35 protein-coding genes and 1 riboswitch are annotated in these 41484 nt (G+C 74.6%); of the genes, 12 read left to right on the forward strand and 23 right to left on the reverse strand.

The window, feature by feature from the left end; genetic code table 11:
* Positions 1–45: 45 nt before the first annotated feature.
* The 15 genes from ACFCX4_RS07455 to hisC form a co-directional block, all read right to left on the reverse strand.
* Positions 46–1134 carry a substrate-binding domain-containing protein gene (locus ACFCX4_RS07455; RefSeq protein ID WP_376139668.1) on the reverse strand — a complete coding sequence of 363 codons (1089 nt, stop codon included), beginning with the start codon at positions 1132–1134 and terminating at the stop codon, positions 46–48.
* Between the two features lie 411 nt (positions 1135–1545).
* Positions 1546–1953: a hypothetical protein gene (locus tag ACFCX4_RS07460; protein WP_376139669.1), complete on the reverse strand. Its 408-nt coding sequence runs from the start codon at positions 1951–1953 to the stop codon at positions 1546–1548.
* The gene (locus ACFCX4_RS07465; RefSeq protein ID WP_376139670.1) at positions 1943–2365 is read right to left on the reverse strand and encodes a hypothetical protein; all 423 of its coding nucleotides are present in this window, start codon (positions 2363–2365) and stop codon (positions 1943–1945) included. Before ACFCX4_RS07465 ends, ACFCX4_RS07460 begins: the two co-directional genes overlap by 11 nt.
* 232 nt (positions 2366–2597) lie before the next feature.
* Positions 2598–4406 (reverse strand): GAF domain-containing protein, encoded by a 1809-nt coding sequence (locus tag ACFCX4_RS07470; protein WP_376139671.1) that lies wholly within the window; start codon positions 4404–4406, stop codon positions 2598–2600.
* An 81-nt stretch (positions 4407–4487) separates the two neighbouring features.
* Positions 4488–7997, reverse strand: a complete 3510-nt coding sequence (gene cydD / locus ACFCX4_RS07475) for a thiol reductant ABC exporter subunit CydD (RefSeq protein ID WP_376139672.1) — start codon at positions 7995–7997, stop codon at positions 4488–4490.
* A gap of 4 nt (positions 7998–8001) precedes the next feature.
* A complete protein-coding gene (cydB, locus tag ACFCX4_RS07480; protein ID WP_376139673.1) occupies positions 8002–9027 on the reverse strand; it encodes a cytochrome d ubiquinol oxidase subunit II in 1026 nt (341 codons plus the stop codon).
* 31 nt (positions 9028–9058) lie between these two features.
* Complete coding sequence (locus ACFCX4_RS07485; protein WP_376139674.1) at positions 9059–10603, reverse strand: cytochrome ubiquinol oxidase subunit I; 1545 nt, start codon at positions 10601–10603, stop codon at positions 9059–9061.
* 307 nt (positions 10604–10910) lie between these two features.
* Positions 10911–12260 (reverse strand): oxygenase MpaB family protein, encoded by a 1350-nt coding sequence (locus tag ACFCX4_RS07490; protein WP_376139675.1) that lies wholly within the window; start codon positions 12258–12260, stop codon positions 10911–10913.
* A 258-nt stretch (positions 12261–12518) separates the two neighbouring features.
* Positions 12519–14084 carry a sensor histidine kinase gene (locus ACFCX4_RS07495; RefSeq protein ID WP_376139676.1) on the reverse strand — a complete coding sequence of 522 codons (1566 nt, stop codon included), beginning with the start codon at positions 14082–14084 and terminating at the stop codon, positions 12519–12521.
* Positions 14085–14099: 15 nt separating this feature from the next.
* The gene (locus ACFCX4_RS07500; protein ID WP_376139677.1) at positions 14100–14879 is read right to left on the reverse strand and encodes a response regulator transcription factor; all 780 of its coding nucleotides are present in this window, start codon (positions 14877–14879) and stop codon (positions 14100–14102) included.
* Between the two features lie 339 nt (positions 14880–15218).
* Positions 15219–15845, reverse strand: a complete 627-nt coding sequence (locus ACFCX4_RS07505) for a hypothetical protein (RefSeq protein ID WP_376139678.1) — start codon at positions 15843–15845, stop codon at positions 15219–15221.
* Between the two features lie 16 nt (positions 15846–15861).
* Positions 15862–17073, reverse strand: coding sequence for an ABC transporter permease (locus tag ACFCX4_RS07510; protein WP_376139679.1), 1212 nt, complete (start codon positions 17071–17073; stop codon positions 15862–15864).
* Positions 17070–17879 (reverse strand): ABC transporter ATP-binding protein, encoded by an 810-nt coding sequence (locus tag ACFCX4_RS07515; protein WP_376139680.1) that lies wholly within the window; start codon positions 17877–17879, stop codon positions 17070–17072. The genes ACFCX4_RS07510 and ACFCX4_RS07515 overlap by 4 nt, the downstream gene beginning before the upstream one ends.
* Positions 17879–19363, reverse strand: coding sequence for an efflux RND transporter periplasmic adaptor subunit (locus tag ACFCX4_RS07520; RefSeq protein ID WP_376139681.1), 1485 nt, complete (start codon positions 19361–19363; stop codon positions 17879–17881). The genes ACFCX4_RS07515 and ACFCX4_RS07520 overlap by 1 nt, the downstream gene beginning before the upstream one ends.
* Positions 19364–19649: 286 nt before the next feature.
* Positions 19650–20720 (reverse strand): histidinol-phosphate transaminase, encoded by a 1071-nt coding sequence (gene hisC / locus ACFCX4_RS07525; protein WP_376139682.1) that lies wholly within the window; start codon positions 20718–20720, stop codon positions 19650–19652.
* Positions 20721–21053: 333 nt separating this feature from the next.
* Between hisC and ACFCX4_RS07530 the strand changes: the two genes are divergently transcribed.
* From ACFCX4_RS07530 to ACFCX4_RS07540, 3 genes are all read left to right on the forward strand, one after another.
* Positions 21054–22211: a LacI family DNA-binding transcriptional regulator gene (locus ACFCX4_RS07530; RefSeq protein ID WP_078879728.1), complete on the forward strand. Its 1158-nt coding sequence runs from the start codon at positions 21054–21056 to the stop codon at positions 22209–22211.
* A 145-nt stretch (positions 22212–22356) separates the two neighbouring features.
* Entirely contained in the window at positions 22357–23583 is a 1227-nt protein-coding gene (locus tag ACFCX4_RS07535; RefSeq protein ID WP_376139683.1) for a metallophosphoesterase, read from the forward strand.
* A gap of 197 nt (positions 23584–23780) precedes the next feature.
* A complete protein-coding gene (locus ACFCX4_RS07540; RefSeq protein WP_376139684.1) occupies positions 23781–24197 on the forward strand; it encodes a VOC family protein in 417 nt (138 codons plus the stop codon).
* 202 nt (positions 24198–24399) lie between these two features.
* Here ACFCX4_RS07540 and thiC read toward each other — a convergent pair whose 3' ends face one another.
* Positions 24400–26247, reverse strand: a complete 1848-nt coding sequence (thiC, locus tag ACFCX4_RS07545) for a phosphomethylpyrimidine synthase ThiC (protein WP_376139685.1) — start codon at positions 26245–26247, stop codon at positions 24400–24402.
* A riboswitch (TPP riboswitch) is annotated at positions 26243–26377 on the reverse strand. Its footprint overlaps the gene before it by 5 nt.
* A gap of 165 nt (positions 26378–26542) precedes the next feature.
* Here thiC and ACFCX4_RS07550 point away from each other — a divergent pair.
* The 7 genes from ACFCX4_RS07550 to ACFCX4_RS07580 all read left to right on the forward strand — a co-directional run bounded on the left by ACFCX4_RS07550 (position 26543) and on the right by ACFCX4_RS07580 (position 34207).
* On the forward strand, positions 26543–26749 hold the full coding sequence (locus ACFCX4_RS07550; RefSeq protein WP_376139686.1) for a hypothetical protein: 207 nt from the start codon (positions 26543–26545) through the stop codon (positions 26747–26749).
* A 182-nt stretch (positions 26750–26931) separates the two neighbouring features.
* Entirely contained in the window at positions 26932–28437 is a 1506-nt protein-coding gene (locus ACFCX4_RS07555) for an SPFH domain-containing protein (RefSeq protein WP_376139687.1), read from the forward strand.
* A gap of 80 nt (positions 28438–28517) precedes the next feature.
* Complete coding sequence (locus tag ACFCX4_RS07560) at positions 28518–29531, forward strand: 3-oxoacyl-ACP synthase III family protein (RefSeq protein ID WP_376139688.1); 1014 nt, start codon at positions 28518–28520, stop codon at positions 29529–29531.
* Positions 29528–30268, forward strand: coding sequence for a glycosyltransferase family A protein (locus tag ACFCX4_RS07565; RefSeq protein ID WP_376139689.1), 741 nt, complete (start codon positions 29528–29530; stop codon positions 30266–30268). Before ACFCX4_RS07560 ends, ACFCX4_RS07565 begins: the two co-directional genes overlap by 4 nt.
* Positions 30269–30354: 86 nt before the next feature.
* The gene (locus tag ACFCX4_RS07570; protein WP_376139690.1) at positions 30355–31842 is read left to right on the forward strand and encodes an AMP-binding protein; all 1488 of its coding nucleotides are present in this window, start codon (positions 30355–30357) and stop codon (positions 31840–31842) included.
* On the forward strand, positions 31839–33137 hold the full coding sequence (locus ACFCX4_RS07575; RefSeq protein ID WP_376139691.1) for a cytochrome P450: 1299 nt from the start codon (positions 31839–31841) through the stop codon (positions 33135–33137). The genes ACFCX4_RS07570 and ACFCX4_RS07575 overlap by 4 nt, the downstream gene beginning before the upstream one ends.
* A 98-nt stretch (positions 33138–33235) precedes the next feature.
* The gene (locus ACFCX4_RS07580) at positions 33236–34207 is read left to right on the forward strand and encodes an NAD-dependent epimerase/dehydratase family protein (RefSeq protein ID WP_376139692.1); all 972 of its coding nucleotides are present in this window, start codon (positions 33236–33238) and stop codon (positions 34205–34207) included.
* Here ACFCX4_RS07580 and ACFCX4_RS07585 read toward each other — a convergent pair.
* The 3 genes from ACFCX4_RS07585 to ACFCX4_RS07595 all read right to left on the reverse strand — a co-directional run bounded on the left by ACFCX4_RS07585 (position 34204) and on the right by ACFCX4_RS07595 (position 35714).
* Complete coding sequence (locus ACFCX4_RS07585; protein WP_376139693.1) at positions 34204–34404, reverse strand: DUF5326 family protein; 201 nt, start codon at positions 34402–34404, stop codon at positions 34204–34206. The two genes, ACFCX4_RS07580 and ACFCX4_RS07585, sit on opposite strands and share 4 nt — an antisense overlap.
* A gap of 227 nt (positions 34405–34631) precedes the next feature.
* Entirely contained in the window at positions 34632–35300 is a 669-nt protein-coding gene (gene tenA / locus ACFCX4_RS07590) for a thiaminase II (RefSeq protein ID WP_376139694.1), read from the reverse strand.
* A 96-nt stretch (positions 35301–35396) separates the two neighbouring features.
* Entirely contained in the window at positions 35397–35714 is a 318-nt protein-coding gene (locus ACFCX4_RS07595; protein ID WP_376139695.1) for a cupin domain-containing protein, read from the reverse strand.
* A 101-nt stretch (positions 35715–35815) separates the two neighbouring features.
* Between ACFCX4_RS07595 and ACFCX4_RS07600 the strand changes: the two genes are divergently transcribed.
* On the forward strand, positions 35816–36190 hold the full coding sequence (locus tag ACFCX4_RS07600) for a phage holin family protein (protein ID WP_376139696.1): 375 nt from the start codon (positions 35816–35818) through the stop codon (positions 36188–36190).
* A gap of 96 nt (positions 36191–36286) precedes the next feature.
* Here the strand turns inward: ACFCX4_RS07600 and ACFCX4_RS07605 are convergent, their stop codons facing one another.
* Both ACFCX4_RS07605 and ACFCX4_RS07610 read right to left on the reverse strand, forming a co-directional pair.
* Positions 36287–36712 (reverse strand): SsgA family sporulation/cell division regulator, encoded by a 426-nt coding sequence (locus tag ACFCX4_RS07605; RefSeq protein WP_376139697.1) that lies wholly within the window; start codon positions 36710–36712, stop codon positions 36287–36289.
* Positions 36713–36926: 214 nt separating this feature from the next.
* Entirely contained in the window at positions 36927–37718 is a 792-nt protein-coding gene (locus ACFCX4_RS07610) for an IclR family transcriptional regulator (protein ID WP_376139698.1), read from the reverse strand.
* 332 nt (positions 37719–38050) lie between these two features.
* Between ACFCX4_RS07610 and ACFCX4_RS07615 the strand changes: the two genes are divergently transcribed.
* Positions 38051–38605, forward strand: a complete 555-nt coding sequence (locus ACFCX4_RS07615) for an NUDIX domain-containing protein (protein ID WP_376139699.1) — start codon at positions 38051–38053, stop codon at positions 38603–38605.
* A gap of 49 nt (positions 38606–38654) precedes the next feature.
* Here ACFCX4_RS07615 and ACFCX4_RS07620 read toward each other — a convergent pair whose 3' ends face one another.
* Together ACFCX4_RS07620 and ACFCX4_RS07625 are read right to left on the reverse strand one after the other, a co-directional pair.
* On the reverse strand, positions 38655–40238 hold the full coding sequence (locus ACFCX4_RS07620; RefSeq protein ID WP_376139700.1) for a globin domain-containing protein: 1584 nt from the start codon (positions 40236–40238) through the stop codon (positions 38655–38657).
* Positions 40239–40458: 220 nt separating this feature from the next.
* A partial coding sequence (locus tag ACFCX4_RS07625) for a dihydrolipoamide acetyltransferase family protein (RefSeq protein ID WP_376139701.1) occupies positions 40459–41484 on the reverse strand: 1026 nt, incomplete at its 5' end.

The following is a 41484-nucleotide window of genomic DNA, read 5'->3' on the forward strand; positions in this document are numbered from 1 at the left end:
GGCCAGGGGCGGGAGCCCCTGGCCGCCGGAAGTACGGGAGTGCGATCAGCTGGTGGCGCGGGTGGTGCTGCCGCAGGCGCCGACCGGCAGGGTGCGGAAGCCGTAGCTCTTGATGTCCGCGATGGCGGTGGCGTTCTTGCAGACCCAGCCGTTGCTGCCGAAGATCGCGCGCAGCGCGGTGCCCTGGGTGTCGGTGGCGGCCCACTCGGTGTCACGGACGACGTTGTAGACCACGCGGCCGAAGACGGAGTTGGAGAAGCTCAGCGACAGGGTGTTGTCCGCGGCGACCGGGGCGATGCCGTCGATCGAACGGATGGTCAGGTTGCCCGCCTGGTCGGTGCCGGCACCGTGGCCGTTGTAGACCTGGCCGATGTAGTGGGCGACGGAGTAGGGAACGATCGCGTCGGCGTCGTTCAGGATCGGGTCGGTGCCCTGGTTCTCCTGGACGGTGGGGTTGACCGTGACGCACGCACCGGCGTTCGCCAGACCGAGCGCCTGCAGGAAGAAGGAGCGGGTGCCCGAGCTGGCCTGCGGGAGGTAGGCCTTGATGGTGGTGGTGGGCAGCGTCAGGTCGGCCGGGTTCAGGCCACGCCAGGTGGTGACGTCGCAGTTGTAGATCTTGACCAGGTCGGCCTTCGAGAGGTTGATCGGAGCGTTGCTGCCCGTGGTCTTGGTGGCGTAGGAGACCGCGTCCTTGGCGAAGGCCACGAACAGGTCGCTCAGCGGGTCGCCCGGCGCACCGCCCGGGACGCTGTTCTTCGGGCCGCGGGAGGAACGGGCGAAGTCCACCGTGGTCTTGGAGACGGAGGTCAGCGAGGCGATGCCGGCGCCCGAGCCGTTCGGGCGGTTGAACGGGGTGGTGGCACCGACCTTGGTCTGGATCGTCGCGGAACCGGTCGCGTCCCAGCTGTACAGACGGGGCAGGGTGCTGCCGGCGCCCAGGAAGGCGTTGTAGTCGGTGGAGAACTGGTTCAGCACGGCCTGGGTGGTGTCCGAGCCGACACCCACGATGTCCTGCGCGAGCGGCAGGGTGGGCAGGGTCGACGGGTCGGCGACGGCGGTGCCGGTGGCGACGGTGGCGACCGAGGTGGCGATGGCGACGGCGGCGAGCAGCTTGGCAGCGGTCTTACGCATGGTTCACTTCCTCCGGTGGGAGAGACGTGCATCGCGTTCCCGGGTACTGCTGGTCAGTCCCGGGGCCGGCGGCCACGTCCGCGGTGGCCGCTCCGGCAGTGCCGATCCTGTCGGTCGGCGCGGTTCCGTCGGAAGGGTGGACGACGGGCGCCGGCGATTGTCGATTTCTCGGTTCGGAGAGGTTTAGCAACAGGTCAGCGCAGCCGCAGGGGGGTGGAAAATCGCAGGTCAGAGGCCGGTGACGTTCTTCTCCAGGTGGCGGCTCGGGGGGTTGCCGGATACCTGCGCTTCACCGGAAGTGGGGGAAGCGGGGGCCGCGCGCCGGGCGGGCCCGGGCCGGCCGGCGGCCGGGGCGGGACAACGCGAGAAAGCCGCCCGGGGGGCGGCTGGGGGACGGTACCGGACGGGCCGTCAGAAGAGCCAGGCGTCCTCCCGCCCGGGGCGGCGCAACTCCTGCCCCAGGCGCTGGAGTCCGGCGAGGAAGCCGGTCACGCCGGCCTGGCACTGGTCCCGTCTCAGGTACCCGCGGGCGCTGCGGGCGACCGGGCCGGCCGCATCGGCGGCGCCCGGGCGGGTGGTGCGCACCGGCAGGTACGCCGTCCACACCCACAGCCGGGCGTCCGACTGGCCGACGGAACATCGCAGTGCCGCCCGCTCGATGATCAACTCACGTACCGCATCGGCGAGTTCCGACTCGCCGCGGTAGGTGCGCACGCCGACACCGAGCTGCCGGCCGTTGGCCGCCCGCAGCGCCCAGGACAGCGAGCGGTCGCCGACCGGGACGGTGAGCAGGCGCGGCCCGCGCCGGTCAGCGGACATCGGACGTTCTCAACGACGGCCCCCGTTCGGGAAGTTCTGGAATCTCCAGGGCGGGTTGCTTGGCCAGCAGTACGACGAAGCGCCGGAACGCGTTCTGACAGGTCGCGTACCGCTCGTAGGCGCGGCTGGACCGCACCTCCGGCAGGGTGCGCGATCCCGGGATCACCCAGATCCAGCCGATGCCGTCCCGGACGTGCGTGATCCGGGCGGTGAGCCCCTCCGCGACGGCCCGTAAGCCGTCGAAGGCACGCTCCGCCTCCCCTGCCGTGTCGTACGCCGCCGGCGTGACGGCGACGAGCCGTCCGTTCGGTGCTTTCAGCTGCCAGCGGTACCGCCCGTCCGGTGCCCGTTCGGCCCGGAACCCCCCTCGACCTGCCCCTGCTGCGGTGTGACCGCGGCCCGACGCGTCCACTGCTCCCCCACCGTCCGGTACCTCTCCGAGACGGAAGCAAAGCTATGTGTGCACACGAGAGCGCCGGAAGGCCGGGAAATGCACAACTTGCTCCGTTGGCCGGGAAGTTCTCTCTCGTTAAACTTTCACCGGGTGCACACCAACCGCGCGCCAACCACCCCCGGGCGCGCTGCGCGTCGTTCACTGACCGTTCGAAGACGCCCGGGGGTCGTCCGATCGTCCGGACGGGTGTTCAGAGCCGGGCCGTCCACCGCACGCAGGTGCCCCTGCCGTACGGGCCCGGCTCGTGCCAGGCGTCGCCGCCGAGCGCCTCCGCACGGCGCGTCAGGTTCCGCAGGCCACTGCGCCGGCCGCCCTCGGGGATGCCGACCCCGTCGTCGGTGACGGTCAGCAGGACACCGGGCCGGCCGCCCCGGTCGAGGGACTCCGGATCGCCGCCGACGGGGTGGCCGGCGTCGTCCAGGTGCACGGTCGCGTCGACCTCCACGCCGACCCGGGAGGCGCGTGCGTGCCGGGCCGTGTTGGAGAGCATCTCCCTTAGCGCGGCCAGCAGTTGACGACCGGTCTTCTCGCCGACCAGGCTCTCCACCGGGCCGACGAAGGAGACCGAGGGCTTGAAGCCGAGCGCCGCCGCGGTCTGGCTGCACTCGCGCAGCACCCGGGTGCGCAGGGTGTCGGGCGTGTCCCCGTGGTTGTCGTGCTGGAGCGCGTAGATGGTGGTGCGCACCTCCTGGATGGTGGCGTCCAGCTCGTCGACCGCCTCGCCGATGCGGACCTTCACCTCGGGGACGACGGCGCGCCGGGCGGCGCCCTCCAGCATCATGCCGGTGGCGAACAGCCGCTGGATGACCAGGTCGTGGAGATCCCGGGCGATCCGGTCGCGGTCCTGGAAGACGGCGAGCCGCTGCTGGTCGCGCTGGCCCTCGGCGAGCCGCAGGGCGAGCGCGGCCTGCGAGGCGAAGGTCTCGGCGAGTTGCTTCTCCGCCTCGGAGAACGGCACCGCGCCGCGCGAGCGCCAGACGCAGAGTCCGCCGAGCACCCGTCCGGCGGCGACCATCGGCACGGCCAGCGAGGGGCCGAAGCTGCGGGCCAGCCGCATGACCACGGTCGGGTCGACGGACATGTCGTCGAGGTGCACGCTCTCCCCCGCCAGCAGCCGGGAGGCGAAGCCGTCCGGCGGCAACAGCTCGCCGCGGACGAACTCGGCGGCCTCCCCGGAGGTGTGGGCGACCCGCAGCCGGCCGTCCACGGTGGGCAGCAGGATCATCCCGAGCGCGGCGTCCGCGAGCTCCCGGACCTGCTCGGCGGCGACGGTGAGCGCCACCTCCGCCTCGTCGGTGGAGAGCAGGGCCGTGGTCACGGCGGCCGCGCCGGCGATCCACCGCTCCCGGCGGCGGCCCTCCTCGTAGAGGCGGGAGTTCTCGATCGCGACCCCGGCCGCGGCCGCCAGCGCGTGCACCACCTGTTCGTCCTCCGGGGTGAAGGCGCCGCCGCCGCGCTTCTCGGTGAGGTAGAGGTTGCCGAACACCTCGTCGCGGATCCGGATCGGCTCGCCCAGGAAGGTCCGCATCCCCGGGTGGTGGTCCGGGAAGCCGTAGGAGCGGGGGTCGGCGGTGAGGTCGGCGAGCCGCAGCGGCTCGGGGCGGTCGATCAGCGCGCCGAGGATGCCCCGGCCGACCGGCAGGTCGCCGATCTCGCGGACGGTCTCGTCGTCGACGCCGACGTGGATGAAGTCCTGCAGCCCGTGGCCACCGGGCGCGACCACGCCGAGCGCGGCGTACCGGGCGTCCACCAGCTCTGCGGCGCCGACCACGATCCGGTGCAGGGTGGCGTGCAGGTCGAGCCCGGCGCCGACCGAGACCACGGCCTCCAGCAGCCGCTGCATCCGGTCGGTGACGGCCGCCGCCGACTGCAGCCGCTCGGACACCTCGGTGACCAGCGTGTCCAGCCCGAGCGAGGAGATCTCGGGCACCCGGTGCGGCGCGGGGTCGGGCACCGGGTCCGGGGCGGCGAAGTCGGGCAGGTCTGGCGTGGGGTCCATGAGTAGAGCGTAGTTTGTACGGTTTTCTACATAAGTCGCGGCGCGACGGGCGCGAACCGGACGGCCCCCGGGCGGGCCCGCTCAGCCCACCGTCAGCGGCAGGCCGTCCGTCTCCCGCTCGCGCTCCCACATCGCCCGCAGCCACCCGTCCGGGCGGGCCAGCAGGTCCGACCAGGTGCCGCGCTCGACCGCCCGGCCGGCGTCCAGCACCAGCACCTCATCGACCGTGGTGTCGTCGAGACCGGCCAGCCGGTGGGTGATGAGGACGGTGGTGCGGCCGGCCGTGGCGGCCAGGAGGTCGGCGGTGAGGGCGTCCGCGGTGGGCAGGTCCAGGTGTTCGGCGGGCTCGTCCAGGACGAGCACCGGGAAGTCGGCGAGCAGCGCCCGGGCGAGGGCGAGCCGCTGGCGCTGGCCGCCGGAGAGGCGGGCGCCGTGCTCGCCGACCATGGTGTCCAGCCCGTCCGGCAGGGTCTCGGTGAAGTCCAGCAGCCGGGCGGCGGCCAGGGCGGCGCGCAGCTCGTCCCCGGTCGCCCCCGGGCGGGCGAGGCGCAGGTTCTCGCGCAGCGAGCTGTCGAAGACGTGCGCGTCCTGGGCGCAGAGCCCGATCACCCGGCGGACGTCCTCCCCGGTGAGCTCCCGGCCGTCCACGGCCTGCGGCCGGCCGGCCGCGAACACCACGCCGCCCGCGCTCGGGTCGAGGAAGCCCAGCAGGGCGTGGGCGAGGGTGGTCTTGCCGGAGCCGGAGGGGCCGACCACCGCGATCCGCCGACCGGGGGTGAGGTCGAGGTCGACGCCGGCCAGCGCGTCGGTGTCCTGGCCGGGGTGGCGGGCGGCCAGCCCGCGGACGGCGATCGGCAGCGGGCGCTCGGGCAGGGGCTTCGGCACGGCGGGCGCGGCGACGGCGGCGGGCGCGTCGAGCACCTCGGCGAGCCGGGCCGAGGCGGCCAGGCTGCGCCGGCGGGCCTGGACCGCGAGCGGCAGCCCGGTGACCGCCTCGAAGGCGGCGAGCGGGGTGAGCACGACCACGGCCAGGCAGACCGGTGCGAGCGCCCCGGACTCCACCCCGCGCAGGCCGACGGCCGCGGCGGCGGCCACGGTGAGGCCGGCGAGGAGGGTGATCAGACCGGTACCGAGCGCGGCGGTGGCGGCCGAGCGGGCGGCCAGCCCGGTCAGCGCGGCGTCGGCCGCCCGGACGGCGGCGAGCCGGCCGGGCAGCGCGCCGGCCACGGTCAGCTCGGCCGTCCCGCTGAGGGCGTCCAGCACACTGGTGGCGAGCCGGCCCCGGGCCGGGGCCTGCCGGCGTTCGGCACCGGCCGACCAGCGGGCGGTCAGCGCGGGCACCACCAGGCCGGCGAGCAGCAGACCGAGCCCGAGCACCGCCCCGGCCGCGGGGAGGAAGGCGCCCATCGCCAGCGCGGCGGCGAGCGACACCAGGGCGGCCACGGCGGCCGGCAGCCGCCAGCGCAGGTAGTGGTCCTGGACGGCGTCCACGTCGGCGACCAGCCGGGAGAGCAGGTCCCCGCGCCGGAACGCGGGCAGTGCCGCCGGGGCCAGCGCGCCGAGCCGGCGGTAGACGGCGGCCCGCAGGGTGCCGAGGGTGCGCAGCACGGCGTCGTGCGAGACCAGGCGCTCGGCGTAGCGGAAGACGCTGCGGCCGATGCCGAAGGCGCGCACGGAGGTGACGGCCATCATCAGGTGGAGGACGGGCGGCATCTCGGAGGCGTAGGAGATGAGGTAGCCGGAGGTGGCCATCAGCGCGACCGCGCAGCCGAGCGCGAGGGTGCCGAGGAGGACGGAGAGCGCCAGCCGGGGCCTGACCGCCCCGTCGCCGCCCGCGTCGCCGTCCCCCGCCCCGTCCCCGTCCTCCGCCGCGGCCGGCGGCGTGGGGCGGCCGGAGTGGGCGAGCGCCGGCACGGGCCCGCCGGACGCCGGGGGAGCGGCCGGGCCGGCCAGCCGGACCAGGCGGTCGGCGGCGGCCAGCAGCGCCGGCCGGTGGGCGACCAGCAGCACGGTGCGCGAGGGATCGGCGGCGAGCGCCCGGACGGTGTCCACGACGGCCGCCTCGGAGGCGCCGTCCAGGTGCGCGGTGGGCTCGTCGAGCAGGACCAGCGGCCGGTCCCCGGCGAGCAGCACCCGGGCGAGCGCCAGGCGCTGGCGCTGCCCCGCGGACAGGCCGGCGCCGTCCTCGCCGAGGGCGGCGTCCAGGGCGGTCACGAAGTCGAGGGCGTGCGCGGCCCGCAGCGCCGTCCACAGCTCGTCGTCGGTGGCCTCCGGCCGGTGCAGCCGCAGGTTGTCGGCGACGGTCCCGGCGAACAGGTGCGGGTGCTGCGGCACCCAGGCGATCTGCCGCCGCCAGCTCGCCGGCTCCAGCTCGGCCAGGTCGTACGCGCGGCCGTCGGCGGCGGTGATCCGCACGGTGCCGGCGGCCGGCGCGGCGAGGCCGAGCAGCACGCCGAGCAGGGTGGACTTACCGGCGCCGGACGGGCCGGTGAGCGCGACGGTCTCGCCGGGGCGCACCAGCAGGCAGGCGCCGTCGAGGGCGGCCCCGGTCCGGTCGGGGTAACGCACGGTGAGACCGTCGGCCTCGATCACGGCTCCGGCGAGGTCCGGGGCGGGGACGGTGCCGGCGGGCGGCAGCGGGGTCTCCAGCACCTCGAAGATCCGGTCGGCGGCGGTGAGCCCCTCGACGCTGGAGTGGTAGAGCGCGCCGACCTGGCGGATCGGGAAGTAGACCTCGGGGGCGAGGATCAGGATCAGCAGCCCGGTCTCCAGGTCGAGGGTGCCGTTCACCAGCCGGAAGCCGATGGAGACGGCGACCAGCGCGACCGAGAGGGTGGAGAGCAGCTCCAGGGCGAAGGAGGAGAGGAAGGCGATCCGCAGGGTGCGCAGGGTGGCCCGGCGGTAGTCGGCGGTGATCCGGCCGATGGTGGCGGCCTGGGCGCGGGCCCGGTTGAACACCTTGAGCGTGGGCAGGCCGGCGACCACGTCCAGGAAGTGGTGGGAGAGCCGCGACAGGGTGGCCCACTGGCGGTCCATCCGGGCCTGGGTGGCCATCCCGATCAGCACCATGAACAGCGGGATCAGCGGCAGGGTGCCGGCGATGATCGCGGCCGAGGCGACGTCTGCGCCGACGATCCGCAGCAGCACGGTCACCGGGACGACCACGGCCAGCGCCAGCTGCGGCAGGTAGCGGGCGAAGTAGTCGTCGAGCGCGTCGATCCCCCGGGTGGCGAGGGCGGTCAGTTCGCCGGTGCGCCGGCCCGCCGGGTGGGCCGGGCCGAGCGCGGTGGCGTGGTCGAGCAGCCGGCGCCGCAGGGTGGACTTCACCCGGGCGACGGAGCGGTGGGCGGTGAGTTCGGTGAGCCAGCCGACCAGCCCGCGTCCGAACGCGGTGAGCACCAGCAGCACGAGCGGGGTGGTGAGCCCGCCGAGCCCGGCCCGCTGCTGGAAGCCGCGGACCACGAGCTCGGCGAGCAGGCCCGCCTGGGCGACCACCAGGGCCGCGTTCACCGTGCCGAGGAGGACCGACCCGGCGAGGAAGGTCCGGGTGGTGCGGGCGTGGCCGAGGAGGCGGGGGTCGACCGGCTTCATCGCGTCAGGCCTGGTCGAGGGCGGCGGCCGGGTCGTGCCCGGGGATGTGCTGGACGCCGATCCGCTTGCGGAACACCCAGTACGTCCAGCCCTGGTAGAGCAGCACGAGCGGGGTGAAGACAGCGGCCACGACGGTCATCAGCTTGAGCGTGTAGGGCGAGGAGGCCGCGTTGGTCACGGTCAGGCTCCACTCCGGGTTCAGCGTGGACGGCATGACGTCGGGGAAGAGCGAGAGGAAGAGCATCGCCACCGCGGCCACCACCGTGGCGCCCGAGAGGACGAACGCCCAGCCCTCGCGGCCCACCTGGTTGGCGGCGAGCGCGCCGACCAGCGCGAGCACGGCGGTCACCAGGGCGGCGAGGCTCCAGCCGTTGCCGTGGTCGGCCTGGGTCCAGATCAGGAAGACCGCGGCCAGCGCCGCCGTCACCAGGCCGGTCCGCAGCGCGGTGTCGCGGGCCCGGTCGCGGATCCCGCCGACCGTCTTGAGCGCGGCGAACACCGCGCCGTGGAAGGTGAACAGGCTGAGCGTCACCAGGCCGCCGAGCAGCGCGTAGGGGTTGAGCAGGTCCCAGAAGGTGCCGACGTAGTTCTTCTGCGCGTCGATGTCGACGCCGTGCACGATGTTGGCGAAGGCGACGCCCCACAGGAAGGCCGGGATCAGCGAGGTCCAGAAGATCGCCTCCTCCCAGTTGCGCTGCCAGCGCGGCTCGGGCCGCTTGGCCCGGTACTCGAAGGCGACGCCGCGCACGATCAGGCAGACCAGGATCAGCAGCAGCGGGATGTAGAAGCCGCTGAACAGGGTCGCGTACCAGTCCGGGAAGGCGGCGAAGGTGGCACCGCCGGCGGTCAGCAGCCAGACCTCGTTGCCGTCCCAGACCGGGCCGATGGTGTTGATCAGCACCCGCCGCTCGGCGGTGTTGCGGGCCAGCGGCTTGGTGAGGATGCCGATGCCGAAGTCGAAGCCCTCCAGGAAGAAGTAGCCGATCCAGAGGACGGCGATCAGGACGAACCAGACGTCGTGAAGTTCCATGGTGTGTCGGTCCTATCGATCCTCAGTGGCCTCAGTAGGCGAAGGCGAGGGGCTTGTCGGCGTCGTCGTCCGCGGCGGGCCCGCGCAGCGACGGGTCCTTCGTGGGCGGCTGTTCGTCGGTGACCGGGCCGGCCTTGGCGTACTTGACCAGCAGCCTGACCTCGACGACGGCGAGGATCGCGTACAGCGTGGTGAAGGTGGCCAGCGCGCCGATCTGGGTGCCGACGCCCACGTTGGGCGAGACCGCGCTGGCGGTGGTCATCAGTCCGAAGACCGCCCAGGGCTGGCGGCCCATCTCGGTGAAGATCCAGCCGAAGCTGTTGGCGATCAGCGGGAAGCCCATGGTGAGGATGCCGATCCGCCAGCTCCACTTGGTGAGGAGCGGGCCCATCTCCCGCTTCGGGGTGAGCATCAGCCTCGGCACCTCGGTCTCGCCGGTGCGGAACCCCGGGGCCAGCAGGAACTTCCGCCGGGTGGTCCAGAGGCCGATCAGGCCGGCCACGAAGGAGGTCATCCCGAAGCCGATCATGAGGCGGAAGCCCCAGTAGGTGACGAAGATGCTCGGGATGTAGTCCTTGGGGTCGCCGCCGTACTTGGCGGCCTCGGCGGCGGCGGTGTCGTTGATGCCGGGGACGGAGGAGCTGAAGTCGCTGTTGGCGAGGAAGGACAGCGCCGCGGGGATCTCCAGCTCGACCGAGTTGTGGCCCTTGCCGACGTCGCCGACCGCGAAGACCGAGAACGGCGCGGGCGCCTTGGTGTCCCAGAGCGCCTCGGCGGCGGCCATCTTCATCGGCTGCTGGCGGAACATGACCTTGGCGAGCGAGTCGCCGCTGAGCGCGGTGCCCAGGCCGAACACCACGGCGAGGACGAGGCCCAGCCGCAGCGAGGTGCGCATCACCGCGGTCTTCTTCGGGTCGGCGGTCTCCGGCCTGCGCCTGGCCTTCCACAGGTGGAAGGAGGCGATGCCGACCATGAAGGCCGCGCCGGTGAGGAAGGCCGCAGTCAGGGTGTGCAGGACGACGGTGACGGTGGTGTCCTGGAACAGCACCCGGACGATGTCGGTGAGCTGCGCCTTGCCGGTGACCGGGTCGATCGTGTAGCCGACGGGGTGCTGCATCCAGGAGTTGGCCGCGAGGATGAAGTAGGCGGAGAGCACGGTGCCGAGTGCGACCATCCACATGCAGGCGCAGTGCAGCTTCCTGGGCAGCTTGTCCCAGCCGAAGATCCACAGGCCGATGAAGGTCGACTCGAAGAAGAAGGCGATCAGCGCCTCCATCGCGAGCGGGGCGCCGAAGACGTCGCCGACGAAGCGGGAGTAGTCGGACCAGTTCATGCCGAACTGGAACTCCTGGACGATGCCGGTGACCACGCCCATCGCGATGTTGATCAGGAAGAGCTTGCCCCAGAACTTGGTGGCGTGGAAGTACTTCTCCTTGCCGGTCCGCACCCACGCGGTCTCCAGCCCGGCCACGATCGCGGCGAGGCTGATGGTGAGCGGGACGAAGAGGAAGTGGTAGACGGTGGTGATGCCGAATTGCCATCGCGCGATGGTTTCGTGAGCGATTGCCAGTTCCACGTCGCCCTCTCTCCGACCGACCTGTCGAGGTCACATTTGGGACAAACTTCATCTATAGCCGGAGCCCGTCGCCCAGACACGCAAGCTTGCCCGCTTGTGAACGTGAACACGTTCACAAGCATCAGTATCCACCACTCTTACGAGTGATCTGCGGGCGGGGTGGGGTTTGACCGGCAGCGATGCCGTGCGCACGGTCGGCGAACGGGCCCGGCGCCGCACGACGGGCGACGGGCGGCGGGTGGACGGGCGGCGGGCGGACGGCGGGGCGGCGGCGGCGGCGGGGAGTCGTCCCCGCCGCCTCCGCCCGCTACGCCCGGCCGAGGAGCTGGGTGCCCGGAGCGGAAGGGGCGCGGGCGGTGAAGTAGTCGACGAAGCCGCGCAGGAACTCCGCCACCGTGATGACGCCGTCCCCGTCGGTGTCCAGCCGGCGGAAGCCGTGCGAGAGCTCGGCGGGGTGCACGCGCCGCCCGCCGAACAGCACCCGGTACTCAGCGAAGTCCAGCAGGCCGTCCCCGTCGGTGTCGGCGGCCGTGAACACCGCCCGCAGCGCGGGCAGCAGACCGCGCTCCAGGTACGCCGGGTCGCGGTCGATGCCGGCCAGCGTGGCGGCGACGTACTCGGCGCGGCCGATCCGGCCGTCGCCGTCGTCGTCCATGCCCGTCCGCAGCTGCTCCCACCAGGCCGCGAACGCCGCGTACACCGCGGCCTCGCCCTCCTCGGAGAGCTCCAGCTGCCAGCAGACGTTATGCGCCATCGCCTCGAAGTCGCGCGCGGTGAGGTGACCGTCCCCGGTCTGGTCGAGGACGTCCCGGAAGAACCGGTCCAGCCGGGGCGGCCGGGTGTCCTGGCGCGGCATCCGGCGGGGCCGGGCCGGCGGGCGCTCACCGGGGGTGCGGTAGCGGCAGCGCTCCGGCAGCCGGGTGAACACCGCCCGGGCGCCCCGGTGCAGCACCCGGGACAGCAGCACCCCGCGCCGGGTCGGGACCAGGCCGAACCGCTCGCGGTACACCGCCGGCAGGTCGGCCACGGTCAGCTCGGCGACCACCCGCGCCACCACCGCGCGCAGCACCCGCCAGCCGGCCGGTCCGAGGAAGGCCAGCCGGCGCGGGCAGGGCGCCTCGTTCAGGACGCCCCGGAGCAGGTGCCGCGCCGTGTCGGTGAACTCCAGCCGTTCGACGGTCGTCCGTCGCAGGTAGCCGGGCAGGTCGGCGGCGGTCGCCGGCAGCTCCCCCGGCGGCAGCCCGAACACCGCCGCGATGTCGGCGAACTCCTTGTACAGCGTGTCGAGCTCGTCCGCCGTGTACGGGTCCCCGCCCAGCTCCCGCATCGCGGCGACCGCCTCGAAGAGGGTGAGCAGCACCCAGGCCCGGGTGGCCGGGTCGTGGGCGTCGTAGGCGCGGCCGTCGGGGGCGGTGCCGCGGATCCGCCGGTGCGCCCGGTCGAGCCGCTGGACCTCGCGCCAGAGCTGCTCCTCGTCGGCCTGGAAGAGCCGCCGCCCGCTGCCGAGGGTGTGCTCGATCCGGCGCCACGGGTGGCCGCGGTAGGTGGAGTGCTCCGCCATCCCGGCCGCGACCACCGGGTGGGAGGCCTGGAGCACCAGCAGCCGCCAGGCGACGAGGGCGATCCGCCACTCACTGAGGTCCTTCCGAAAGGACACCCCGGGCCGTGGTGCTGACGCTGTCATCCGGATCTCTCCTGGGGTGGCGGACCTTCGCATACGGGCGTGACGCTTCCCGGCCGTCCGCCGGGGAAACCAGGAGCGGGATTGATCTGATGGTCCCACTTATCAGCAGCCGTCAGCCCTGCTCGGCCTCCGAGGACTTCCGCGGCGCCGCTGGCCCGGCGAGGTCCGCCGCGTCCGGACGCAGCGCCGCAGCCGCGACGTTTCTGGCGCCGGCGGGGCCCGCCGGCGGGCTCAGCGCTGGTGCGGGAGTTCGAGGCGGAAGGTGGCACCGGTGCCGGGCGCGGTGTGCAGAGTGAGGGTGCCGCCGTGGGCGTGGGTGAGGGCGGTGGCGATGGCGAGGCCCAGGCCGGCGCCGCCGCGCCGGTCGGAGCGGGCCCGGGAGCCGTCGACGCGGTAGAAGCGGTGGAAGACCAGGGCGGCCTGGTCCGCGGTGAGGCCGGGGCCGGAGTCGGCGACCTCCAGCAGGCAGAGCCCGCCTTCGCGGCCCACACCGATCCGCACCGGGGTGCCGGGCGGGGTGTGCTTGACGGCGTTGCCGACCAGGTTGGTGACCACCTGGCGGAGCCGGGCCTCGTCACCGAGGACGGGCGCGGGCCCGGGCGCGCCACGGCCGGCCGGGCCGGTGAGCGCGACCGGGCGGCTCGGGTCGAGCGCGGTGAGGTCGTGCAGGGCGTCCGCGGCGAGCGTGCGCAGGTCCATCGGGGCGAGGTCCAGCGGGCGTTCCTCGTCGAGCCGGGCGAGCACCAGCAGGTCCTCGACCAGGGCGCCCATCCGGATCGCCTCGTTCTCGATCCGGCCCATGGTGCGCCGCACGTCGGCCTCGGTCGGCAGCGCGCCCATCCGGTGGAGCTCGGCGAAGCCCCGGATCCCCGCCAGCGGGGTGCGCAGCTCGTGCGAGGCGTCTGCGACGAACCGCCGCATCCGGGCCTCGGACTCCGCCCGGGCGGCGAACGCCGACTCGATCTGCGCCAGCATGCCGTTCAGCGCGATGGAGAGCCGGCCGACCTCGGTGTGCGGCGGGAGCCCGGGCATCCGGTGGGAGAGCTCGCCGGCGGCGATCCGCTGGGCGCCCTCCTCGATCCGGCGCAGCGGCCGCAGCCCGGCCCGGACGGCGAAGAAGCCGAGGCCCGCGATCAGCAGCAGCACGGCCCCGCCGATGGCGAGGAACGCGGTGCGCAGCCGGGCCACCGTGCCGTCGATGTCCTCCCGGGAGACCGCGACCATCACGTAGGCGGAGGTGGGCGAGGGCGCGGCGAAGGCGCTGACCGGGAAGGTCTGCCGCTGGACCGGCAGGACCAGCGCCCGCCAGCGGTGCCGGCCGCCGCGCCGGTCGGGCAGGTCGAAGGGGGTGTCGGGGGAGACCCCGGCGGGGTCGAAGCCGTCCAGCTGCGGCGCCGGGTCGGTCTCGGAGACCGGCTGGCGGACGACGAACTGCACCTTGCCGTCCGCGGACAGGTACTGGACCAGGTACTGGCTGGGCAGCGTGGCCAGGTACTGCGGGGCGCGCTTGCCGCCGACCGCGGGCTGCTGGCGGCCCCCGTCCTGCCAGTTGAGCCGGGACGGGGCGCGGCGGGCGAGCGGCTCGCCGAAGCGCTCAAGCTGCTCGTCGAGCCGCTGCACCAGCTGGTGCCGGACGGTGCCGAGCACCACGGCGTCGCTGACCACCAGCCCGGTGGTGACCAGCACGAGCGCCAGCACCAGCAGCCGGGCGCGCAGCGACAGCCGGGCGAACGGACGGGCCAGCGGACGGGCCGACGGCCGGCGGAGCAGCGGGCGGCGGGGGATCAAAGGACGCATGCGGGGCCGGGCGGCTCAGCCCTGCGGCGGGCGGCGCAGGGCGTAGCCGATGCCGCGCACGGTGTGGATCAGCTTGGGTCCGTGGGCGGGGCCCGAGTCGAGCTTGCGGCGGAGGTAGGAGATGTACGACTCGACGATGGACAGGTCCCCGCCGAAGTCGTAGGCCCAGACGTGGTCGAGGATCTGCGCCTTGGACACCACCCGGCCGACGTTGGCCATCAGGTAGTGCAGCAGCTTGAACTCGGTCGGGGAGAGCGCGACGACGCAGCCGCCCCGGGTCACCTCGTGGGCTATCGGATCGAGCACGAGGTCGGCGACGAACAGCCGTCCGTCCTCGGCCGGGCCGCCGGAGCGGCGCAGGATCGCCCGGATCCGGGCGATCAGCTCCTCCAGGCTGAACGGCTTGGTGACGTAGTCGTCGGCGCCCGCGGCGAGGCCCTGGACCTTGTCCCCGACGCCGTCCTTGGCGGTGAGGAAGAGCACCGGCAGGTGGTCGCCGGGGTGGCCGTGGGCGGGGCCGGCGATGAGGCCGCGGCTGGTCTGCTCACGGAGCCGCTCGACCACGGTGAAGCCGTCGAGGTCGGGGAGCATCACGTCCAGGACGACCAGGTCGGGGCGGTCGGCGGCGATCAGCCGCAGCGCCTCGGCACCGGTCGCGGCGGAGGCCACCCGGAAGCCGGAGAAGCGCAGCGACGCGGACAGCAGTTCGCGGATGTTCGGTTCGTCGTCGACGACGAGGAGGTAGGCCTCCCCCTGGCCGCCGCTGTTCGCCGCCGAGGTTCCTGGTGTCGACACAGTGCCTTGCACGGGGGTTCCGCCTCCCGGTCGGACGATGGCGTTCTGATCGAGGCTAGCCCGGGGAGGGTATGGGCCATCGATGAATGTTGGATTAACACCTTATCGGGCGGTTTTGGCCGGACGGACCCGCACTCCGGCCCTGGATGGTGTGCGCACGGCCAGGACGGCTCCCGGACGGTGCGGGCCGGGACGGTCCGCGCAGGTCCGGGCGGTGCGGACGCTGCGGGTGGTGCGCGGAACCGGTGGTCCGGGCGGTGCGGACGGCGGCGCGAGGGAGCGCGGCCCGGCTCCGGGGGAAGCCGGGCCGGGCCGCGCGGAGCGTCCGGGGCCGCGGGGTCAGCCGCCGGACGCGGACCGGGAGCCGGGGCCGGCGCCGAAGCCCGCCCCGCCCTCGACCAGCTGGGTCGCGGCGTAGCCGCCGTCGCCGGCCGGGGTGCCGACCACGGTGACGCTCTGGCCGGGCTGCAGGTCGGCGACCCTGCCCTCCTTGTTGAGCTGCACCTTGGTGGAGTCGCCGGTGGTCACCTTGATCGTGTTGCCGTTGGCGTCGGTGAGGTAGACGGTGCTGCCGTCCACCGCCTTGACCGTGCCCCGGGTGAAGCCGCCCTGACCGCCCTGGCCGGTCCCGGTCCCGGTGCCGCCGGTGCCCTGGCCGCCCTGGCCGGACCGCCGGCCGCCGGTGCCGCCCGGGAGCCCGGTCGCCCCCGCCCGCGGCTGCTGCGCCCCGGAGGCGGTCGTCCGGCCGGAGCCGGCGGCCCGCTCGGAGCCGTGGTCGCGCTGGTACCACGCACCGCCGGCGAAGGCCCCGGTGGCGATCACCGCCCCGGCCAGGGCGAGCGGCACCCACGGCAGCCGGCGGCGCGGGGGCGCGGCCAGCTCCGCGGCGACGTCCCGGGCGTCCGGCGGCGTGGAGAGCAGGACGACCTGCTCGGCGGGGGTGCGCGGCTCGATCTCGTCGCTCATGGTCTGCGCTCCTTGGTCACTCGTGCCGGAGGGCGTCGATCGGGCGCAGCGAGGCGGCCCGGTTGGCGGGGTAGCTGCCGAAGAACAGACCGATGGCGACGGCGATGCCGAACGCTCCCGGCACCGACTCGGGGATCACCACCGGCTCGATGCCGACGATCCTGAAGTGCGTGCCGGCGATCCCGGCCAGCACGCCCAGTCCGGCGCCGGCCACCGACAGCAGGGTGGCCTCGGCGAGGAACTGCCCGAGGATCGCGCCGCGCGGCGCGCCCAGCGCCTTGCGGATGCCGATCTCCCTGGTCCGCTCGGTGACCGTGACCAGCATGATGTTGGTGATGCCGATCCCGCCGACCAGCAGCGAGATCGCGGCCACCGCGCCGAGCAGCACCGTGAAGGTCCTCGTCGTCGACTCGCGGGCGCTGAGCAGCGAGGCCTGGCTGCTGATCCGGAAGTCCGCCCGGCTCGGGTCGGCGATCGCGTGCGCGCCGAGCAGGATCCGGGTGATCTCGGCCTGGGCCGCCGCCGTGCTGTCCGCCGAGGCAGCCCGGACCAGGATCTGGTTGACCGCGCCGAAGCCGGTGAACGCGTTCTGCACGGTCGGCAGCGGGGCGATCAGCACGTCGTCCGGGTCGGTGAAGCCGGTGCCGCCCTTCGCCCGCAGCACGCCGACCACCGTGAACGGGGTCCCGCCGACGGTGACCGACCGGCCGACCGGGTCGGCGGAGGCGAACAGCTGCCGGGCGGTGGTCGCCCCGAGCACCGCCACCTTGCGGGAGTTCAGCACGTCGTCCTGGGTGAAGTACTCGCCGTGCTCGATCCGCTGGTCGGCGGTCTCGAAGTACGCCGGGTAGGTGCCGACGACCGAGCCGGGGCTGTACGCGATGTCCCCGTACAGCGCGGTGCCGCTGGTCGTCACCACCGGCGCCACCGAACCGACCGTCCCGGGGTCCGCCTCGGTGGCCAGTGCCCTGGCGTCGGCGACGGTCAGCTTCTTGGCGGTGCCGGCCGGGCGCGCACCGCCGGCGGCGGAACCGGACGTCACGGTCAGCGCGTTGGTGCCGAGCGAGGTGATCGACTCCTTCACCGCGACCGAGGAGCCGTTGCCGACGGCCAGCAGCAGGATCACCGAGGCGACGCCGATCAGCATCCCCAGCACGGTGAGCGCCGACCGCACCCTGTTGGCGGCCAGGCCGCCGGCGGCGAAGCGGAGCGTCTGCCAGACGATCACGCCGGCACCCCCGCCCGGAACAGCGCGGGCGGCGGCCCGTCCACCGGGGCCTGCCGGACGTCCGCGACGACCGCTCCGTCGACCAGCCGCAGCACCCGCTTGGCGTGCCGGGCGACCTCGTCCTCGTGGGTGATCAGCACGACCGTGCGGCCGGTGGCGTTGAGGCCGTCGACGAGTCCGAGCACCTCCTCGGTGGAGCGGCTGTCCAGGTTGCCGGTGGGCTCGTCGGCGAGCAGCATCGCGGGCGCGGTCACCAGGGCCCGGGCCACCGCGACGCGCTGCTGCTGGCCCCCGGAGAGCTCGTTGGGCCGGTGTCCGGCCCGCTCGGCCAGGCCGACCACGGAGAGCGCGGCCAGCGCCCGGCGGCGCCGTTCGGCGGCCCGCACGCCCGCGTAGGCGAGCGGCAGTTCGACCTGGGCCAGCGCGGTGGTGCGGGGGACGAGGTTGAAGGACTGGAAGACGAAGCCGATCCTGCGGTTGCGGACCAGCGCGAGCTGCCGCTCGTCCAGGTGGCCGACGTCGGTGCCGTCCAGCAGGTAGCGGCCGGAGGTCGGCACGTCGAGGCAGCCGAGGATGTTCATCAGGGTGGACTTGCCGGAGCCGGAGCTGCCCATCACGGCGACGTAGTCGCCCCGCTCGACGTCCAGGTCGACGCCCAGCGGGGTGCCGGTGACCGGGTCGTCCGGGCCGCGCAGCGCGTGCACGGCGGCGTCGCCCCGGCCGTAGGACTTGGTGAGGCGGCGGATCCGGATCACCGGGGCCGGGGCGCCGGGGAGCCCGGCGGGGGCCGGGAGGCGGTCGGACATCAGCGGCCACCGCCCCGGCCCGCGCCCGCGCCGCCGGCGGCACCGGCACCGCCCGTACCGCCGCCGGTCCCGGCCACCCCGGCACCGGCTCCGGCACCGCCGCGACCGCCGTTCTGCCCGCCGTTGACGCCCGGGAAGGAGCCGTTGGGGAAGCCGTTCGACCCGCTGCTGGAGGCCAGTTCGACCTTGTCGCCCTCGGCCAGCCCGGAGACCACCTGCACGGTGGTGTCGCCCTCGACGCCCACCTCGACGGTGACCCGTTCGGTGCCGCCGTCCGGGTGCACCACGGTGGCCGTCCGGCTCGCACCGGTGCCGGACAGTGCCGCGGTGGGCAGCGAGAGGGCGTCGTCCGCCTCGCCGGTGATCACCGAGACGGTGGCGCTCAGACCGGTGCGCAGCTTGCCGGTGTCCCCGGAGATCTGGAGCGTCGCCGCGTACTGGACGGCCGCCGAGCCCCCGCCGGAGCCGCTCACCGGCAGTGGGCTCACCGACAGCACCGAGGCGTTGAACCTGCTGTCGGACTGCGCGTTCAGCGTGACGGTCGCGGACTCGCCCTTCTTGAGCTTGAGCGAGTCCAGCTCGGAGAAGTTGGCGGTGACCTGCATCCCGGTCGGGTTGGTCAGCACGATGAAGCCGCTGGGCGCGGTGCCGGAGGAGGTGGACGCCTTGCCCGTGGTGGCGGAGGAGCCGCCGCCGGTCGGGCCGACCGTGTCGCCCGGCCGGCCCGCGACCGAGGCGACGGTGCCGTCGACCGAGGCGGTGAGCGTCGTCCCGGCCAGCGCCGCCCGGGCGTTGGCGAGGTTGGTCTGCGCGGTGGCGAGCTGCTGCTCGGCCTGGGCGACCGCCGCGTCGTCGACCTTGGTGGTGGTGACGGTGGTGGTCCGCGGCTCGGGCACGGTGTTCTGCGCCGCCGGGACGGTGGCCTGCGCGGACGGGCTGCTCTGCGCCGAGGGGTCGGCCGGCGCGGAGGAGCCGGCCTGCGGGGCGGACACGCTGCTCCCGGCCGCCCCGCGGCCGCTCGACCCCGACGACCCCGACGAGCCCGAGGAGCCACCGGCCTTGGCGGGCAGCTGCTGGACGGTGGTCGTGGTGACCCCCGCCCGGGCCTTGGCCAGGTTCACGGTGGCGGTGTTGAGCGCCGCCTGCGCGGCGTCCACCTGCTGCTGGGCCGCGGTGGTGTCGACGGTGGCCAGCACCTGCCCCCTGGTCACCGTGTCGCCGACGGCGACCCGGACCTCGGTCAGCCGCCCGCCGGTGGTGAAGTCCTGGGCGGCGTCGCTGGGGGACGCCAGGGTGCCGGTTCCCGACACGGTGGCCAGGACCGTGCCCCGGGTGACGGTCGCCGTCCGGACGGGGGTCCTGGTGGCCGCCGTACCGGTTCCGTCGTCCAGCACGGTGTACGCGAGGGCGGCGGCACCCAGCAGGGCCACGCCGAGCGCGGAGTTGACGAGGACGGCACCTCGCCGTCGCGGGAACACCTTCATGGCGGACAGCTTCCCGGGGCGCTCTTGCACCGCCCTGGACGCCGGCTGGGAGCCGGCTGACCGCCCGAACCGGGCATATGGTCACGCTCCGCCCGGCGCCGGGCACCGGCTTGGCGGGCACCGGGCGAAGCGTTGACCGATCTCCCAGCCGTCTCCCAGGGATCCCCAGGCACTCCTGATCCACCGGGCCCCGGAAACGCCGGAAAGGGCCCGGCACGCCCCCGGAAACGCCGCGGCGGAGCGGACCGGCCCCACCGGGCCGTCCCGCTCCGCCGCGGACCGACGGCTACAGCTCCTTGCGGAACGCCTCGGCGACCTTGAGGAAGATCGAGTTGCCCTCGACCTCGCCGATCGAGATCCGCACGCCCTCCGGGAAGGGGCGGACGATCACGCCGGCCTCGGCGCAGGCCGCGGCGAAGTCCTGCGAGCGCTCGCCCAGCTCCAGCCAGACGAAGTTGGCCTGCGAGTCCGGGATCTCCCAGCCCTGGGCGCGCAGCCCGGCCACCACCCGGGTCCGCTCCTCGACCAGCGCCTCGACCCGGACCATCAGGGCCTCCTCGGCGCGCAGCGAGGCGACCGCGGCGTCCTGGGAGAGCTGGGTGACGCCGAACGGCACCGCGGTCTTGCGCAGCGCGTTCGCCACCGGCTCGTGGGCGATCGCGAAGCCGACCCGCAGCCCGGCCAGGCCGTACGCCTTGGAGAAGGTGCGCAGCACGCAGACGTTCGGGCGGTCCCGGTAGAGGTCGATGCCGTTGGGCACCTCGGGGTCGCGGATGAACTCGATGTACGCCTCGTCGACGACGATCAGCACGTCGGCCGGGACGGCGTCCAGGAAGCGCTCCAGCTCGGCGCGGTGGATCACGTTGCCGGTGGGGTTGTTCGGGTTGCAGACGAAGATCAGCCGGGTCCGCTCGGTGACCGCGGCGAGCATCGCGTCCAGGTCGTGGTCCCCGCCGGCGGTGAGCGGCACCGGGACCGGGGTCGCGCCGGCGACCTGGGTGATGATCGGGTAGGCCTCGAAGGAGCGCCAGGCGAAGATCACCTCGTCGCCCGGGCCCGCGGTCGACAGGATCAGCGACTGGGCGACGCCGACCGAGCCGGTGCCGGTGGCGATGTGCTCGGCCGGGACGCCGAAGTGTTCGGCCAGGACGGCGGTCAGCTCGGTGACGGCCATGTCGGGGTAGCGGTTGAGCCTGCCGGCCGCCGCGACCGCCGCCTCCAGGACGCCGGGGAGCGGCTCGTAGGGGTTCTCGTTCGACGACAGCTTGTAAGCGTCGGCGCCGGCGGGCTTGCCGGGCTTGTAGGTGGGGATGCCGTCCAGGGTCGGCCTGAGGCGGGGGCCCTGTGCTGCGGTCACGGTCGGTCTCCTTCGGTCTTTCCGCTGCGTTCGCCCACCACGGTCGGGGTCACCGCCGTGCCCGGGCTGTCGGAACGCCTTGCGGTTCCACCCCGGTCGGGTGCCCTGAACGATACCGACCGTGCTCACCCGTAGGAGTGAGATGCCCGGTCGGGTTACAGGTGCGGATCAGCCATTCTGCGGGTCCCTTTGGCACATGTCAGAGGTAAAGCGGCTGGTTCCGTACGGGGATCGAAGGGGCGCACACGGGCTCACTCGTGGAGAAACGTATCTCCACAGGCTCCGAATGCGCCGGTCACAGACCCTTGTCAGGAGCCATACGATCGGTCCGCCATGACAGCAGCAGCCAACCAGAGCGGTCGGCGACCCACCACCTCAAGGCGTCTGGAGCGGGCCGGCATCCGGGATGTGGCAGCAGCCGCCGGAGTGTCGATCACCACCGTCTCCGACGCGCTGAACGGGAAGGGCCGCCTGCCCGACGAGACCAGAAGCCGGGTGCGCGAAGTCGCCGAGCGCCTCGGTTACCGCCCCTCGGCGGCCGCACGGACCCTGCGCACCGGACGGTCCGGCCTGATCGGCCTGACCGTCACCACCTACGGCGAAGAGCCCTTCACCTTCACCGAGTTCGCCTACTTCGCCGAGATGGCCCGGGCCGCCACCAGCGCCGCCCTGGGCCGCGGCTACGCGCTGGTGGTGCTGCCCGCCTCCTCCCGCCACGACGTCTGGGGCAACATCGCCCTGGACGGCACCGTCGTGATCGACCCGCCCGACCAGGACCCGCTGGTCAGCGAGCTGTACCGGTCCGGCGTCCCGGTGGTGAGCGACGGCAAGCCGGGCAACTGCCCGGTCACCGCCTGGGTCGACAACGACCACGAGGCCGCCGTGCTCGGCATCCTCGACCACCTCTCCGAGGCCGGCGCCCGCCGGATCGGCCTGCTCACCGGCACCAGCACCGACACCTACACCCGGCTCTCCACCGAGGCCTACCTCGGCTGGTGCGCCAAGGTCGGGCAGGAGCCGGTCTACGAGACCTACCCCGCGCACGACCCGGCCGCCGGCGCCGTCGCCGCCGACCGGCTGCTCGCCCGCCCCGACCGGCCGGACGCCGTCTACGGCCTGTTCGACCCCAACGGCACCGACCTGCTGGCCGCCGCCCGCCGCTACGGCCTGCGGGTGCCGGACGACCTGCTGCTGGTCTGCTGCAGCGAGAGCGACGTCTACGCCACCACCGAGCCGCCGATCACCACCCTGTCGCTCAAGCCGCGCCGGATCGGCACCACCGTGGTGAACCTGCTGATCGACGCCATCGAGGGGGTGGACTCCGGCACCGGCGTCGACATCGCCCGGCTCTTCCCGCCCCGCTTCCGCACCGCCGGCACCGGCCCGCCGCCCGGCACCCTGATGCCCACCGAACTCATCGTCCGCGCCTCCTCCCAGCGGCGGAGCCCGCGCACCACGGTCAGCCCGCCCCGCCCGCCGGGCGAGGTGTGACCCCGGGACCGCACCCCACGGGCTGTGGTCCGGACCTGCCGAGTCGGGACAAAACGGACCTGACGGACCGCCCGGCTGACGCTCCGGAGGATTGGATACCCACCAGGTGACGACGCCGGGAGAGTGGTCTTCCTATGATGGGCGAATGACACCCGAGGACCGCTTCCCCGGGCCTGAACACCCGGACTCAGGCCCACGCCACCAGCCGGACCTCGACGTGCTGCCGTACGGCACCTATTACGAACCGGAACCCGTCGCCGGCTACGCCGGGGGCGGGTACGAGGCCGAGACCTACAGCGGCTACGGCGGCGCCCGGTACCTCGAACAGCACTGGCCGGCCGCCGGCCCCGAGCACGGCCACACCGTGCACGCCCCCAACGGCCAGCCCGAGCACCCCGGTTACGAGCCGACCCTGCCCGACCACCCCTCCCCCGCGCACGGCGGCCACCCCGGCGCCCGGGACCCCGGCGCCCAGAGCGACGACCCGCCGACCATCGAGCTCGGCCCCCCGCTCGCCGAACCCGGGCTGCCCTACCACCCGTACCCGGCCCCCGGCCCCGGCGAGCCGCCCGGCCCGCTCTACGTGGTCGGCGACGTGCACGGCTACCTCGACGAGCTCCGCGCCGAACTCCGTCAGCAGGGCATCATCGACGCCGACGGCCACTGGTCGGCCGGGCGCTCCCGGATCTGGTTCCTCGGCGACTTCACCGACCGCGGACCGGACGGCATCGGCGTCATCGACCTGGTCATGCAGCTCGCCGCCGAGGCCGCCGCGGCCGGCGGCTACTGCCGTGCCCTGATGGGCAACCACGAACTGCTCTTCCTGGGCGCCGCCCGGTACGGCGACGAGCCGGTCCAGTCCACCGCCGGCACCGCCTCCTTCCTCGCCGCCTGGCGGCTCAACGGCGGCCAGCAGAGCGACCTGGAGCGCCTGGAGGGGCACCACATCAGCTGGCTCTCCCGGCTCCCGGCGATCGCCCTGGAGGACGGCCACCTGCTGCTGCACTCCGACACCACCGCGTACCTGGAGTACGGCGAGTCCATCGCCGAGGTCAACGACGCCGTCCACGACCTGCTCGCGGACGAGGGCGTCGACGAGTGGTGGGACTGCTTCCGCCGGTTCACCAAGCGCTTCGCCTTCCGCGGCGACGCCGGCCCGCTGGCCGTCCGCGAACTGCTGGAGACCTACGGCGGCACGCGCGTGGTGCACGGGCACAGCCCGATCCCGTACCTCACCGGCGCCGTGCACGCCGACGACGGCATGCCGCCGCACGTCCCGGGCCCGTACGTCTACGCGGAGGACCTGGCCGTCGCCATGGACGGCGGCGTGACCATGGAGGGTCGGCTGCTGGTCTCCCGCCTGCCGGTCTGAACCGGCGGCGGGCCGGGGCGCGCCACGGCGGCCGGACCCTCCGCGGTCCGGCCGGTCCTCCGCCCGCCCCTCCCGGCGTTCGGCCCGGCGTTCGGCCCGGCTCGGTGACCGTTCGCCGATCACCCCTTGATGGGCACCGGCCGCCCGGCGGATCGTGGGGACGACACCCCGCAGCCTCCTCCCGACCGGAGCCCACCATGACCGCCCTCCGCGTGAAGGCCTTCGACCACCTCGTGCTCAACGTCCGCGACATCGGGCGTTCGCTGGAGTTCTACAGCGGGCTGCTCGGCCTGGAGCCCGTCCGGCTCGACGAGTGGCGGGCCGGGGAGGCCCCGTTCGTGTCCGTCCGGATCACCCCCGAAACGATCATCGACCTCACCGACCGACCACGCGGCGGGTCCAACGTCGACCACATCTGCCTCACGGTCGACCCGCTCGACTGGCAGGAGGTGATCGACGCCGGCACCTTCACCGTCCTGGAGGGCCCCGTCGCCCGCTTCGGCGCCCGCGGCACCGCCACCTCCGTCTACGTCCGGGACCCGGACGGCAACACCGTGGAACTCCGCTGGTACCCCGCGGACGCCGGGGACGGCGCGGAGCCGGCGGCGGGGTGACCCGCGGCGGGCGACGACGAAGGCCCCCGGCCCCGGCGGGCGCGCCGGGACCGGGGGCCTTCGCGACGCGCCGCCACCCCGGCCGCACCCCGAACCGGTTCGTGGACGGGCGGAAGACGCCGTGGCCGGCCCCGGAAACGGGCACCCCTCCCGGGACACGGTCCGTCCCCGGAAGCGGTGCCCGTCACGGCACGCGGATGCGTCAGTCGGCGAGGGGGAGGTAGACCTTGTTGCCGCGGGCGGCGAACTCGGCGGACTTCTCGGCCATGCCGGCGATCGCCTCGGCGTCGACGCCGGAGGCGACCGCGGTGGAGCCGTCGCCGTGCTCGTCGCGGATCTTCTGGGAGATCTTCATCGAGCAGAACTTCGGGCCGCACATCGAACAGAAGTGGGCGGTCTTGGCGGGCTCGGCGGGGAGGGTCTCGTCGTGGAAGTCGCGGGCCGTCTCCGGGTCGAGGGCCAGGTTGAACTGGTCCTCCCAGCGGAACTCGAAGCGGGCGTCGGACAGGGCGTCGTCCCAGGCCTGCGCGCCGGGGTGGCCCTTGGCCAGGTCGGCGGCGTGGGCGGCGATCTTGTAGGTGATGACGCCGGTCTTCACGTCGTCCCGGTTGGGCAGGCCCAGGTGCTCCTTGGGGGTGACGTAGCAGAGCATCGCGGTGCCCCACCAGGCGATCATCGCGGCGCCGATGCCCGAGGTGATGTGGTCGTAGCCGGGCGCGACGTCGGTGGTGAGCGGGCCGAGGGTGTAGAACGGGGCCTCGTCGCAGATCTCCTTCTGGAGATCCATGTTCTCCTTGATCTTGTGCATCGGGACGTGGCCCGGGCCCTCGATCATCACCTGGACGTCCCTGGCGCGGGCGATCCGGCCCAGCTCGCCCAGGGTCTGCAGCTCCGCGAACTGGGCCTCGTCGTTGGCGTCGGCGATCGAGCCGGGGCGCAGGCCGTCACCGAGGGAGAAGGTGACGTCGTAGCTCGCGAGGATGTCGCAGAGCTCCTCGAAGTTGGTGTGGAGGAAGTTCTCCCGGTGGTGCGCCAGGCACCAGGCGGCCATGATCGAGCCGCCGCGCGAGACGATCCCGGTCTTGCGGCGGGCGGTCAGCGGCACGTAGCGCAGCAGCACCCCGGCGTGCACCGTCATGTAGTCGACGCCCTGCTCGCACTGCTCGACGACCGTGTCGCGGTAGACGTCCCAGCTCAGCTCCTCGGCCTTGCCGTCGACCTTCTCCAGCGCCTGGTAGAGCGGCACGGTGCCGATCGGCACGGGGGAGTTGCGCAGGATCCACTCGCGGGTGGTGTGGATGTTGCGGCCGGTGGAGAGGTCCATGACGGTGTCGGCGCCCCAGCGGGTGGCCCAGGTCATCTTCTCCACCTCCTCCTCGATCGAGGAGGTGACCGCGGAGTTGCCGATGTTGGCGTTGATCTTCACCAGGAAGTTGGTGCCGATGACCGCCGGCTCGACCTCGGGGTGGTTCACGTTGACCGGGATGACCGCGCGGCCGCGGGCCACCTCGTCGCGGACGTACTCGGGTGACAGGCCCTCGCGCAGGGCGACGAACTCCATCTCGGGCGTCACGGTGCCGCGCTTGGCGTGGGCGAGCTGGGTGACGGCGACGCCGTCCCGGCCGCGCAGCGGGCGGCGCGGGCGGCCGGGGAAGACCGCGTCGAGGTTGCGCAGGTCCCCGCCGCGCGGGGCGGTGTGCTTGATGCCGTCGTCCTCGGGGCGGGCCTCGCGGCCGTCGTACTCCTCGACGTCGCCGCGCTGCCGGATCCACGCGTCGCGCAGCGCGGGCAGGCCGCGCCGCACGTCGGGTTCGTAGGCCGGGTCGGTGTACGGGCCGGAGGTGTCGTACAGCGGGACGCGCCCGCCGTTGGTGAGCACGACCTCGCGGTACGGCACGCGCAGGTCGGGGCGGGAGCCCTCGCGGTAGGCCTTGCGCCAGGCCGGGGTGGGGTAGCCGGTGCCGGCGCTGGTGACGGCGCCGCCGGCGGGGGAAGGCCGCTCGGCGGACTGCGGCCGGACAGACTGCGGCTGTGCATCGAAGGTGGTCATCGGACCTCAAACTCCCTACGCCGGCATTACCCGGTCAGGTTCCTGCGGTCGACGCAGCCGCCGGTCCGTCCGTCGACGTCCCGTTCAGCGCCCTCTCAGCCCGGTGCTCCGAGCTCCCGCGTCCGCAGGCGGTGTTGCCCGCGCATGACGTCCAACACCGTAGCGAGCCGATCGCCCGAGGTCCAGAGGGGGTCGGGGAGGGGGAACGTCGAGGTCCGGACGGTGAACGGCGGGCGCGGAGCCGTCCGTACGGGCAGACTGGCCACGGTAGCGGACGAGGCGAGGGAGGGCCGGCGTGGTCGGGAGCACGGGGCGGGTGACCGGGGCGGTCGGCGCGGGACTGGTCGGCGAGGTGATGGTGCACGTGCCGGAGCGTCAGGGGACCGAGGCCTTCCTCGCGTACCTGGCGGTCCCCGGCGACCGGCTGACGGTGGGAACGCCGGTGGTGGTGATCGAGTACCAGCCGCCGAGGACGGTGTACGTGGCTCCGATCGGTCCCTGAGACGGCCGCGAGGGTGTCGCGGACGGGCCGCCGGCCTGCGGCCCGGTCCGTCCGTGACACCCCGATGACGGTCCGGTGACGACCTTGTGACGGTCCGTCATGTCCTTTCCCTTTCCTGCGGCCGTGCCCCGGCGGACAATCCCAGACGGCGCATCTCCTGCGCCTGAAGGGGGAGTTGAACCATGGCACTTGTCATCGCCCTGACCGTCGTCGGGGCACTGATCCTGGGAATCACGCTCTTCAAGCTCATGTGGCGGGTGGCCGAGCCGAACGAGGCACTGATCATCTCCGGTTCCCGCCACCGCACCGAGGGGGTCGGCGACGGGCTGGGGTTCCGGATCGTCACCGGCCGGGGCACCCTCGTCACCCCCGGCCTGCAGGGGGTCCGGCGGCTCTCGCTGGACCTCAACGAGGCCGAACTGAACGTCGAGTGCGTCACCACGCAGGGCATCCCGGTCCGGGTGAAGGGCGTGGTGATCTTCAAGGTCGGCGACGACGACGTCTCGATCGCCAACGCCGCCCGCCGCTTCCTGGACCAGCAGAAGCTGATCAGCCAGCGCGTCCACAACGTCTTCGCCGGCCACCTGCGCTCGATCGTCGGCGGCCTCACCGTCGAGGACATGATCCGCGACCGCGAACGGCTCACCGGCGAGACCCGGGCCGCCTCCGGGCTGGAGATGGAGAAGCTCGGGCTGATCATCGACACCCTGCAGATCCAGGAGATCATCGACCCGACCGGCTACATCAAGAACCTGGCCATCCCGCACGCCGCCGCCGTCCAGCGGGACGCCCGGATCGCCCAGGCCGCGGCGGACCGGCTGGCCACCGAGGCCGAGCAGGAGGCCGCCGCCCGCAAGGCCGAGGCCACCCGCGACAGCGAGATCCAGCAGTCCTCGTACCAGGCCGAGATGGACACCGCCACCGCCCGCGCCCGGCAGGCCGGTCCGCTGGCCGACGCCGCCGCCCGGCAGCAGGTCGTCGTCCAGGAGACCAGGGTCGCCGAGCTGGAGGCCCAGCGCACCGAGCAGCAGCTCCAGATCGAGGTGCGCAAGCCCGCGGACGCCCGCGCCTACGACACCCGCACGACCGCCGAGGCGTCCCGGGACGCGCGGATCTCCGCCGCGCAGGCGAAGGCCCGGGAGACCGAGCTGGCGGCGGCGGCCGAGGCCAGCCGGGTGCGGATCGCGGCCGAGGCGGACGCCGAGGCGACCAGGGTGCGCGGCCTCGCCGAGGCGGAGGCGACCACGGCCACCGGGCAGGCCGAGGCGTCCGCGGCCGAGGCGCTCGGCCTGGCCGAGGCGACGTCGGCGCGGGCGATCGGGCTGGCCCGCGCCGAGGGCATCAAGGCGCGCGCCGCCGCCCTGGCGGAGAACCAGGACGCGGTGGTGGCCCAGGAGCTGGCGGAGCAGTGGCCGCAGATCGTCAAGGCCGCCGCGGAGTCCTTCGGCAACGTCGAGCACATGGTGCTGCTCAACGGTGCCGACGGGATGGGCGAGCTGTTCGCCAAGGCGCTCGCGATGGGCGGCACCGGGCTCGGGCTGGCCCGGCAGCTGCTGTCCACGGTCGGCCCGGAGGGTGCCGCCGGCACCGGTGGGCCGGCCCCGGCGGCGACCGCCGCGGTCTCCGTCCCGGTGCCGGTCGACGCGGTGCCCGTCGCCTTCCGCGACCGGGACGCCGAGGAGGACTGACCGTTCTGGGTAGCCCGGGCGCGCCCGCCTGAGTACGGGTACTCAGGCGGGCGCGCCCGGATCCGCCCGACGATGGGACCATGCATCCAGCAGCCACCGCGCGGATCGGCATCACCGCCGTCGGAGCCCGGCTCCCCGCCCGCCGCCTGACCTCCCAGCAGCTCCAGGACGAGATCACCGCCGGCGGCCGACTGCGCCTGCCGGAGCGGACCTTCGAGAAGGCCACCGGCATCGTCACCCGGCACTTCGCGGCCGACGGCGAGTACGCCTCCACCCTGGCCGTCGGCGCCGCCCGGCGCGCCCTGGCCGCCCGCGGGCTGGACCCGGCCGACATCGACCTGCTGCTGTTCGCCTCCGCCACCCGGGACGTCGTCGAGCCCGCCACCGCCCACCTCGTGCAGGCCGAACTCGGCTCCCGCGCCCACGCGTTCGACGTCAGCAACGCGTGCAACAGCTTCCTCAACGGGATCGACCTGGCCCGCGCGATGATCCTGGCCGGACGCGCCCGCCGCGCCCTGGTGGTCACCGGAGAGACGCCCAGCCGGGCGATGCGCCGGGACCCGAGCGGCGCCGAGCAGTTCCGCGAGGGCTTCGCCGGCTACACCTTCGGCGACGCGGGCGCCGCCGTGGTCGTCGAGGCCGTCGAGCGCGGCGGCATCCTCGACGTGGAGACCGAGACCGCCTCCGAGCACTGGGCGGTCGGCGGCATCCCCGGCGGCGGCTCGCGCCACCCGCGCGGCGACGAGTACAGCTACTTCCGGGGCGGCGGGACCGAGTTGCGCGGCGTCTTCGAGAAGATCGGCCTGGACATCCTGACCCGGGTGGCCGCCCGCACCGGCCTCGGCTGGGACGACTACGCCCGGGTGCTGGTGCACCAGGTGACCGTGCCCTACCTGGAGCGGTTCGTCGAGGTCACCGGGGTGCCGGAGGAGAAGCTGGTGGTGACCGTGCCGGAGCTGGGCAATGTCGCCAGTGCCACGATCGGCGTGCAGCTCGACCGAATACGCGACGGGCTGGCGCCCGGCGACAAGGTGCTGATGCTCGGCCTCGGCGGTGGCGTGAGCCTGATGACGATGGTCTGGGAGGCGTCGTGAGCGAGCTCTGGGTGATCGTGCCCGCCTACCAGGAGGAGCGCCGGATCACCGGCACCCTGGAGGCCCTCGCCGCCCAGCGGGACCGTGAGTTCACCCTGCTGGTCGCCGACAACGGCTCCACCGACGGCACCGTCGACGCGGTCCGCGCCTTCGCCGCCCGGGCACCGTTCCCGGTCGAGGTGCTGGTCGAGCCGGAGAAGGGGGTCGGCTCGGCGGTCGACACCGCGTTCCGGCACGCCATCGCGCGGGGCGCCGGACTGCTGGCCCGCACCGACGCCGACTGCCTGCCCGAACCCGGCTGGACGGCCGCCGCCCGGTCCGCGCTGCGCGGCGGAGGGGGCCTGGTCTGCGGCCGGGTCACCGCCCGCCGGGACGAGCACGGTCCGGCCGGGCGGGCCGTCTTCCTGGTGCTGGTCGCGCTCGGCGCGTTCTTCGGCCGGATCCGGCCCGCGCACCGGCTCCGGCACGGCTACCTGACGCCGTACCGGATGCACGCGGGCAACAACATGGCGATCACCGCCGAGCTGTACCAGGCGGTCGGCGGCATGCCCCGGCGGCCCTCGCCGACCGACCGGCTGTTCGTCAACCTGGTCCGCCGGCACACCACCGCGATCGTCCACCGCCGCGACATGGTGGTGCAGAACTCCACCCGGCGGATCCGCGCCTACGGGGTGGTCGGCACCGCCCGCTGGTACCTGGACCGCGGCTCGGGCTCCCGCGCCGCCGACGTCCGCTGACCCCGGCGCGGCGCCCTCCGGCCACCGACCGCCACGACCGCTCCCGCCACCGACTCCCGCCGTCCGCCGCAACCCGAGGACCTCCCGTGCTCGACCGGCTCGCCCACGACCTGCGCACCGTCCACCCCGACCGCCCCGCCGTCCTGCGGCACACCCGGTTCGGCACCACCCGGGTCGAGATCCGCCGCGGCGAACTCGCCGAACTGGCCGCCGGCTACGCCGTCGCCCTGCACGCCCGCGGCCTGCGCGACGGCGACACCCTCGGCATCGCCGTCCGCCCGGGCCCGCGCTCCCTCGCCGTCCTGCTCGCCGCCCAGCGGCTCGGCCTGCGCACCGCCGTCCTGGACCCGACCGCCGGCCCCGACGTGGTGGCCGCCCGGCTCGCCCTGGCCCGGCCCGACCTGGTGCTCGCCGACGCCGCCGCCCAGGCGGTGGCCGGCTGGGCCGGGCCGCTCGCCCGCCGCGCCGACCTCGCACTGCCCCCGCTGGGCCTGCTCGGCCCGGTCGCCACGCTCGGCCGCCGGCTGCCCGGCTGCGCGCCCCGGCTGCGGACCGGCCGCTTCGGCGCCTCGGTGCCGCGCGTCCCCGGGCACGACGTCCCGCCGCGCGAGGGGGACGCCGTGATCGTCTTCACCTCCGGCACCACCGCCCGCCCGCGCGCCGTGGTGCACTCCCGCGCCGGGCTGGCCGCCGGACTGGAGACCGTCGGCGGGCTCGTCGGCCCGCGGCCGGACACCGTGGTGCTGGGCGGCACCTTCTTCGTGCTGGTGCCCGCGCTCGCGGCCGGCGCCGCGGTCGCCCTGCCGGCCCGCGGCCCCGCCGCGCTCGCCCGCCAGCTCGCCCTGCTCACCCCCGCCCACACCTACCTCACCCCGCCGCAGCTGCGCGCCGCGCTCGCCGCCGGGGCCCGGTTCACCGGCAGGGTCTGGACCGGCTCGGCACCCGCCGACGCCGCCCTGCTCCGCCGGGTCAAGCAGGCCGGCGCCGAGCAGGCCTGGGGCGTCTACGCGCTCACCGAACTGTTCCCCGCCGCGGCCGTCGAGGAGGCCGAGAAGAGCGCCTTCACCGGCCCCGGCGACCTGGTCGGCGCCCCGCTCCCGGGGGTGCGCACCGGCCTCGGCCCCGACGGCGAGCTGCTGCTCACCGGTCCCGGCGCCCGGCACCGCTACCTGGGCGAGGAGCCCGAACCCTGGGTGCGCACCGGCGACCGCGCGGAACTCGCCCCGGACGGCCGGATCGTCCTGGCCGGCCGGCTCAAGGACATGGTGCTGCGCCGCGCCGAGAACATCTACCCGGGCCTCTACGAGCCGGCCCTGCACCTGCCGGGCGTCGAGCTGGCCGTGCTGGTCGGTGTCCCGGACGGGCAGGGCGACGAGCGCCTGGTCGCGCTCGTCCAGCCCTCGCCGGGCACCGACCGGCAGCGGCTGCGCGGCGCGCTGGCCGGCCCGCTGGAGCGGATGGGCTCGGCCCGGCCGGACGCCGTGCTGTTCGGCGAGGTGCCGCTGGCGGGCCGCTCCCGCAAACCCGACCGGGCCGCCGCCTCGGCCCGCTGCGCCCGGGAGCTGGCCCGGTGATCCGCGCACGCCGCCGCGAACCGGCGCCCCGTGAACGGGCCGCCGCCGAACCGACCGCCGCCGAACCGACCGCCGTCGAACCGGTCACCGCCGAACCGGTGCCGCACCGACCGACCCCCGTCGAACGGGCCGGCGCCGAACCGACACCCCGGGAGCCGACCGCCGTCGAACCGGCACCCGTCGAGCCGGCACCCCACCGCACGGCGCCCCACCGCACGGCACCGCGCGAGCCCGCGCTGCACCGCGCGGCCCGCCGCCGGGACCGCCGGGTCTACCTGCGCAGCCACCCGCTGCTGTTCGCCCTGCTCGCCGCCACCCGCCGCCACCCGGTCGTCCGGTTCGGCCGCACCGTCCTGGTGCACGGCGGCGAGGCGTACCACGAGGCGCTCACCCGGATCCCGCTGGACCGCACCGCGCCCGGCACCACCGGCGGGGCCGCGGCCGAACTCACCTCCGGTGGTGCGCTGTTCGACCAGGAGGGGGCCGAACACCGCACCGCCCGCCGGGAACTGGCGGCCGGCACGGGCGCCGCCGCCGTGGACCGGCTCCGGCCGCACTGGCGGCGGGTGCTCACCGCCCGGGTCCCGGAGCTCGCCACCGGAGAACTCGAACTCGTCGCACTGGCACGGGAGCTGGCCGGAGTGACGGCCGTCGTGCTGACCGGTGCGACGGCCTGCCCGCACGCCCTGGCCGGCGCCGCCGCCGAGGCCGCCTCGGCGGCCGCCCGCGACCACCTGCCCGGTCCCCGGCCGCGCGGCGCCGCCCGCACGGCCGCCGCCCGCGCCGCCGACCTGGCCGCCCTGCTGCCCGACCCCCGGGACGCCGTGGTCGCCGTGGCCGCCGTCAACACCACCGTCGCCGCGCTCCCCCGGGCCGCCGCCTGGTGCGCGGACGCCGGGCTCTGGCCCCGCGCCGACGCCGCCGGCGCGCCCGCGCTGGCCACCGAACTGCTCCGCCTCACCGCGCCCTCGCCGCTGCTCCCCCGGGTGGCCGCCGCCGACGCCGAGCTGGCCGGCCGGCGGGTCCGCGCGGGCGACCGGCTGGTCCTGGTCGCCCGGCACGCCGCCGGGGCGCACCGCCCGGCGCCGCCCCCCGGGCCCGCCGCCGCCCAGGCGGTGTTCGGCGCCGGCCCGCACGCCTGCCCGGGCGCCGGGGTGGCCCGCGCCCTGCTCGCCGAACTGCTGCTCGCGCTCGCGCCGTACGCGCCGGTGGTCACCGGTGCCCGGGCCGACCGCCGGGCCGCCCTGCCCGGCTGGGCCGAGCTCACCCTGCGCGCCACCCGCACCCCCGGCTGACCCCCGCCTCCCGCACCCCCGCCCGTTCCCCTCAGCCGGGCCCGCCACCAGCCCCCGCCGCCCGTCCCCATCACCCGGACCACCGAGGAGACCCCCCGATGCGGATCGCCGTCACCGGCGCGAGCGGCTTCTGCGGCTCGCACGTCGTCCGGGCCGCCGTCGCCGCCGGCCACGAGGTGGTTTGCCACGGCCGCCGGCCGGGCCCGGCCGGCCGGCACGTCCCGTGGGACGCCACCGCCGGGGACCCGGACTTCACCGGCGCCGACGCGGTCGTGCACTGCGCCGCCGCCGTCGCCGACCTGCCCCGGGGAGCCGGCGCCGAGGCCGTCCAGCACGCCGTCAACGTCACCGGCACCGAGCGGCTGCTGCGCGCCGCCGGGGACCGTCCGCTCGTCTGGGTGTCCAGCGCCAGCGTCTACGACCCGAGGGCGGCGCACGGGTCCGTCCGGGAGGACCACCCCACCGGAACCGGCCACCTCAACGCCTACGGACGGACCAAGGCCGCCGGGGAACGGCTCGCGCTCGCGGCGGGCGCCGTGGTGCTGCGCCCGCGCGCCGTCTACGGCCCCGGGGACCCGCACCTGGTGCCCCGGCTGCTGGAGCGGGTCCGGCACGGCCGGCTGCTGCTGCCCGGCGGCGACGTCCCGCTCAGCCTCACCGCGGTGCAGAACCTCGCCGACGCCTGCCTGTCCGCGGTCGGCGCGGGCCGCACCGGCGACCGCCCGTGGACACCGGTGGCCCACAACATCGCCGACGCCCGCCCCTACCGGCGGGACGAGGTGGTCCGCGCGGTGCTGGCCGCGCACGGGGTCCGCGCCCGGATCCACCACGTCCCGGCCCCCCTGGCCCGGCTGGCCGCCCGCACCGGACGGCTGCCCGGGCTGACCCCGTACGCGGTGGACCAGCTCTCCCGCGGCATGGTGCTGGACCTCGCCCGGGCCCGCGCCCAGGGCTGGCGGCCGCACCGCGACCTCGACGACTTCCTGCGCGAGGGGACCGGCCGGCCCCCGGGAACGCCGGACGCCCGCGCCCCCCTGGGAGGGGACGCGGGCGCCGGGACCGCTCGCTAGTTCTTCGCGGCCTTCTTCACCAGGATCACCACGGCGGCGGCGATGCCGACCACCACCAGCGCCTTCACGGCGAAGGCCAGCAGTGCGCCGACCACGCCGAAGACGAACGCCAGCAGGTTCCAGGCGAGTACCAGCACCAGCACCGGCACGACGATGTTCCGCACCCACGAGGGCAGCGACTTCCAGAGCTCAGCCATGTCCGTTCCTTCTCTCCCCGGGGGGTCGGCTGCCGTCCGGTGCCGCATCCCGTTCACTTTCGGTACTTCGATCGTACGGTGGCGCAGGGGGCGGAACGAGGCCCAACGGCCCCGAGAGAACCCGGAGATCACCCCGACCCCGGCCCCCGGGTGGACCCCCGGTGCGACCTCGGGGAACTCCCCGGGAACGCACCGGACGAGGCCCGGGAACGCCGCCGCGGCGGGCCTCAGACCGGCCAGCGCTCCCCGCGCCAGGCGGCGTCCCAGAACATCCACTCGTACCGCGAGGTGGTGACGAAGTGCTCGGTGACCCGGCGCCGTTCGGCGGGGGAGAGCTCCTCCCCGAGGCGGTCGGTGAGCGCCAGCACCCGCCGCACCACCGACTGGAAGGCCTCGTCGCCGTAGGTGGCGATCCACTTCGCGTAGAGCGGTTCGGGCGAGCCCTCGGCGAGCAGCCGCTCGCCGACCCGGGCGTAGATCCAGTAGCAGGGCAGCACCGCGCCGACCGCCTCCGCGAAGGAGCCCCCGTAGGCGGTGGCGAGCAGGTAGCTGGTGTAGGCGCGGGTGGTCGGCAGCACCGGCTCCGCGGCGGCGCCCTCCGCGGTGTCGCCGAAGGCGTCCAGGAACTCGGCGTGCATCCCCTGCTCGGCGGCCAGCGCGCCGATCGCGTCGTCGGCGAAGGCCCGCACCTCCTCCTCGCCGGGCGCCTTGGCCGCGCAGACGGCCAGCGCGCGGGCGTAGTCCCGCAGGTAGTGCGAGTCCTGGACGACGAAGTGGCGGAACGCCTCGCGGGGCAGGGTGCCGTCGGTCAGGCCGGCGATGAACGGGTGGTCGAGGATCTCGGCGTAGACCGGCTCGATCGCCGCCCAGAGTTCTTCGGTAAGGCTCAGGCTCATGCCCCGACCCTAACCGGCCCCCGCGGACCGCCCACCGGGGGCCGCTCCTCCACCGGGCGCCGGCCCTCCGCCCGGGAGGCCGGCCCTCCGGCGGGGTCAGTCCTCCGGCGGCGAGAAGACCACCAGCACCCGCAGTTCCTCGGTGACGTGGTGGAACCTGTGCGGTGTCCCGGCCGGCACGTAGACGACGGTGCCGCGGCCCACCGGGGCGGTCTCGTTCCCGACGGTCAGCTCGGCCCGGCCGCTGATCACCTGGTAGATCTCGTCCTGGGCGTGCGCGGTCTGGGTGTCGGCGTCACCGGGGGAGAGCGCGTAGAGGCCGGCGGACATCCGCGGCTCGCGCAGGAAGCGCAGGTACGCGCCGTCGTTGGCGGCGCGCTCGGCGTCCAGGTGGTCCAGCCGGAACAGCTTCATCGGGGCACCCCTCCTCGTGCGGGCCTCGGCCCACCGGCATTCAACACCACCGGAGCGGCCGGAACACCGTCTCCGCTTGACCGACCTGGGACGCTGGCCCCATGAAGGGTTTCGTCATCAAGACACTGATCAACGCGGCGGCCATCTGGGTCGCCGCCTGGATCGTCACCGGGATCACGCTCACCGGGGACGACTGGAAGCAGAAGACGCTCACGGTGATCGCCGTGGCGCTGGTCTTCGGCGTGGTCAACTGGCTCATCAAGCCGGTGGTGCAGCTGTTCTCCCTCCCGTTGTTCATCCTCACCCTGGGGCTGTTCACGTTCGTGGTGAACGCGCTGATGCTGTGGCTCACCTCGTGGGCCTCGGACAAGCTCGACCTGGACTTCCACGTCGACGGGTTCTGGGCGGCGCTGTTCGGCGCGCTGATCGTCAGCCTGGTCTCCTGGGGCCTCAGCCTCGCGCTCGACGACGACTGAGCGGGGCGGACGCCGCCCCCGCGCGGAAGGGGCCCGTACCCGGTGAACCACCCGGGTACGGGCCCCTTCGCTCTGCCTCCTGCGCCCGCCGGCGGCTCACCCGGCGTTCTCGCGGCCGTGCAGGATGAGTTCGAGCTGGGCGTCGAGGTCGCCGGCCGCGAACTCCTCGCCCATCGGCACCAGCCGGTCGGTGCGCGCCAGGAAGGCGATCAGCGGCGGCGCGGAGCCGCGCAGCACCGCGTCGCCCCCGGGGGAGCGCAGCACCAGACAGACCTCGGCGAGCTCCCCGCCGACCGGGTGGATGTACACGTCGCCCTCGCCCGACGGCCGGGCCAGCCCGTCGAGCAGCAGTTCGCGGGCGAAGACCCAGGTGACCGGCTCGTCGCCGGGCAGGTGGAAGGTGAAGCGGACCGCGTAGGGGTCGGCGGGGTCGTAGTCGAGGTCGACCACGATGCGGAAGGCGAGCTCGTGCGAGACCACCAGGTTCATGGTCAGGTGGCCCTGGACTGTGCTGTGCTGCATGGCGCCGACACCTCTCGTTCTGCCCGGCCGCGCGGGGGTGAGGGTTCGCGGTGCCCGGGCAAAGGAAGTTCGCTGACAGGGGGAGGGATTGCGTGCGGTACGTCCATTCTCATCGTCCCGGTTTGGGGACGTAGTGGACAAGGTGTGCTTTTTCAAATGGTGAGAGAGCGGAACCGGCCGGACCGGAGCGGCCCGGCCGGGTGCGACGGGATCGTCAGAGGACGAACGACGGCGTCATCGCACCGACACTGCGCCGCAGTTGGCCGGCGACGGTGGTCAGCCGGCCGGCCTGTTCGACGGGCAGCGAGAGCGCCATGGTGGCGACCACCGCGCCCACGGTGATCGGGACGGCCGCGCAGACGGTGCCGACCGCGTACTCCTGGCGCTCGACCACCGGCATGGTGGGGCGCACGGCGGCGATCCGGCGCAGCACCACCGACTCGTCGACGACGGTGGACGGGGTGAGGCCCACCGGTGGGTGCCGGGCGAGGTGGTCGCGCCGGGCCTCCTCGGGGAGTTGGCTGAGCAGGCACTGCCCGATCGCGTGGGCGTGCGCGGTGGCCCGGAAGTCGGCCCACGGCTCGACCGCCGGCTGGTGGACGCCGTCCACCGAGTCGACGACGGTCACCTCGCCGTCCTGGTAGAGGGCGAAGTAGACGGCCGCGCCGAGCTCCTCGCTTAACCGTTCCATCCTGACCCGCAGTCCGCGCCGTTCGGCCTGCCGGTCCTCGGCGCGGACGATCCCGTCGACCGATTCGCCGTAGACGAAGCGCCCGTCCGCCCGCCGCAGGTAGCCCTCGTGGGTCAGGGTGCGCAGCAGGTGGTAGGCGGTGCCGAGGGGCAGGCCGGCGGCGCGGGCGAGCTGCTTGGCGGAGGCCCCCTGCGGGAACGATCCGACGGTCTCCAGCAGGCGCAGCGCCCGCTGGACGGAGGAGATCAGGGTGGGCTGCCGTTCCTTGCGCGAGGTCCGCGTCGGCGGCGCCGTGCGTTCTGCGATCCGATCCATGGCCACAGCCAGCCCCCAGCCCGAGTCGTTGCACCGCACGGAAAAGCAAGCGGAGCGAATCACTCCGATTTACCCGATAGTCGCCCATTGCAGCACAGGCTCGGCGCGGCTGCAATGACTCTCGCACGGTTCGCTTGGCAAAATCCTTCAAATCAAAGGCAAAGTCTCAAGTTAACCTCAGATCAAAAGACCTGTTCAATGTTCATCATCGCTATCCAAGATCCATTCCGACTGTGAACCCACCACGGACGGACGCACCCGGAGCGGGCCGCGTTTCGGCCGCACCGGCCCGCGGGAGACTCCCGCACAACGCTCCGGCCCCGGAGGTCGCCATGCGCACCCCGCCCCGTCCCGTCGTCAGGCGCACCGCCCGGGCGATCCTGCTGGAGGTCGACCCGGACGACCCGGACGGCCCGGCCTCGATCGTGCTGATCAAGCGCGTCCGGCCCGACGCGCCGCACCCGTACTGGATCACCCCCGGCGGCGGCGTCGAACGGGACGACCGGACCGTGGTAGAGGCCCTGCACCGCGAGGTGGACGAGGAACTGGGCGGCAAGGTGGTCGACGTGGTCCCCGCCTTCGTGGACACCATCAGCCACGCCCTTCCCCACCCCCCGGCCGGGGGGACCGCCGCCGGCGACGACCCGCCGCCGCACCCGCACGGGGTCAAGGTCCAGCACTTCTTCGTCTGCCGGCTCGCCTCGATGGACCTCGACCGCCGGCACGGCCCCGAGGTGGACGAGCCCAACGGCGACTACGAGGTGGTCCGGCTGCCGTTCACCCGCGAGGGCATCACCTCGGTCAACGTCGTACCGCCCAGTCTGCGGGCCTACCTGGCCGCCAACATCGAGGGCGTCCGCGCGCTGCTCGCGCCCGACCTCGGCTGACGGCCGCCCGCCCGCCGCGCACCGGGCCGCCGGGACCGGGTCCGCCGGCTCAAGGCGCGGCCCGCCCGTCGGCCAGGTCGTGCCGGATCCGCTCCGCCGGGACCCCGGCCCGCAGCAGCACCCCCGCCGTCCGCCGGACCATCGCGGGCGGTCCGGCGAGGTACGCGGTCCGCCCGGCCCAGGGCCCGGAGCGCGCCACCGCCTCCGGCAGTCCGCCCGGCGGCGGCCCGGCGGCGGACGGCCCGGCCGCCCCGGCGCCGGCACCGGTGCCGGACAGCACCGGACGGACCGTGAGCCAGGGGTGCCGCTCGGCCAGCTCCCGCAGCGCCGCCAGCTCGTACAGCCCACCGGAACGGCGGGCGCCGTAGAACACCTCCACCGAGCGGCCCGCCCCGCCGCGGACGGCCACCTCCTCGACCAGCGCCCGCACCGGCGCGATCCCGGTCCCGCCGGCCACCAGCAGCAGGTCCGCCCCGTCCACGGGGTCCAGGGTCATCCCGCCGGCCGGCGGGCCGAGCCGCAGCACGTCACCGGGCCCGGCCCGGTGCACCAGCGCGTTGCTCACCCAGCCCGCCGGCACCGCCTTCACGTGGAAGGTGAGCAGGCCGTCCGGCCGGGGCGCCGAGGCGAACGAGTAGTGCCGCCAGACCCGCGGCCACCAGGGCGTCTCCAGGACGGCGTGCTGCCCCGCCCGGTACGGGTACGCCTGGTCCGGGCGGACGGTGAGCACCGCCACGTCCGGGGTGCGGCGCTCGTGCGCGACCACCTCGCCCCGCCACCAGGGCGGCGAGGTCCGGGCGTCCTCCTCCGCGGCCCCGGTCATGATCGAGGAGATCAGCCGGTAGACCCGGCGCCAGGCCAGCTCGGTCTCGGCGTTCCAGTGGTGACCCGCGTACCTGGCCAGCGCCGCCACCAGGCACTCGCCGACCGGGCCGTAGTGCTCGGTCAGCGTGCCGTACCGGCGGTGGCCGCGGCCCAGCGCGCTCAGGTATCCGCGCAGGCCCTCGGGATCCCCGGCGCCGCGGGCCGCCGCCAGCAGGGCGCGGAAGAGCCGGTCGCGCTGGACGTCCATGGCGGCCGGGAACAGCGCCCGGAGCTCGGGGTGGCCGAGGAAGATCAGCGCGTAGAAGTGCGCGGTGGCCCGGTCGGCGACCGGCTCGACCACCGCCAGGCTGCTCCGGATCAGCTCGATGTCCCGTGCGGTGGGCGGCAGTTCGGCCGCCGTCCGGATCTCCGGCGCGGGCACCGGGGGGTCGGCCGGGGCGGACCAGTTGAGGCCGGGCGCGCTGGTGAACAGCGGTGCGTGGGCGAGCCCGGTGGCCGGCGCGGCGTGGTCCGGCCGGCTCGGCGCGGGAACGGCGGGCGGCCGGACGGGCCGGGGCGGTACCGGCCTCGGCGGGGCGGCCGGAGGCGGGACGGCCTGCACCACGGCCTCCGGCGCGGCCGGGGGCACCGCGACCGGCACCGGACCGGCCGCCGGAAGGCCGGCCCGGGCGACCGGCGCGGCGGCCGGCGGCAGGTCCGGTGGAAGCGGTGGGGCCGGCGGGGCCGACGGCACCGGCAGGCCGGGCACCGCCGAGGCCGCCGCCGAGCCGTGCCCCGTCCGGACCAGAAGTGTTCTGCGGGACTTCACCGCAACGTTTCGAGTACCCAAGAGAATCGTTTCGCCTCCGGCCGGCCTTCGCCACCACCTGGCTTGTCTCTGCTGACGCCCAGGAAGCGTGGCATGCCCGGAGTACTCATCGGACAAATCGCGTGAAGCCCGGGACACCCGCCCCCGGGACGCGCTACTCTCGCTCGTTCCGCGGTCGCCCCGGGTGCCACTTCCACCACCCGGGGCGACCGCGTGGCACTCAGAGCCGCCGCAGCAGCAGGCCCGGCCGCTCGACGCAGTCCGCCACGAACCGGAGGAACCCGCCCGCGGTCCCGCCGTCGCAGACCCGGTGGTCGAAGGTGAACGACAGCTGGGTGACCTCCCGCACCGCCAGCTCCCCCTGGTGGACCCAGGGCTTGGCGACGATCCGCCCGACCCCCAGCATCGCCGCCTCCGGGTGGTTGAGGATCGGTGTGGAGCCGTCCACCCCGAACACCCCGTAGTTGTTGAGGGTGAAGGTCCCTCCGGTCAGCTCGGCCGGGACGATCGCACCGGTCCGCGCCGCCTCGGTCAACCGGCCGAGCTCGACCGCGAGTTGCTCGGTGCCGAGGCGCTGTGCGTCACGCACGACCGGAACGACCAGGCCGCGCTCGCCCTGCGCCGCGAAGCCGAGGTGCACCGCCCGGTGCCGCAGGATGCCCGAACCGTCCTCGGTCACACTGGAGTTGAGCTCGGGAAAGCGCTCCAGCGCGACCGTGCAGATCCTCGCGAGCAGCGCGAGCACGCTCACCCTCGGCCCCTCAGCGGCGTTCAACTGCCTCCGCAGCTCCATCAGTCCGGTGGCGTCGGCGTCCACCCAGCAGGTCGCGGCGGGGATCTCCCGGTGACTGCGGCCGAGCTTCTCGGCCACCGCCCGGCGCAGCCCGCGCAGCGGCACGACCGTCCCGGCGGCGGTCTCCACCGGCACGGCGGAGGACACCGTGGCAGGCACCGCGGCCGGTACGGCGGCCGGCGCGGAGACCCCGGCCGCGACCGCCCGTTGGACGTCCGACCGCATGATCAGCCCGTCCGGCCCGCTGCCGGTGACGGCCGCGAGGTCCACGCCCTGCTCCCGGGCCAGCCGCCGCACCAGCGGCGAGATCACCGGGGGCACGGCCGGCGCCGGAGCAGGAACGGGAGCTGGCGCGGGAGCCGGGGCGGGAGCCCGGACGGCGACGGGAACGGGCGGCGGCGCCGCCCCGGCCCCGACCCGGCGCCGCCGCCCGCCGCGCCCGGGCTCGGCGAC

The sequence above is a fragment of the Kitasatospora sp. NPDC056327 genome, from assembly GCF_042261735.1.
GTDB lineage: Bacteria > Actinomycetota > Actinomycetes > Streptomycetales > Streptomycetaceae > Kitasatospora.

What these genes read in the sequence shown, in the direction of transcription:
- ACFCX4_RS07455 (WP_376139668.1), bottom strand. Translation starts at nt 1,134, where the DNA reads ATGCGTAAGACCGCTGCCAAGCTGCTCGCCGCCGTCGCCATCGCCACC.
- ACFCX4_RS07460 (WP_376139669.1), bottom strand. Translation starts at nt 1,953, where the DNA reads ATGTCCGCTGACCGGCGCGGGCCGCGCCTGCTCACCGTCCCGGTCGGC.
- ACFCX4_RS07470 (WP_376139671.1), bottom strand. Translation starts at nt 4,406, where the DNA reads ATGGACCCCACGCCAGACCTGCCCGACTTCGCCGCCCCGGACCCGGTG.
- cydD (WP_376139672.1), bottom strand. Translation starts at nt 7,997, where the DNA reads ATGAAGCCGGTCGACCCCCGCCTCCTCGGCCACGCCCGCACCACCCGG.
- cydB (WP_376139673.1), bottom strand. Translation starts at nt 9,027, where the DNA reads ATGGAACTTCACGACGTCTGGTTCGTCCTGATCGCCGTCCTCTGGATC.
- ACFCX4_RS07495 (WP_376139676.1), bottom strand. Translation starts at nt 14,084, where the DNA reads ATGCGTCCTTTGATCCCCCGCCGCCCGCTGCTCCGCCGGCCGTCGGCC.
- ACFCX4_RS07505 (WP_376139678.1), bottom strand. Translation starts at nt 15,845, where the DNA reads ATGAGCGACGAGATCGAGCCGCGCACCCCCGCCGAGCAGGTCGTCCTG.
- ACFCX4_RS07515 (WP_376139680.1), bottom strand. Translation starts at nt 17,879, where the DNA reads ATGTCCGACCGCCTCCCGGCCCCCGCCGGGCTCCCCGGCGCCCCGGCC.
- ACFCX4_RS07520 (WP_376139681.1), bottom strand. Translation starts at nt 19,363, where the DNA reads ATGAAGGTGTTCCCGCGACGGCGAGGTGCCGTCCTCGTCAACTCCGCG.
- ACFCX4_RS07530 (WP_078879728.1), top strand. Translation starts at nt 21,054, where the DNA reads ATGACAGCAGCAGCCAACCAGAGCGGTCGGCGACCCACCACCTCAAGG.
- ACFCX4_RS07535 (WP_376139683.1), top strand. Translation starts at nt 22,357, where the DNA reads ATGACACCCGAGGACCGCTTCCCCGGGCCTGAACACCCGGACTCAGGC.
- ACFCX4_RS07540 (WP_376139684.1), top strand. Translation starts at nt 23,781, where the DNA reads ATGACCGCCCTCCGCGTGAAGGCCTTCGACCACCTCGTGCTCAACGTC.
- thiC (WP_376139685.1), bottom strand. Translation starts at nt 26,247, where the DNA reads ATGACCACCTTCGATGCACAGCCGCAGTCTGTCCGGCCGCAGTCCGCC.
- ACFCX4_RS07555 (WP_376139687.1), top strand. Translation starts at nt 26,932, where the DNA reads ATGGCACTTGTCATCGCCCTGACCGTCGTCGGGGCACTGATCCTGGGA.
- ACFCX4_RS07560 (WP_376139688.1), top strand. Translation starts at nt 28,518, where the DNA reads ATGCATCCAGCAGCCACCGCGCGGATCGGCATCACCGCCGTCGGAGCC.
- ACFCX4_RS07580 (WP_376139692.1), top strand. Translation starts at nt 33,236, where the DNA reads ATGCGGATCGCCGTCACCGGCGCGAGCGGCTTCTGCGGCTCGCACGTC.
- ACFCX4_RS07585 (WP_376139693.1), bottom strand. Translation starts at nt 34,404, where the DNA reads ATGGCTGAGCTCTGGAAGTCGCTGCCCTCGTGGGTGCGGAACATCGTC.
- tenA (WP_376139694.1), bottom strand. Translation starts at nt 35,300, where the DNA reads ATGAGCCTGAGCCTTACCGAAGAACTCTGGGCGGCGATCGAGCCGGTC.
- ACFCX4_RS07595 (WP_376139695.1), bottom strand. Translation starts at nt 35,714, where the DNA reads ATGAAGCTGTTCCGGCTGGACCACCTGGACGCCGAGCGCGCCGCCAAC.
- ACFCX4_RS07600 (WP_376139696.1), top strand. Translation starts at nt 35,816, where the DNA reads ATGAAGGGTTTCGTCATCAAGACACTGATCAACGCGGCGGCCATCTGG.
- ACFCX4_RS07605 (WP_376139697.1), bottom strand. Translation starts at nt 36,712, where the DNA reads ATGCAGCACAGCACAGTCCAGGGCCACCTGACCATGAACCTGGTGGTC.
- ACFCX4_RS07610 (WP_376139698.1), bottom strand. Translation starts at nt 37,718, where the DNA reads ATGGATCGGATCGCAGAACGCACGGCGCCGCCGACGCGGACCTCGCGC.
- ACFCX4_RS07615 (WP_376139699.1), top strand. Translation starts at nt 38,051, where the DNA reads ATGCGCACCCCGCCCCGTCCCGTCGTCAGGCGCACCGCCCGGGCGATC.